The 57,671-nt window shown below is 60.3% G+C and carries 54 protein-coding genes (2 of these 54 running past the window's edge); 18 read left to right on the forward strand and 36 right to left on the reverse strand.

Going from position 1 to position 57,671, the window contains the following annotated elements:
• The 3 genes from QQL85_RS24450 to QQL85_RS24460 form a co-directional block, all read right to left on the reverse strand.
• Positions 1–917, reverse strand: partial view of a 5-(carboxyamino)imidazole ribonucleotide synthase gene (locus QQL85_RS24450; protein WP_284357015.1) — the 5' portion only. It extends 166 nt beyond the left edge of the window; the window shows 917 of its 1,083 coding nt (coding positions 1–917); its start codon is at positions 915–917; the stop codon falls past the left edge of the window.
• Between the two features lie 10 nt (positions 918–927).
• Positions 928–1,419 carry a 5-(carboxyamino)imidazole ribonucleotide mutase gene (gene purE, locus QQL85_RS24455; protein WP_016489856.1) on the reverse strand — a complete coding sequence of 164 codons (492 nt, stop codon included), beginning with the start codon at positions 1,417–1,419 and terminating at the stop codon, positions 928–930.
• Between the two features lie 171 nt (positions 1,420–1,590).
• The gene (locus tag QQL85_RS24460; protein WP_161751324.1) at positions 1,591–2,523 is read right to left on the reverse strand and encodes a LysR substrate-binding domain-containing protein; all 933 of its coding nucleotides are present in this window, start codon (positions 2,521–2,523) and stop codon (positions 1,591–1,593) included.
• Between the two features lie 182 nt (positions 2,524–2,705).
• Here QQL85_RS24460 and aspA point away from each other — a divergent pair, with 182 nt between their 5' ends.
• The 4 genes from aspA (at position 2,706) to QQL85_RS24480 (ending at position 7,583) form a co-directional block, all read left to right on the forward strand.
• Positions 2,706–4,130, forward strand: coding sequence for an aspartate ammonia-lyase (gene aspA / locus QQL85_RS24465; RefSeq protein WP_024717848.1), 1,425 nt, complete (start codon positions 2,706–2,708; stop codon positions 4,128–4,130).
• Between the two features lie 181 nt (positions 4,131–4,311).
• Positions 4,312–5,304 carry an AraC family transcriptional regulator gene (locus QQL85_RS24470; protein ID WP_284357014.1) on the forward strand — a complete coding sequence of 331 codons (993 nt, stop codon included), beginning with the start codon at positions 4,312–4,314 and terminating at the stop codon, positions 5,302–5,304.
• 132 nt (positions 5,305–5,436) lie between these two features.
• Positions 5,437–6,480 (forward strand): histone deacetylase family protein, encoded by a 1,044-nt coding sequence (locus QQL85_RS24475; RefSeq protein WP_284357013.1) that lies wholly within the window; start codon positions 5,437–5,439, stop codon positions 6,478–6,480.
• Positions 6,480–7,583 (forward strand): polyamine ABC transporter substrate-binding protein, encoded by a 1,104-nt coding sequence (locus tag QQL85_RS24480; protein WP_284357012.1) that lies wholly within the window; start codon positions 6,480–6,482, stop codon positions 7,581–7,583. The genes QQL85_RS24475 and QQL85_RS24480 overlap by 1 nt, the downstream gene beginning before the upstream one ends.
• Before the next feature lie 100 nt (positions 7,584–7,683).
• On the opposite strand, the gene QQL85_RS24485 is transcribed toward QQL85_RS24480, so the two are convergent.
• Entirely contained in the window at positions 7,684–9,213 is a 1,530-nt protein-coding gene (locus QQL85_RS24485) for a PLP-dependent aminotransferase family protein (protein WP_284357011.1), read from the reverse strand.
• 90 nt (positions 9,214–9,303) lie between these two features.
• Between QQL85_RS24485 and QQL85_RS24490 the strand changes: the two genes are divergently transcribed.
• The 3 genes from QQL85_RS24490 to QQL85_RS24500 are packed head-to-tail and all read left to right on the forward strand — an operon-like array spanning position 9,304 to position 11,071.
• Positions 9,304–9,933 carry an FMN-binding negative transcriptional regulator gene (locus QQL85_RS24490; protein WP_284357010.1) on the forward strand — a complete coding sequence of 210 codons (630 nt, stop codon included), beginning with the start codon at positions 9,304–9,306 and terminating at the stop codon, positions 9,931–9,933.
• A gap of 12 nt (positions 9,934–9,945) precedes the next feature.
• Entirely contained in the window at positions 9,946–10,392 is a 447-nt protein-coding gene (locus QQL85_RS24495; RefSeq protein ID WP_284357009.1) for a GNAT family N-acetyltransferase, read from the forward strand.
• 7 nt (positions 10,393–10,399) lie between these two features.
• Positions 10,400–11,071, forward strand: coding sequence for a GNAT family N-acetyltransferase (locus QQL85_RS24500; protein WP_284357008.1), 672 nt, complete (start codon positions 10,400–10,402; stop codon positions 11,069–11,071).
• An 85-nt stretch (positions 11,072–11,156) separates the two neighbouring features.
• On the opposite strand, the gene oadA is transcribed toward QQL85_RS24500, so the two are convergent.
• Complete coding sequence (gene oadA / locus QQL85_RS24505; protein ID WP_119371888.1) at positions 11,157–12,965, reverse strand: sodium-extruding oxaloacetate decarboxylase subunit alpha; 1,809 nt, start codon at positions 12,963–12,965, stop codon at positions 11,157–11,159.
• An 11-nt stretch (positions 12,966–12,976) separates the two neighbouring features.
• Complete coding sequence (locus QQL85_RS24510; protein WP_284357007.1) at positions 12,977–14,392, reverse strand: acetyl-CoA carboxylase biotin carboxylase subunit; 1,416 nt, start codon at positions 14,390–14,392, stop codon at positions 12,977–12,979.
• 204 nt (positions 14,393–14,596) lie between these two features.
• Here QQL85_RS24510 and QQL85_RS24515 point away from each other — a divergent pair, with 204 nt between their 5' ends.
• Positions 14,597–15,544 (forward strand): LysR family transcriptional regulator, encoded by a 948-nt coding sequence (locus tag QQL85_RS24515; protein WP_284357006.1) that lies wholly within the window; start codon positions 14,597–14,599, stop codon positions 15,542–15,544.
• On the opposite strand, the gene QQL85_RS24520 is transcribed toward QQL85_RS24515, so the two are convergent.
• Both QQL85_RS24520 and hexR read right to left on the reverse strand, forming a co-directional pair.
• Positions 15,486–15,704, reverse strand: coding sequence for a PA3496 family putative envelope integrity protein (locus QQL85_RS24520; RefSeq protein WP_284357005.1), 219 nt, complete (start codon positions 15,702–15,704; stop codon positions 15,486–15,488). The genes QQL85_RS24515 and QQL85_RS24520 overlap by 59 nt on opposite strands.
• A 124-nt stretch (positions 15,705–15,828) precedes the next feature.
• Positions 15,829–16,695, reverse strand: coding sequence for a transcriptional regulator HexR (gene hexR / locus QQL85_RS24525; RefSeq protein ID WP_012274878.1), 867 nt, complete (start codon positions 16,693–16,695; stop codon positions 15,829–15,831).
• A 103-nt stretch (positions 16,696–16,798) separates the two neighbouring features.
• On the opposite strand from hexR, the gene zwf reads away from it, so the two are divergent.
• The 4 genes from zwf to QQL85_RS24545 all read left to right on the forward strand — a co-directional run bounded on the left by zwf (position 16,799) and on the right by QQL85_RS24545 (position 22,012).
• Positions 16,799–18,241, forward strand: a complete 1,443-nt coding sequence (zwf, locus tag QQL85_RS24530) for a glucose-6-phosphate dehydrogenase (RefSeq protein ID WP_284357004.1) — start codon at positions 16,799–16,801, stop codon at positions 18,239–18,241.
• A gap of 96 nt (positions 18,242–18,337) precedes the next feature.
• Positions 18,338–20,524, forward strand: a complete 2,187-nt coding sequence (uvrD, locus tag QQL85_RS24535; protein ID WP_284357003.1) for a DNA helicase II — start codon at positions 18,338–18,340, stop codon at positions 20,522–20,524.
• Positions 20,525–20,634: 110 nt separating this feature from the next.
• Positions 20,635–21,489: a Tim44 domain-containing protein gene (locus QQL85_RS24540; protein WP_284357002.1), complete on the forward strand. Its 855-nt coding sequence runs from the start codon at positions 20,635–20,637 to the stop codon at positions 21,487–21,489.
• Between the two features lie 115 nt (positions 21,490–21,604).
• Positions 21,605–22,012, forward strand: coding sequence for an SMI1/KNR4 family protein (locus tag QQL85_RS24545; RefSeq protein ID WP_284357001.1), 408 nt, complete (start codon positions 21,605–21,607; stop codon positions 22,010–22,012).
• A gap of 155 nt (positions 22,013–22,167) precedes the next feature.
• On the opposite strand, the gene QQL85_RS24550 is transcribed toward QQL85_RS24545, so the two are convergent.
• Complete coding sequence (locus tag QQL85_RS24550) at positions 22,168–23,928, reverse strand: cation:proton antiporter (protein ID WP_284357000.1); 1,761 nt, start codon at positions 23,926–23,928, stop codon at positions 22,168–22,170.
• 343 nt (positions 23,929–24,271) lie between these two features.
• Between QQL85_RS24550 and QQL85_RS24555 the strand changes: the two genes are divergently transcribed.
• Complete coding sequence (locus tag QQL85_RS24555) at positions 24,272–24,757, forward strand: acyl-CoA thioesterase (protein WP_009683536.1); 486 nt, start codon at positions 24,272–24,274, stop codon at positions 24,755–24,757.
• Here QQL85_RS24555 and pdxY read toward each other — a convergent pair.
• Positions 24,754–25,626, reverse strand: coding sequence for a pyridoxal kinase PdxY (gene pdxY / locus QQL85_RS24560; protein ID WP_284356999.1), 873 nt, complete (start codon positions 25,624–25,626; stop codon positions 24,754–24,756). The genes QQL85_RS24555 and pdxY overlap by 4 nt on opposite strands.
• 120 nt (positions 25,627–25,746) lie before the next feature.
• Between pdxY and QQL85_RS24565 the strand changes: the two genes are divergently transcribed.
• Entirely contained in the window at positions 25,747–26,139 is a 393-nt protein-coding gene (locus QQL85_RS24565; protein WP_264363498.1) for a DUF3301 domain-containing protein, read from the forward strand.
• Here the strand turns inward: QQL85_RS24565 and QQL85_RS24570 are convergent, their stop codons facing one another.
• The 3 genes from QQL85_RS24570 to zigA are packed head-to-tail and all read right to left on the reverse strand — an operon-like array spanning position 26,140 to position 28,983.
• Positions 26,140–27,111 (reverse strand): CobW family GTP-binding protein, encoded by a 972-nt coding sequence (locus QQL85_RS24570; protein ID WP_284356998.1) that lies wholly within the window; start codon positions 27,109–27,111, stop codon positions 26,140–26,142.
• 40 nt (positions 27,112–27,151) lie between these two features.
• On the reverse strand, positions 27,152–27,778 hold the full coding sequence (locus QQL85_RS24575; RefSeq protein WP_284356997.1) for a DUF1826 domain-containing protein: 627 nt from the start codon (positions 27,776–27,778) through the stop codon (positions 27,152–27,154).
• Positions 27,775–28,983: a zinc metallochaperone GTPase ZigA gene (zigA, locus tag QQL85_RS24580; protein WP_284356996.1), complete on the reverse strand. Its 1,209-nt coding sequence runs from the start codon at positions 28,981–28,983 to the stop codon at positions 27,775–27,777. The genes QQL85_RS24575 and zigA overlap by 4 nt, the downstream gene beginning before the upstream one ends.
• A gap of 115 nt (positions 28,984–29,098) precedes the next feature.
• Between zigA and QQL85_RS24585 the strand changes: the two genes are divergently transcribed.
• Entirely contained in the window at positions 29,099–29,479 is a 381-nt protein-coding gene (locus QQL85_RS24585; protein ID WP_284356995.1) for a glutamine synthetase, read from the forward strand.
• 25 nt (positions 29,480–29,504) lie between these two features.
• Positions 29,505–30,410, forward strand: a complete 906-nt coding sequence (gene folE2 / locus QQL85_RS24590) for a GTP cyclohydrolase FolE2 (RefSeq protein WP_284356994.1) — start codon at positions 29,505–29,507, stop codon at positions 30,408–30,410.
• On the opposite strand, the gene QQL85_RS24595 is transcribed toward folE2, so the two are convergent.
• Complete coding sequence (locus QQL85_RS24595; protein WP_284356993.1) at positions 30,394–30,921, reverse strand: DUF3617 domain-containing protein; 528 nt, start codon at positions 30,919–30,921, stop codon at positions 30,394–30,396. The genes folE2 and QQL85_RS24595 overlap by 17 nt on opposite strands.
• Before the next feature lie 133 nt (positions 30,922–31,054).
• On the opposite strand from QQL85_RS24595, the gene cls reads away from it, so the two are divergent.
• A complete protein-coding gene (gene cls, locus QQL85_RS24600) occupies positions 31,055–32,494 on the forward strand; it encodes a cardiolipin synthase (protein WP_284356992.1) in 1,440 nt (479 codons plus the stop codon).
• A gap of 34 nt (positions 32,495–32,528) precedes the next feature.
• On the opposite strand, the gene cfaB is transcribed toward cls, so the two are convergent.
• Entirely contained in the window at positions 32,529–33,713 is a 1,185-nt protein-coding gene (gene cfaB, locus QQL85_RS24605) for a C17 cyclopropane fatty acid synthase CfaB (protein WP_284356991.1), read from the reverse strand.
• A 207-nt stretch (positions 33,714–33,920) separates the two neighbouring features.
• On the opposite strand from cfaB, the gene lpdA reads away from it, so the two are divergent.
• A complete protein-coding gene (gene lpdA, locus QQL85_RS24610) occupies positions 33,921–35,321 on the forward strand; it encodes a dihydrolipoyl dehydrogenase (protein WP_284356990.1) in 1,401 nt (466 codons plus the stop codon).
• Positions 35,322–35,407: 86 nt separating this feature from the next.
• Here the strand turns inward: lpdA and hcnC are convergent, their stop codons facing one another.
• The 21 genes from hcnC to yidC form a co-directional block, all read right to left on the reverse strand.
• On the reverse strand, positions 35,408–36,628 hold the full coding sequence (gene hcnC / locus QQL85_RS24615; RefSeq protein WP_105947122.1) for a cyanide-forming glycine dehydrogenase subunit HcnC: 1,221 nt from the start codon (positions 36,626–36,628) through the stop codon (positions 35,408–35,410).
• Complete coding sequence (gene hcnB, locus QQL85_RS24620) at positions 36,612–38,024, reverse strand: cyanide-forming glycine dehydrogenase subunit HcnB (protein ID WP_284356989.1); 1,413 nt, start codon at positions 38,022–38,024, stop codon at positions 36,612–36,614. Before hcnB ends, hcnC begins: the two co-directional genes overlap by 17 nt.
• The gene (gene hcnA / locus QQL85_RS24625; RefSeq protein WP_105947120.1) at positions 38,021–38,335 is read right to left on the reverse strand and encodes a cyanide-forming glycine dehydrogenase subunit HcnA; all 315 of its coding nucleotides are present in this window, start codon (positions 38,333–38,335) and stop codon (positions 38,021–38,023) included. The genes hcnB and hcnA overlap by 4 nt, the downstream gene beginning before the upstream one ends.
• A gap of 160 nt (positions 38,336–38,495) precedes the next feature.
• A complete protein-coding gene (gene glmS, locus QQL85_RS24630) occupies positions 38,496–40,331 on the reverse strand; it encodes a glutamine--fructose-6-phosphate transaminase (isomerizing) (RefSeq protein ID WP_284356988.1) in 1,836 nt (611 codons plus the stop codon).
• A 3-nt stretch (positions 40,332–40,334) separates the two neighbouring features.
• The gene (locus QQL85_RS24635; protein WP_284356987.1) at positions 40,335–41,111 is read right to left on the reverse strand and encodes a DeoR/GlpR family DNA-binding transcription regulator; all 777 of its coding nucleotides are present in this window, start codon (positions 41,109–41,111) and stop codon (positions 40,335–40,337) included.
• Between the two features lie 188 nt (positions 41,112–41,299).
• A complete protein-coding gene (gene glmU, locus QQL85_RS24640; RefSeq protein WP_284356986.1) occupies positions 41,300–42,667 on the reverse strand; it encodes a bifunctional UDP-N-acetylglucosamine diphosphorylase/glucosamine-1-phosphate N-acetyltransferase GlmU in 1,368 nt (455 codons plus the stop codon).
• 121 nt (positions 42,668–42,788) lie between these two features.
• Complete coding sequence (locus QQL85_RS24645; RefSeq protein ID WP_012274908.1) at positions 42,789–43,208, reverse strand: F0F1 ATP synthase subunit epsilon; 420 nt, start codon at positions 43,206–43,208, stop codon at positions 42,789–42,791.
• Between the two features lie 43 nt (positions 43,209–43,251).
• Positions 43,252–44,628, reverse strand: coding sequence for a F0F1 ATP synthase subunit beta (atpD, locus tag QQL85_RS24650; RefSeq protein ID WP_012274909.1), 1,377 nt, complete (start codon positions 44,626–44,628; stop codon positions 43,252–43,254).
• A gap of 27 nt (positions 44,629–44,655) precedes the next feature.
• Complete coding sequence (gene atpG, locus QQL85_RS24655; RefSeq protein ID WP_284356985.1) at positions 44,656–45,516, reverse strand: F0F1 ATP synthase subunit gamma; 861 nt, start codon at positions 45,514–45,516, stop codon at positions 44,656–44,658.
• 48 nt (positions 45,517–45,564) lie between these two features.
• Positions 45,565–47,109 carry a F0F1 ATP synthase subunit alpha gene (atpA, locus tag QQL85_RS24660; RefSeq protein ID WP_284356984.1) on the reverse strand — a complete coding sequence of 515 codons (1,545 nt, stop codon included), beginning with the start codon at positions 47,107–47,109 and terminating at the stop codon, positions 45,565–45,567.
• 21 nt (positions 47,110–47,130) lie between these two features.
• Positions 47,131–47,667 (reverse strand): F0F1 ATP synthase subunit delta, encoded by a 537-nt coding sequence (locus QQL85_RS24665; protein WP_003253191.1) that lies wholly within the window; start codon positions 47,665–47,667, stop codon positions 47,131–47,133.
• 12 nt (positions 47,668–47,679) lie between these two features.
• Positions 47,680–48,150: a F0F1 ATP synthase subunit B gene (locus QQL85_RS24670; protein WP_003260032.1), complete on the reverse strand. Its 471-nt coding sequence runs from the start codon at positions 48,148–48,150 to the stop codon at positions 47,680–47,682.
• 56 nt (positions 48,151–48,206) lie between these two features.
• Positions 48,207–48,464 (reverse strand): F0F1 ATP synthase subunit C, encoded by a 258-nt coding sequence (atpE, locus tag QQL85_RS24675; RefSeq protein ID WP_003097235.1) that lies wholly within the window; start codon positions 48,462–48,464, stop codon positions 48,207–48,209.
• A gap of 144 nt (positions 48,465–48,608) precedes the next feature.
• Positions 48,609–49,478, reverse strand: a complete 870-nt coding sequence (atpB, locus tag QQL85_RS24680) for a F0F1 ATP synthase subunit A (RefSeq protein ID WP_003260030.1) — start codon at positions 49,476–49,478, stop codon at positions 48,609–48,611.
• Positions 49,479–49,494: 16 nt separating this feature from the next.
• Entirely contained in the window at positions 49,495–49,902 is a 408-nt protein-coding gene (locus QQL85_RS24685; RefSeq protein WP_172225112.1) for a F0F1 ATP synthase subunit I, read from the reverse strand.
• Between the two features lie 149 nt (positions 49,903–50,051).
• Complete coding sequence (locus tag QQL85_RS24690; protein ID WP_284356983.1) at positions 50,052–50,924, reverse strand: ParB/RepB/Spo0J family partition protein; 873 nt, start codon at positions 50,922–50,924, stop codon at positions 50,052–50,054.
• A 9-nt stretch (positions 50,925–50,933) separates the two neighbouring features.
• Positions 50,934–51,725: a ParA family protein gene (locus tag QQL85_RS24695; protein WP_012274913.1), complete on the reverse strand. Its 792-nt coding sequence runs from the start codon at positions 51,723–51,725 to the stop codon at positions 50,934–50,936.
• Positions 51,726–51,743: 18 nt separating this feature from the next.
• Entirely contained in the window at positions 51,744–52,394 is a 651-nt protein-coding gene (gene rsmG, locus QQL85_RS24700) for a 16S rRNA (guanine(527)-N(7))-methyltransferase RsmG (protein ID WP_284356982.1), read from the reverse strand.
• The gene (mnmG, locus tag QQL85_RS24705) at positions 52,391–54,283 is read right to left on the reverse strand and encodes a tRNA uridine-5-carboxymethylaminomethyl(34) synthesis enzyme MnmG (RefSeq protein WP_284356981.1); all 1,893 of its coding nucleotides are present in this window, start codon (positions 54,281–54,283) and stop codon (positions 52,391–52,393) included. Before mnmG ends, rsmG begins: the two co-directional genes overlap by 4 nt.
• 547 nt (positions 54,284–54,830) lie before the next feature.
• Entirely contained in the window at positions 54,831–56,201 is a 1,371-nt protein-coding gene (gene mnmE, locus QQL85_RS24710) for a tRNA uridine-5-carboxymethylaminomethyl(34) synthesis GTPase MnmE (protein ID WP_284356980.1), read from the reverse strand.
• A gap of 88 nt (positions 56,202–56,289) precedes the next feature.
• Positions 56,290–57,671, reverse strand: partial view of a membrane protein insertase YidC gene (gene yidC, locus QQL85_RS24715; protein ID WP_284356979.1) — the 3' portion only. It continues 301 nt past the right edge of the window; 1,382 of the gene's 1,683 nt are visible here — the last part of the coding sequence; the start codon falls outside the window, past its right edge — the gene reads right to left on this strand; its stop codon occupies positions 56,290–56,292.

Genomic DNA, 57,671 nt, shown 5'->3' on the forward strand with positions numbered 1-57,671 from the left:
TCACCGATGAAGTTGAGCATCGCGCTCTCGCCCACCTTGGCCGTCGAGCCCAGCGGCAGGCCGGCGACGGCACGCAGGTGGTTCTCGAACTGGCTGCACTCGGCGCCTTCGATGGTCCAGTGCCCGGAGTTGTGCACACGTGGGGCGATTTCGTTGGCCTTCAGGCCACCGTCGACTTCGAAGAACTCGAAGGCCATCACGCCTACATAGTCCAGCTTCTGCAGCACGCGGCCAACATAGTCTTCGGCCAGGGCCTGCAGCGGGTGCGTCTGACTGGCCACCGACAGGCGCAGGATGCCGCTTTCGTGGGTGTTGTGCACCAGCGGATAGAAGCGGGTTTCGCCATCACGGGCACGCACGGCCACCAGCGACACTTCACCGGTGAACGGCACAAAGCCTTCCAACAGGCACGGCACGCTGCCCAGCTCAGCGAAGGTGCCTACCACGTCTTCTGGCGTGCGCAGCACCTTCTGGCCTTTGCCGTCGTAACCCAGGGTGCGGGTTTTCAGCACCGCCGGCAGGCCAATGCTGGCCACTGCGGCGTCCAGGTCTGCCTGCGAGAGGATGTCGGCGAAGGCCGGGGTCGGGATACCCAGGTCGCGGAACATGCTTTTTTCGAACAGGCGGTCACGGGCGATGCGCAGCGCTTCGGCGCTTGGGTAGACCGGCACGAATTGCGAGAGGAAGGCCACGGTCTCGGCCGGGACGCTTTCGAACTCAAAGGTGACCAGGTCGACTTCGTCGGCCAGCTGACGCAGGTGGTCCTGGTCGCCGTAGTCGGCACGCAGGTGCTCGCCCAACGGCGCGGCGCAGGCGTCCGGTGCCGGGTCGAGGAAGGCGAAGTTCATGCCCAGCGGGGTTCCCGCCAAGGCCAGCATGCGGCCCAGCTGGCCGCCACCGATTACACCAATCTTCATGGGTTGAGCCTCAAGCCTGGCGCGGGTCTGGGTTGTCCAGCACGGTGTCGGTCTGTTCCGTGCGGAACTGCTTGAGCGCCGCGTGATACTGCGGGTATTTGGCGCCCAGGATGCTGGCCGACAGCAGTGCAGCGTTGATCGCACCGGCACGGCCGATGGCCAGGGTGGCAACCGGTACACCGGCTGGCATCTGCACGATCGACAGCAGCGAATCGACGCCCGACAGCATCGACGACTGCACCGGCACGCCCAGCACCGGCAGGTGGGTCTTGGCGGCGCACATGCCTGGCAGGTGGGCTGCGCCGCCGGCACCGGCGATGATCACCTCGATGCCACGGCCTTCGGCCTCTTCGGCATACTGGAACAGCAGATCCGGGGTGCGGTGGGCGGAAACCACCTTCACTTCGTAGGGAATGCCGAGTTTTTCCAGCATATCGGCGGTGTGGCTAAGGGTGGACCAATCGGACTTGGAGCCCATGATCACGCCAACCAGTGCACTCATCGTCGAGCCTCTTCGCTTGTGCGCCCTTGGGCGCGTCAAAAAACAACAAGCCACGCGGGACGACCGGCGTGGCTTGTTTGCTGATCAGGACCGGACGCATCCGGTCGAAAGGCCGCGCAGTATACCGTAAGGTGGTGCGTTTAAGGCACCCCGGCGACCAACTGTCGCCCCTTATTTTTCGGGGCTTTGGCTGACTTTTGGGTCAACCGCGGCCGCACCTTCCAGCTTGCGCCACAACAGCCGTACGTTGGCCTTGCGAACCAGGGCGCAGCGGTACAGGCGGATCTCCAGCGGCACATGCCACTGGCTGCCGCCGCAGATGGCCAGTTCGCCCCGTTCCAGCTCGCCGCGCATCGACAGGCGCGGCACCCAGGCGATGCCCATGCCTTCCAGCGCCATGCTCTTGAGACTGTCGGCCATGGCGGTTTCATAGACGGTGGTATAGCGCAGGTTACGCTGGCGCAGCAGCAAATTGACCGAGCGCCCCAGGAACGCGCCTGCGGTATAGGCCAGCAGCGGCACGCTGCCCTCGCCTTCCAGGTCGAACAACGGCTTGCCTTCGGCATCCACGGCACACACCGGCAGCATTTCGGTGGTGCCCATGTGCAACGACGGGAAGATCTCGGCATCCATCTGCAGGGCCGCGTCCGGGTCATAGAACGCCAACATCAGATCGCAGCCGCCTTCGCGTAATGCATGCACGGCATCCCCGACGTTAGTCGCAACCAGGCGGGTGGCGATGTTCAAACCGTCGTTGCGCAACTGGGCCACCCAACGGGGGAAAAAGCCCGACGCCAGCGAGTGCGCCGCAGCCACCTGCACCACCTCACCCTGACCGCCCTCAAGATGATGCAAATGGCGGAGAATTTCGCTCAACTGGTCGACAACAGTACGCGCCGTGACGAGAAACAGTTGACCGGCCTCGGTCAGCTCGATCGGTGTGCGGGAACGGTTCACCAGTTGCAGCCCCAACGCCGCTTCAAGGCTGCGAATGCGCCGGCTGAAGGCCGGTTGGGTGACGAAACGCCGCTCTGCCGCCTGGGAAAAACTGCGGGTGGCGGCCAGTGCGCTGAAATCTTCCAGCCATTTGCTTTCAAGGTTCACGAAGCACATCTCCCGGCATGCACCAAAATGGAACACGCTCGAATGTCAATTGGCGTCACATGAAACACTATGCCGTTTGTGCATAGGTTAGCGTGCAACAGCATTGGCCGCAAAATCACCTTCAGGCCTAGGATTGGCGCCATTCCGGCATGTGCCGGGTCAAAATCGAGATGATATACATCATGTCCTCCGCTGCATCGTTCCGCGTCGAAAAAGATCTGTTGGGTACCCTTGAAGTTCCTGCTGATGCCTACTACGGCATCCAGACCCTGCGCGCTGCCAACAACTTCCACCTCTCCGGCGTTCCGCTGTCGCACTACCCGAAACTGGTAGTCGGCCTGGCGATGGTCAAGCAGGCAGCTGCTGACGCCAACCGTGAGCTGGGGCACTTGAGCGATGCCAAGCACGCCGCGATCAGCGCAGCCTGCGCACGACTGATCAAGGGCGACTACCACGAGCAGTTCGTGGTGGACATGATTCAAGGCGGTGCTGGTACTTCCACCAACATGAACGCCAACGAAGTCATCGCCAACATCGCGCTGGAGGCCATGGGCCACCAGAAGGGTGAGTACCAGTACCTGCACCCGAACAACGATGTGAACATGGCGCAGTCGACCAACGACGCCTACCCGACCGCTATCCGTCTGGGCCTGCTGCTGGGTCACGACGCGCTGCTGGCCAGCCTCGACAGCCTGATCCAGGCCTTCGCTGCCAAGGGTAAAGAATTCGACCATGTACTGAAGATGGGCCGTACCCAGCTGCAGGACGCCGTGCCGATGACCCTGGGCCAGGAATTCCGCGCCTTCGCCACCACCATGACCGAAGACCTCAACCGTCTGCGTTCGCTGGCGCCTGAGCTGCTGACCGAAATCAACCTGGGTGGTACTGCCATCGGTACCGGCATCAACGCCGACCCAGGCTACCAGATGCTCGCTGTACAGCGCCTGGCAATCATCAGCGGCCAGCCGCTGGTACCGGCTGCCGACCTGATCGAAGCCACCTCCGACATGGGTGCCTTCGTGCTGTTCTCCGGCATGCTCAAGCGCACCGCCGTCAAGCTGTCGAAGATCTGCAACGACCTGCGCCTGCTGTCCAGCGGCCCGCGCACCGGCATCAACGAGATCAACCTGCCAGCGCGTCAGCCAGGCAGCTCGATCATGCCAGGCAAGGTCAACCCGGTTATCCCGGAAGCCGTCAACCAAGTCGCCTTCGCCATCATGGGCAACGACCTGGCCCTGACTGTCGCCGCCGAAGGTGGCCAGCTGCAGTTGAACGTGATGGAACCGCTGATCGCCTACAAGATCTTCGACTCGATCCGCCTGCTGCAACGCGCCATGGACATGCTGCGCGAGCACTGCATCGTCGGCATCACTGCCAACGAACAGCGCTGCCGTGAACTGGTCGAGCACTCGATCGGCCTGGTCACCGCCCTGAACCCGTACATCGGCTACGAAAACGCCACCCGTATCGCCCGCGTTGCCCTGGAAACGGGCCGCGGCGTACTGGAACTGGTGCGCGAAGAGAAGCTGCTGGACGAAGAGATGCTCAACGACATCCTGCGTCCGGAAAACATGATCGCTCCACGTCTGGTGCCGCTGAAGGCGTAACCAGGCTGCTGCAAACTGTCTCACCAGGTTAAGGGACTAGACACCTCTCAACCTTTCAAGGCCCGAGCGATTGCTTCGGGCCTTTTTTTTGCCTGCTGGATTTTGGGGCCGCTTTGCGGCCCTCGGATATCGGCACACAACTTGCTCCATAATGCGTCCCAGCCCCACGGGATTACCCAGCATGCTGCACAGTCACCTGACCACTCTGAACGCAGTTTCGCTGATCCTCAACGTCTTCCAGGCAGACGGTTGCGAGGCTTCGGCATTGCTGGCCGGCAGCGGCATCGGCCCGGCAGACCTGGGGCACGCCGATGCACGCATCACCACCCAGCAGGAACTGCAGGTGTGCGCCAACGCCGTGGCCCGGCGCGAAGACATCGGCCTGGAGCTGGGCCGGCGCATGCATGTGTCGTGCTACGGCATGCTCGGTTACGCATTGCTCTCCAGTGCCACTTTGGGTGACGCCTTGCGCCTGGCGTTGCAGTACCCGGCACTGCTGGGAACAGTCTTCAAGCTGAACTTGCTCGACGACGGCCAACGCGTCTGGCTCAGCGCCAGCGACTATCACGACAGCCCGGCGCTGAACGCATTCAACGCCGAGTTCTGCCTGGTGTCGCTGAGAGTCATCTGCGACGACCTGCTTGGCCGCCCCTTGCCGCTGCTTGGTGCCCGCTTCGAACACCCTCGCCCCGGTTATCACGCGCTTTATGCCGATGCATTTCAATGCCCGATCGGTTTCGCCGCCGAGGACAATGCCTTTGCCTTCGAACGGCGATGGCTGGATACGCCGCTGCCGCTGGCCGACCCGATTACCCACAAAGCCATGAGCGAACGCTGCCGGCGCCTGAACCTTGAGTTCACGGGGCGCCAGGCTTGGCTGGGGCGGATTCGTCAGCTACTGGCGCAGCAACTGGATGCAGCCCCTGGGCTGGAAGGCCTGGCACGGCAGATGAACTGCTCGTCGCGCACCCTGCGCCGGCATTTGCAGGCGTTGGGCAGCAGTTATCAACAGCTGCTGGATGAGCTCAGGTTCGAACGGGCCAAGCAGTTGCTGGCCGATGAGCAGATGCCGATCTACCAGATTGCCGAGACGCTGGGGTTCAGCGAGACGGCCAGTTTCCGCCATGCGTTTCAGCGCTGGAGCGGTGTGGCGCCCAGCCACTTTCGCGGTTGACCTGTTCCGGCCCTATCGCCGGCAAGCCAACAGCTTTGGCCACATCGATCCCCTTTTGGCCGTTTGCGTCGTTCTCCACTACTGACCCACCCATGACAATGGACCCACGCCAGTACCCACCGGAGAACAACAATGCTGACGATCTATTCCGATGACCACCGCCTGCACCACGGCCGCTGCGAGCTGATCGACGGCAAGCTGATGCCCTGCTTCGAAATGCCTTCGCGCGCCGACCATGTGCTCGATCAGGTGAAAAAGCGCAACCTCGGCGACATCCAGGGCCCTACCGACTTCGGCCGCGCGCCGTTGCTGCGCATCCACAGCGCCGACTATCTCGACTTCTTCGAAGGTGCCTGGGCGCGCTGGGCCGCACTGGGCCAGGAAGGCGACCTGCTGCCGTTCACCTGGCCTGCTCGCACCTTGCGCCAGGTAAAACCCACCGGCCTGCATGGCGAGTTGGGCTACTACAGCTTCGATGCCGGCGCGCCGATCACCGCCGGTACCTGGCAGGCCGCCTACAGCGCCGCCCAGGTCGCCCTCACTGCCCAAGCGGCAATTCAGCAAGGCGCCCATTCGGCCTTTGCCCTGTGCCGCCCACCAGGGCACCACGCCGCCGGCGAAGTCATGGGCGGTTATTGCTACCTGAACAACGCCGCCATCGCCGCCCAGGCCTTCCTTGACCAAGGCAAGCGCAAGGTCGCCATACTCGACGTCGACTACCACCACGGCAACGGTACCCAGGACATCTTCTATAACCGCAATGACGTGTTCTTCGCCTCGATCCATGGCGACCCGCAGGATGAATTCCCGTTCTTCCTCGGCTATGCCGACGAAACCGGCGAGGGTGCCGGTGAGGGGTGCAACATCAACTACCCGTTACCGGCCGGCAGCGACTGGAAAGCCTGGAGCGCAGCCCTGGAAGACGCCTGCCAGCGCATCGCCTGCTACGACGCCGACGTACTGGTGATCTCCCTGGGTGTGGACACCTTCAAGGACGACCCGATCTCGCAGTTCAAGCTGGACAGCCCGGACTACCTGGAAATGGGCATGCGCATCGGCCAGCTCGGTAAGCCGACCCTGTTCGTGATGGAAGGCGGCTACGCTGTGGAAGAAATCGGTATCAACGCGGTCAATGTGCTGGAAGGCTTCCAGCGCGCCCTGCCAGGAGCCCGGTAATGGTCCGACTCAAGCGCCTGCTCGCCCCGTTCATCGCTGCCACCCTGTTCTCCGGTGCCCTGCACGCTCAAGCCGAGCAGCGCACCCTGCGTGTGTATAACTGGTTCGATTACATCACCCCGCAGACCTTGACCGACTTCCAGAAAGACAGCGGGGTCAAGCTGATCTACGACATCTTCGACACCAACGAGGCGCTGGAGGCCAAGCTGCTCACCGGCAACTCTGGCTATGACGTGGTCGTGCCGTCCAACGTGTTCCTCGCCAAGCAGATCGAAGCCGGGGTGTTCCAGCCGCTAGACCGCAGCAAGCTGCCGAACTGGCAACACCTGGACCCGGCGCTGATGAAGCTGATCGAGGCCAACGACCCGGGCAACAAGTTTGCCGTTCCGTATATGTACGGCACCGTGTTGATCGGCTTCAACCCGGCCAAGGTCAAGGCTGCGCTCGGCGACAATGCGCCGGTGGACAGCTGGGACCTGATCTTCAAGGAAGAGAACATCGCCAAGCTCAAGCAGTGCGGCGTCGCCCTGCTCGACTCGCCTTCCGAGATCCTGCCACTGGCCCTGAAGTACCTGGGCCTGGACCCCAACAGCGGCAAGCCGGATGACTACAAGAAGGCCGAGGCCTTGCTGCTGAAGATTCGCCCATACATCACCTACTTCCACTCCTCGAAGTACATGGCAGACATCGCCAACGGCGACATCTGCGTGGCGGTGGGGTATTCCGGCAGTTTCTCCCAGGCCGCCAACCGCGCCCGTGAAGCGAAAAATGGCGTAGTGGTGGACATGCGACTGCCCAAGGAGGGTGCACCGATCTGGTTCGACATGCTGTCGATTCCGAAGAACGCAGCCAATCCGGAAGACGCCCATACGTTCATCAATTACCTGCTGCGGCCTGAAGTGATCGCGCCGATCAGCGACTTTGTCGGTTACCCGAACCCGAACAAGGATGCGACCGACAAGGTGAACCCGACGATTCGCAACAACCCCAACCTGTACCCGACGGCAGAGGCGATGGCCAAGCTGTATACCCTGAAGCCCCTGGCGCGGGATGCAGAGCGGGCCAGGACCCGGGCCTGGACGCGGATCAAGTCCGGCACCTGAGTCGCCTGCTTCGCGGGCACACCCGCTCCCACATTGATCGCATGACACCCGGGCTCTGTGGGAGCGGGCATGCCCGCGAAGGGCCGCAACGCGGCCCCATTCACTTTTTCCAGACCTTGCGCAATTTCATAAGCGCCTCGGCAATCTCCCCTTCCGGCACCGCAGCAAACCCCAGCACCAGCCCCGCTCGCTTATCCACAGGCACCTCGCTGTCCGCCAACCAGAAATTGCTCAGCGGCGTCACCTCTACACCCACTGCTTCAGCCTTGGCCACGAGTTCCTGCTCCCGCGCAAAGTTATCCACATCAACCTTCACATGCAGCCCGGCGGCCACTGCCGGCATACCGCCCAACCCTGGAACATCCACAGGCCAGCCGGCCTTGAGCACATTGCGTCGACTCAGCGCCGCCTTGCGCATGCGCCGGATGTGCCGCTGAAAGTGCCCCCGAGCCATGAACTCGGCCATCACGCACTGGCTGCTGACCTCTGAATGCCGTACCGCCAGTGCCTTGGCCTGGCTGAACGCCTGGGCCAGCGGCGGCGGCAGCACCAGGTAACCTAGGCGCAGCGCCGGGAAGGCAATCTTGCCGAAGGTGCCGACATACAGCACCCGCCCGTGCTGGTCGAGTGCTGCAAGCGGGGCCAATGGCGCGCCGCTGTATCGGTACTCACCGTCGTAGTCGTCCTCGATGATCCAGCCATCGTTACGCTCAGCCCATGCCAGCAATTCCAGGCGGCGCGCCAGGCTCATGGTCACCCCGGTCGGGTACTGGTGAGCAGGCGTTACATAGGCCAGCCGGCAGTCCTCCAACTGGCCGAGCCGGCCGCAGTCCATCCCCTCTTCATCCACCGGTACGCCAAACACCCGGCCACCCGTCAGCGCGAAGGCATGACCGGCTGCCCGATAGCCAGGGTTTTCCACAGCCACCGCATCGCCCGGCTGCAACAGCAACTGTGCACAAAGGCTGATGGCCTGCTGCGCGCCACTGGTGATCACAATTTGTTCAGCCATGCAACTCAGCCCACGCGAGCGACGCAAGTAGGCAGCGATCAATTCGCGCAGCATCGGCTCGCCCGCCGGGTCGCCATAACCTAGTTGAGCGGGGCTCGGATTACGCCAGAAACCCGCCTGCAGCTTGGCCCAGACGTCAAATGGGAACAGGTCGAATGCTGGAATACCGACGCGAAAAGCACGCGGCTGACCGTTCCTTGGCGGCGGCAAGTGGTGGGTTTTCAGCCGCTGCAAAGCTTCGCTGGAACGTCGGTTGCTGGATAAATCCTCAGTATCCCTTGGCGAAAATGTGGATAAACCTGTTGATAACCCATGGGATAACCCTGTGGATACTTGTGTGGATAGTTTCGGTAGCCGGCTGACATAGGTGCCATCGCCCACCCGGCTTTCGATGTAGCCCTCGGCGTACAACTGGTCGTAGGCACGCACCACGCTGTTGCGCGACAGCACCAGCATGGTGGCCAACTCTCGGGTGGCCGGCAGCCGGGTACCGCTGCTCAAGCGCCCGTCCAGCACCCGAGCACGCAGCGCCTGGTACAGCTGCTGGCTGAGCCCGCGGCGGCGATCCAGGGCGATCCCGGAAGGGTCGAAAGGCAAAACGAGGGGGCTATCACTCATGGTATTGGACCTATGAAATCAGGCAGTAATGGCTCTTACCCAGAACCAATAGCCTGCCTAGGATGGCCCCATTGCACAAGGAAACCGAGCATGTACAACAGCAAACCCCACCAGGAACACGACCTCGGCCGCCTGCACCAGCACATGCTCGACACCCGCCTGGCCGTGCTGGTCAGCCAAGGCGAACAAGGCCTGCTGGCCACACACCTGCCGGTGCTGGTCGATACTGGCGAAGGCGAGTTCGGCACCGTCTATGCGCACCTGGCACGGGCCAACCGTCAATGGCAGGACCTGGCACAAGGGGGTGAAGCCCTGCTGGTCTTCCCCGGCGCCGATGCCTATGTCAGCCCCGGCTACTACCCAAGCAAAGCCGATAACCCCAAGGTCGTGCCAACCTGGAACTACCTCGCCGTACACGCCTATGGCCCGGCCGAGGTGATCCACGACGCAGCAACGCTGCTGACTATCGTCAGCCGCCTGACCGAGCGCCATGAACAAGGCCGCAACGAACCGTGGAGCGTCACCGACGCCCCCGCTGACTACCTCGACGGCATGCTCCGCGCCATCGTCGGTATCCGCCTGCCCATCGCCCGCCTGCAAGGTGCGCGCAAGCTCAGCCAGAACCGCTCCGAGCAAGACATCGCCGGCGTGCGCGAAGGCCTGAGCGCCAGCCCCGATCACCTGGACAACCAACTCGCGGCGCACATGCGCCAACTGTGAAGGAATAGCCCCATGCCCAGCGTTACCCTGCGCCCCGTCAGCGCCCAAGACCATGCCGCCTGGCTCGCCCTGTGGCAGGCCTACCTGCACTTCTATGAAACCGAGTTGGCCGATGAAGTCAGCCTGAACACCTGGCAGCGCCTGCTCGACCCGAGTGAGCCGACCCATTCGGCACTGGCCTGGGTCGATGGCAAGGCGGTGGGGATGGTCAACTTCATCTACCATCGTTCCAACTGGAGCATCGAGAACTCGTGCTACCTGCAGGACCTTTATGTGGACAGTTCGCAACGTGGCTTGGGCGTTGGTCGCCAGCTTATCGAGTACGTCTACACCACAGCCAAGGCCGACAACTGCATCAAGGTGCACTGGCTGACCCACGAGACCAATGCCACCGCCATCAGCCTGTATCAGCAGGTTGCCGAGCGCTCAGGCTTCATCCAATTCCGCAAAGGCTTGTAGGCCGACCATGACAGACGCATTGAACTGGAAACCCGCCGCAACGCCACAGGCCGAGCCCATTGAAGGCCGTTTCATCCGCCTGGAAAAGCTCGACCCGGCGCGCCATGGCGACGATCTTTGGGACGTGCTGCAAGGCCCGGCATCCGACCCGGTGCTGTGGGACTACCTGCCCTATGGTCCATTCACCGAGCGTGCCGCCTTCGACCGTTGGCTGGAGGGCAACGCCGCAGGCCGCGACCCGCTGTTCTACACCGTCATTGACCGCCCCAGTGGCCAGGCCCAGGGTATTCTCAGCCTGATGTCGATCGTGCCCGACCACGGCCGCATCGAAATCGGCCACATCGCCTTCGGTGCCGCCATGCAGCGCACGCCCAAAGGCACCGAGGCGGTGTACCTGCTGGGCAAGCTGGGCTTCGAGCTGGGCAACCGCCGGCTGGAGTGGAAGTGCAACAACGCCAACGCCCGCTCCAAGCGTGCGGCGGAGCGGTTTGGCTTCACCTACGAAGGGGTGTTCCGCAAGCACCTGGTGGTGAAGGACCATAACCGCGATACGGCCTGGTATTCGATTACCGATGATGAGTGGCCGGCGGTGGCTGCCGGGTTCGAGCGGTGGCTGGGAGAGAAAAACCAGCAGCCGAGTGGGCAGGTGCAGACACTTGAGGCATGCCGCAAAGGCTGAATCCAGCATGGGCCATCAGGTTCAGCACAAAAAAAGGGGAGCATCCGCTCCCCAGAGGTAAACCGCTTGTAGATGAAGGCTTAAATCAACCTTCGATCTCGATCAGGATTTCACCCGGTGTTACACGGTCGCCCTTGGCCACATGAATGGCGACGACCTTGCCGGCGATGGCCGCCTGCACTTCGGTTTCCATCTTCATGGCTTCGGTGATCAGCACGGCCTGGCCGGCCTTGACCATGTCACCTTCCTTGACCAGCACATCGACGATGTTGCCTGGCATGGTGGTGCTGACGTGGCCTGGGTCGGTGGCTTGCTTGCGTTTGCTGCCGCCGCCGCCAACGAACTCGTTCAGTGGTTCGAACACCACTTCTTCCGGCATGCCGTCGATCGACAGGTAGAAGTGACGCTTGCCTTCGGCCTTCACGCCCACGCCGGTGATGTCGACGCGGTAGGTTTCGCCGTGCACGTCGATGACGAACTCGGTCGGCACGCCTTCACCACCTGGCGCGGAAACAGCGCCGGCTTCTGGAATCGGCAACAGGGCTTCTGGGGTCAGGGTGCCAGCTTCGCGCTCTTCGAGGAACTTGCGACCAATGTCCGGGAACATGGCGAAGGTGAGCACGTCTTCTTCACAGCGTGCCAGGGCGCCGATGTCGGCACGCAGCTTGGCCATCTCCGGCTTGAGCAGGTCGGCCGGGCGCACGTCGATCACTTCTTCGCTGCCGATCGCCTGACGGCGCAGCTGCTCGTTGACCACGCCCGGGGCCTTGCCGTAACCGCCTTGCAGGTACAGTTTCACCTCGTTGGTGATGGTCTTGTAGCGCTCGCCGGCCAGCACGTTGAAGAACGCCTGGGTGCCAACGATCTGCGAGGTCGGCGTCACCAGCGGCGGGAAGCCAAGGTCTTCACGTACACGCGGGATCTCGGCCAGCACCTCATTCATGCGGTTAAGAGCGCCCTGCTCTTTCAGCTGGTTGGCCAGGTTGGAAATCATGCCGCCCGGCACCTGGTTGACCTGCACGCGGGTGTCCACGGCGGTGAATTCGCTTTCAAACTGGTGGTACTTCTTACGTACGGCGTAGAAGTACAGGCCAATTTCCTGCAGCAGCTCCAGGTCCAGGCCAGTGTCGAATTCGCTGCCCTTGAGTGCGGCAACCATCGACTCGGTACCTGGGTGGCTGGTGCCCCAGGCGAAGCTGGAGATAGCGGTGTCGATGTGGTCGGCACCGTTTTCCACGGCCTTGAGCTGGCACATGGCGGCCAGGCCGGCAGTGTCGTGAGAGTGGATGAACACCGGCAGCGATTGCTCGGCCTTCAGTGCCCTGACCAGCTCGCCGGTAGCGAACGGCGTCAGCAGGCCGGCCATGTCCTTGATCGCGATCGAGTCGCAACCCATGGCTTCCATTTGTTTGGCCTGGGCTACAAAGGCGTCGATGGTGTGCACGGGGCTGACGGTGTAGGCGATGGTGCCCTGGGCGTGTTTGCCAGCGGCCTTGACCGCTTCGATGGCCACGCGCAGGTTACGCACGTCGTTCATGGCATCGAAGATACGGAACACGTCGATACCGTTGACTGCCGCCTTGGCCACGAAGGCCTTGACCACGTCGTCGCTGTAGTGGCGGTAGCCCAGCAGGTTCTGGCCACGCAGCAGCATTTGCAGGCGGGTGTTAGGCAGGGCCGCGCGCAGCTTGCGCAGGCGCTCCCACGGGTCTTCTTTCAGGAAGCGCACACAGGCATCGAAGGTGGCGCCGCCCCAGACTTCCAGCGACCAGTAGCCGACTTTGTCGAGCTTGTCGCAGATCGGCAGCATGTCTTCGGTACGCATGCGGGTAGCCAGCAAGGACTGGTGGGCGTCGCGCAGGATCGTGTCGGTTACGTGAATTTTCTTGGACATTATGGGGTTCCTCACAGGCCTGCGTGGGCGGCGATGGCAGCGGCGATGGCCAGGGCCAGCTCTTCGGGTTTGCGCTTGATCGAGTAGTTGGTCAGCTCAGGGTGGCTTTCGACGAAGCTGGTATTGAACTGGCCGCTACGGAATTCGGGATTGCGCAGGATTTCCTGGTAGTACGCGGCGGTGGTCTTCACCCCTTGCACGCGCATGTCGTCCAGGGCCCGCAGGCCGCGGTCCATGGCTTCTTCCCAGGTCAACGCCCACACCACCAGTTTCAGGCACATGGAGTCGTAGAATGGTGGAATGGTGTAGCCGGTGTAGATCGCCGTGTCGGTACGCACGCCGGGGCCGCCGGGGGCGTAGTAACGGGTGATCTTGCCGAAGCTGGGCAGGAAGTTGTTCTTCGGGTCTTCGGCGTTGATGCGGAACTGCAGCGCGTAACCGCGGTGCTGGATGTCTTCCTGCTTGACCGACAACGGCAGGCCCGACGCGATGCGGATCTGCTCACGGACGATGTCGATACCGGTGATTTCTTCGGTGATGGTGTGCTCCACCTGCACCCGGGTGTTCATTTCCATGAAGTACACCTCGCCATCGGCGAGCAGGAACTCCACGGTACCGGCGTTCTCGTAGTTCACGGCCTTGGCCGCACGCACCGCCAGGTCGCCGATGTAGGCGCGCTGCTCAGGCGTGAGCTGTGGACTTGGGGCAATTTCGATGAGCTTCTGGTTACGGCGCTGGATCGAGCAGTCGCGCTCGAACAGGTGCACCACGTTACCGAAGCTGTCACCCAGGATCTGCGCCTCGATGTGCTTGGGGTTGACGATGCACTTTTCCAGGAACACTTCAGCCGAGCCAAAGGCCTTGGTGGCCTCGGAAATGACCCGTGGGAAGTTCTGTTCCAGTTCTTCGCGGCTGTTGCAACGGCGGATACCACGGCCGCCGCCACCAGAAGTGGCCTTGAGCATCACCGGGTATCCAATGCGCTCACCTTCGCTCAGGGCTTCATGAATATCGGCAACGTTGCCTTCAGTGCCCGGCGTTACCGGCACACCGGCGGCGATCATGGTGCGGCGCGCTTCGGTCTTGTCGCCCATGCGGCGAATGACGTCGGCGGCCGGGCCGATGAACTTGATCCCGCGTTCAGCGCAGATTTCTGCCAGTTCGGCGTTTTCCGACAGGAAACCATAGCCCGGGTGCAGGGCATCGCAGCCGGTTTCCACAGCCAGGTTCACCAGCTTGCGCGGGTTCAGGTAGCCAGCCAGCGGCTCGGCACCAATGCTGTGTGCCTCATCGGCGCGCTTGACGTGCAAGGCGTGACGGTCGGCGTCGGAATAGATCGCTACCGAGCAAATGCCCATCTCGGCGCAAGCACGCACGATCCGAACTGCAATTTCACCTCGGTTGGCGATCAGGATTTTTTTTATCACTGGAGTCTTCCCAAAGCCGTAGGAACAGTCGAGCCGGTTCTACCGGTCGGCGCGTGACCAGGCGTTGCTGGCCAGTCGCGTATTCACCCTAGCGCTGTAGGTCGATAAACAAAAATCAATATTTGTTAGGGGCAGTATTAGCAAAAGCTTATAGTGCAGTTACAAGGTGTTGCCGATGGGCCGATAAAAATGCGTAAGTCCTTGATGCGTATGACTTTGCGTCAATTGCAGATCTTCAACGAGGTGTGCGATTTGCGCTCGTACAGCCGTGCGGCGGAGGAAATGGCGCTGACGCAACCCGCCGTTAGTCTACAGATCCGCCAGCTTGAAGAACTGATCGGCCAGCCGTTGTTCGAGTATGTGGGCAAGAAACTCTACCTGACCGAAGCGGCCGAAGCCCTGCAACGCGCCAGCCGCGACATCTTCGGGCGCCTGGAGAGCCTGGACATGCAGCTGTCGGACATGCAGGGCTCACTGCAGGGGCAGTTGAAGCTGGCGATCGAGTCCAGTGCCAAGTACTTCGTGCCACACCTGTTCGCCGCCTTCAAGCAGCGTCACCCGGAGGTCAACCTGACCCTGACGGTGGTCAACCGCGCCCAAGCCATCCGCCGCCTTTCGGATAACCGCGATGACCTGATCATCATGTCGATGGTGCCGCAAGACATGGGCCTGGAGTTTCTGCCGTTTCTCAACAACCCGATCATCGCGGTGGCGCCGCCCGAGCACCCGTTGTGCAAGCTGGAGCAGTTGCGCCTGCAGGACCTGGAGCCTCATACCCTGCTGGTCCGCGAACAGGGCTCGGGCACGCGCAAGGCGTGTGAAGAGTACTTCAAGGACAAACGCGTACACTTCACCCAGACCCTGGAAGTGGCGTCAGCCGATGCCCAGCGCGAATGCGTGATCGCCGGGCTGGGCATCGCGCTGCTGACCCGCCACGCAGTGAACATGGAACTGGCCATCGGGGTACTGAAGGAGTTGCCGGTAGAAGAATTGCCGCTGTATCGCAGTTGGTGTGTCGTGCAGGCCAAGGCCAAGCGGCAGTCGCCGGTGGCCTTGGCGTTTCTGGCGTTCATCCGCAGCGAACGTGCGTTGATCAGCGCGCTGGTTGAACGTTTCTCGGGGAAGTTGCCGCCGACGACTGCCACACCGTGAGGGCTTGCAACTCGGGATAATCCACCAGGTCGCGGAGCAGTTGACGTTGGTCGCAATAGATCTCGATCGCGCGGCGATATTCCATGCGACGCTGATCCTTTTCCTGCTGCTTGCGAGCTTTGGCGTTGGGTTGGTAAATACCGTCGTGGTCACGAGCCATTGCCTGTCTCCCAGATAGGATGCGGGAGTTTCAGACTGGCCTGAATGGTTTACGGTTTAGCTGTGGAATGGTGACAAAACAGTGAAATTTGTCATGCCCGCGATGAGCCCGGTACAGGATGCATTCAGTCGTCTGTAGCCTTGATCGACTTGGGCGACAAACGCAGGCTGCGCAAGCTGCGCTTCACGCTTTTCAGGTGGTTGACCAGGCTCGGCCCACGCGCCATGGCCACGCCCATGGCCAGCACGTCGATCACCACCAGGTGGGCGATACGCGAGGTCAGCGGGGTATAAATTTCGGTGTCCTCGTGAACGTCGATCGCCAGGTTGACCGTCGACAACTCGGCCAGCGGCGTCTGGCTGGGGCACAGGGTAATCAGGTTGGCGCCGCTTTCTCGCACCAGGTTGGCGGTGATCAGCAGGTCCTTGGATCGGCCCGACTGGGAAATGCACACCGCCACATCACCCGGCTTCAGGGTGACCGCCGACATCGCCTGCATGTGCGGGTCGGAATACGCAGCCGCACTGAGCAGCAGGCGGAAGAACTTATGCTGGGCATCCGCCGCCACCGCACCGGATGCACCAAAGCCATAGAACTCCACACGTTGCGCCTGAGCCATGGCGCTCACGGCCTGTTGCAGCGCATGCGGGTCGAGGTGTTCGCGGACTTCCATCAGCGTGTGCAGGGTGGTGTCGAAAATCTTCAGGCTGTAGTCGGCGACCGAGTCGTCTTCATGAATGGCGAACTGACCAAAACTGGCACCGGCGGCCAGGCTCTGCGCCAGTTTCAGCTTGAGGTCCTGAAAGCCCGAGCAGCCGATAGCCCGGCAGAAACGCACGATGGTCGGTTCGCTGATACCCACGCTGTGCGCCAGGTCGGCCATGGAGCTGTGCATGACGGCAGCCGGGTCGAGCAGCACATGGTCGGCCACTTTGAGTTCCGATTTGCGCAGCAGGTGGCGCGATTGGGCGATATGTTGCAACAGATTCACAGGCTGGACTCGGTTATGATCGGCTGGCCGGGTTGTAGCTTTCTTGTAGTTATACTACATGGACGCCAACCCGCCCAGTTAAACGAACGTGGAGAGTGGCGGTTTGACTATTCCTTGTGACATTCTGGTCTTCGGTGGCACCGGCGATCTGGCCTTGCACAAATTGCTTCCGGCGCTCTACCACCTGTTTCGCGAGGCCCGTCTGAACCCTGCCGTGCGGGTCATCGCACTGGCCCGACGCAACCTGCCACGCATCGACTACCTGAAACTGGCCGAACGGCATTGCCGGGCGCAGATTGCGCGTACCGACTTCGACGAAGAAGTGTGGCAGCGGTTTTCCGCTCGGCTCGACTATTTCCCCATGGATGCGTCTCAGAGCGCCGACTTTGGCCGCCTGGCACGTTACCTGGGCGAACCCGGCGGATTGACGCGCATCTTCTACCTGGCCACCGCCCCCAACCTGTTCGTTCCGATTGCCAACCACCTGCGCATTGCCGGCCTGGCCGACACCGAAGCGCGCATCGTGCTGGAAAAGCCGATCGGCCATTCGCTGGAGTCGGCCACCACCATCAATGAAGCGATTGGCGCGGTGTTCGCAGAAAACCAGGTGTTCCGCATCGACCACTACCTGGGCAAGGAAACCGTGCAGAACCTGATGGCACTGCGCTTCGCCAATGCCCTGCTTGAGCCGGTGTGGCGCAACAACCAGGTCGACCATGTACAGATCAGTGTTTGCGAAACACTAGGTGTAGAGAACCGTGGCGCCTACTACGATCGCGCCGGGGCAATCCGCGACATGTTGCAGAACCATTTGCTGCAGCTGCTGTGCCTGGTGGCCATGGAGCCCCCCGCGCAGTTCGAGGCCGAAGCGGTACGCGACGAAAAGGTGAAGATACTGCGCGCCCTCAAGCCGATCACCGGCCAGGATGTGCAGGACAAGACCGTGCGCGGCCAATATGGCGCCGGGCGCATCGGTGGTCAGGAAGTCCCGGCCTACTACTTCGAAAAGGATGTCGACAACGACAGTGATACCGAAACCTTCATTGCAATCGAAGCGCACATCGAAAACTGGCGCTGGGCGGGCGTACCCTTCTACCTGCGCACCGGCAAGCGCATGGCACGGCGCTCGTCGCAGATTGTCATTCAGTTCAAGCCGGTGCCCCACGAGCTGTTCAACGGTGGCCAGGTCAACCAGCTGCTGATCCAGCTACAACCGGACGAACGCATCAGCCTGCGCATGATGACCAAGAGCCCGGGCAAGGGCATGCGCCTGGAGCCAGTGGACCTGGACCTGAACCTGGCTCAGGTGTTCAGCCAGACGCGCCGCTGGGAAGCCTACGAGCGCCTGCTGCTGGATGTACTGGAGGGCGACTCGACGCTATTCATGCGCCGCGATGAAGTGGAAGCAGCCTGGGCCTGGATCGACCCGATCATCAAGGGTTGCGAAGAGCACTTTCAGGCGCCACGCCCCTACTCGGCGGGCAGTACCGGGCCAGAGCAGGCCAACAGCCTGCTGGCGCGTCATGGCAGGCACTGGCATGGCTGACACACGGCCATCAGGTCGATGAACGGGCAGGCGCCAAGGTGATTATTTATACAGTAGAGGTTTGCCCCATTTCCTGCCGCGCCCTAGAATGGCCCGATGCACACAGACGACCTCTCCCTCCTGCTGAACTCCCTCAACGATGCCCAACGCCAGGCCGTAGCGGCCACGCTTGGGCGTCAACTGGTGCTTGCCGGCGCCGGTTCCGGTAAAACCCGCGTGCTGGTGCACCGCATCGCCTGGCTGATCCAGGTGGAGCAGGCATCGCCGCACTCGATTCTGTCGGTGACCTTCACCAACAAGGCTGCAGCAGAAATGCGCCAGCGAATCGAACAACTGCTGGGGATCAACCCGGCGGGCATGTGGGTCGGCACCTTCCACGGCCTGGCCCATCGTCTGCTGCGGGCGCACTGGCAGGAAGCGCGGCTGGTGCAAAACTTCCAGATTCTCGACAGCGACGACCAGCAGCGCCTGATCAAGCGGGTGATGCGCGAGCTGGGCCTGGACGAGCAGAAGTGGCCGGCACGCCAGGCCCAGTGGTTCATCAACGGGCAGAAGGACGAAGGCCTGCGCCCGCAGCATATACAGGCTGGGGGCGACCTGTTCCTGGCGACCATGCGCGAGGTGTATACCGCCTACGAACAGGCCTGTGAGCGCGCCGGGGTCATCGACTTCTCCGAACTGTTACTGCGTGCCCTGGACCTGTGGCGCGACCACCCGGGCCTGCTTGAGCACTACCAGCGGCGCTTCCAGCATGTGCTGGTAGACGAGTTCCAGGACACCAACGCCGTGCAGTACGCCTGGCTGCGCCTGCTGGCGCGCGGGGGTGCCAGCCTGATGGCGGTGGGTGATGACGACCAGTCGATCTACGGCTGGCGCGGTGCCAAGATCGAGAACATTCACCAGTACACCGCCGACTTCCCCGACGCCGAAATGATCCGCCTGGAGCAGAACTACCGCTCTACCGGCGGCATCCTCAAGGCGGCCAACGCCCTGATCGCCAACAACAGCGATCGCCTGGGCAAAGAGCTGTGGACCGACATGGGCGAAGGCGAACCGCTGACCCTGTACGCGGCCTACAACGAGCATGACGAAGCGCGCTATGTGGTGGAAACCATCGAGAGCCTGGTCAAACAGGGCAATGCGCGTAACGAAATCGCCATCCTGTACCGCTCCAACGCCCAGTCGCGGGTGCTGGAAGAGGCCCTGCTGCGCGAGCGTATCCCCTACCGTATCTATGGCGGCCAACGCTTCTTCGAACGTGCCGAAATCAAGAACGCCATGGCTTACTTGCGGCTGATCGAAGGGCGTGGCAACGATGCTGCCCTGGAGCGGGTGATCAACGTGCCGCCACGCGGCATTGGCGAAAAAACCGTCGAAGCCATCCGCGAGCATGCCCGCCACAGCCAGGTGTCGATGTGGGAAGCCATGTGCCAGCTGCTGACTGCCAAGGCCCTCAAGGGCCGTGCCGCCAGCGCCCTGGGTGCTTTCGTCGAGCTGATCGAGGGGCTGGCAGCCAAGGTCACGGACATGCCGCTGCATACCATGACCCAGACCACCCTTGAGCAGTCCGGGCTGATCATCTATCACCAGGAAGAAAAGGGTGAAAAAGGCCAGGCACGGGTAGAAAACCTTGAGGAACTGGTCAGCGCGGCGCGCAACTTCGAGTCCACCGACGAAGACGCCGATCTCTCGCCACTTTCAGCCTTCCTCGGCCATGCTTCGCTCGAAGCCGGCGATACCCAGGCCGACGAGCATGAAGACAGCGTCCAGCTGATGACCTTGCACAGCGCCAAGGGCCTGGAGTTCCCGTATGTGTTCCTGGTGGGCATGGAAGAAGGCCTGTTCCCGCACAAGATGAGCCTGGAAGAACCCGGCCGCCTGGAAGAGGAACGCCGACTGGCCTATGTGGGCATCACCCGTGCCATGCGCCAACTGGTCATGACCTATGCCGAAACACGTCGCCTGTATGGCAGCGAGACCTACAACAAGGTGTCGCGTTTCGTACGCGAGATTCCGGCAGGCCTGGTTCAGGAAGTACGCCTGTCCAACAGCGTCAGCCGCCCCTTCGGTGGGGCCAAGGCCACCACCAACAGCAACCTGTTCGCCAATGCCAACATTCCGCAAACTGCGTTCAACCTTGGCCAGCGTGTGCAGCATGCAGTATTTGGCGAAGGCGTGATCCTCAACTTCGAGGGTTCCGGCGCGCAGGCGCGGGTACAGGTGAACTTTGCCGAAGGCAGCAAGTGGCTGATGCTGGGGTACGCAAAGCTCGAGGCCCTGTAGCAGCTTTGTAACATTCAGGCAAAAGCTCGAAACACTCTGTCGCTGGTCATGTGCACGGGAACCTGTGCACCATGACGCGCGTGCAATCCACAACAGGGGATATCCCACTTATGCAACGTTTTCTTAGCATCGCACTGGCGCTCTGCGTCGGCCTGACGCTGAGCCTGGACGCCAACGCCAAGCGTTTCGGCGGCGGCAAGAGCTCGGGCTCCGCGCCTATCCACCAGACCCGCCAGGCTACGCCAACCACGCCTGCCGCCGCGCCGACCGCACCTGGTCGTGCAGCCCCGGCCGCCAGCGGTGCTTCGCGCTGGTTGGGCCCACTGGCCGGCCTGGCCGCCGGTGGTCTGCTGGCGTCCATGTTCATGGGCGACGGTTTCGAAGGCTTCCAGATCATGGACTTCCTGATCGTGGCGCTCATCGCCTTCCTGGTATTCCGCTTCATCGCCGCGCGCCGCCGCCAGCAGCAGCCACAAATGGCCATGCCTGGCCATGCGCCGATGCAGCGTGAGGCTCACGCCCAGCCTGCCCAGCCGTCGATCTTCGGTGGTTCGGCCGCACCTGCTACCGCAGCCGCCCCGGTGATCAACGCCCCGGCCTGGTTCAACGAGCACAGCTTCCTGGCGGCCGCCCGTAACCACTTCCAGTCGCTGCAGCAGCACTGGGATGCCAACGAAATGGACAAGATCGCCGAGTTCGTTACCCCGCAAATGCTTGAATTCCTCAAGCGTGAGCGTGCCGAACTGGGTGATGGATTCCAGTCCACCTACATCGATAACCTTGAAGTGCAGCTGGACGGTCTCGACGACCGCTCCGACCGCACCGACGCCACCCTGACCTTCCGTGGCGTGTCGAAGAACTCGCGCTTCGACCAAGGCGAAGTGTTCAGCGAAAGCTGGCACATGGTTCGCGCCCAGGGCGAGAACCAGCCTTGGCTGGTTGCCGGTATCCGTCAAAACGGCTAACCGCTGCGTGCGGCACAAAAAACCCCAGGCTCTGTCCTGGGGTTTTTGCTTTTGCCAGAGTGGCCTACTAGGGTATAACGCGCAGCGTTGTCATCTAGGTCAGAGGAAGTGAACCGTGGAAGAAGTGATCGAACAACTCCGTGAAGCCAACCAGCCAGTACCCGTGCCCCTTGAGCTTCCCGACGAGGACCAGTTGGTCGAAATCGAAGAAGAGCTGTTCATCAACATTCCGTTCGTGTTCAAAGAGTTTCTACTGACCGTCAGTGACGTGGTGTATGGCTCGCTGGAACCGGTGACTGTCACCGACCCACAGTCGCATACCTACCTGCCCGACGTCGCCGCCAACGCTTGGGATGCCGGCGTGCCGCGTGACCTGATTCCGCTGTGCCAGGACGGCGACAACTACTACTGCGTCGAAGAAGACGGCACCGTGGTGCTGTGGGAGGCGGAAGAAGAAATTGTCGGCGAAGACAGCTGGGAATCGGTGTGGCACTGGGCGCGGGATGTTTGGTTGGAGAGCTGATTCCAGCCGTTCCTTGGATGCCACCAGCACAGGAAAAATAATGGCCTAGCGCCATCAATGCAGTTAAAATCGCCAGGCTTTCTGCGCCTGGCGACATCGCTACCGCTCCATCCCCTCGGACGACGGTGAAATCTTGCGCAGGGAGCATTGCTCCCTCAGTGCGAATTCTCGCGGCTGTTCTCCAGTGTCTCCAGCAAGGCAATCTGCATGCGCGTGTGCACACGGATGAACCAGCGCCACAGCAAGGCCACCACCACCGCAGCCACTACAGCAATGACCAGCAGCAACTCACTGGTCGGCAGGATACTTGCCGAAAGCGCCGACAGCAGAAGGAAAATCACCAGCAGCGACAAGAGTGGGATCACCTCGGCGATCACCCGCCGCACCCGCTGGGTATGCCGCCCGGCCATTTCCGGCTTCACGCCCATCTCTGCCAACAGCATCGACAGGGCTTTGAGCTTGCGGTAGGCGGCAATCAGGAAGGGCAGCGACAGCAACAACGCCGCCCCCCAGATAAGCGCCTTCTGCTGGCTGGCATCGCTGACCCACTCACTGAGCCAGTTGCCGATGCGCCCTGCAAAGTAACCACCGCTGAAGAAAATGGCGATCACCAGCGCCAGGTTCACCCCCACCTGCAACAGGATGCGCCGGATCATCGCCGCCAGCATGGCACCCTCGCCCTGCGGCTGGATGTTGCGCAACCACTCGCCATACAAGGAAAGCACCCGCGCCAAGCGTCCAGGCACCACATTGCCCAGCTTCTGCGACAACGGATCGGCCGCACGGATCAGGTACGGTGTCAGCAGCGTGGTGATTGCTGATACCGCCACCGCCACCGGGTAAAGGAAATCGCTGGTCACCTGCAGGGTCATGCCAAGAGCGGCAATGATGAAAGAGAACTCGCCGATTTGCGAAAGCCCCATGCCCACCCGCAGTGACGTGCGGCCGTCATTGCCGGCAATGAATGCCCCCATGCCACAAGACAGCATCTTGCCCAACACCACCGCCAGGGTGATGACCACGATCGGCCAGGCGTAATCAATCAGCACCTGCGGGTCGATCATCAGGCCGATAGCGACGAAGAAGATAGCGCTGAACAGGTCGCGTACCGGTTCGATCAGGCGTTCAATTTTCAGTAACTGGCGCGACTCTGCCATGATCGCACCAATCAGGAAGGCGCCCAGCACCATGCTGTATTCAAGCTTCACCACCAGCAGGCAGAAGCCAAAACACAGGCCCAGCACGGTGATCAGCAGCATCTCGTTGCTTTCGAACTTGGCCACATAGGCCAGCAGCCGCGGCACCAGCAGGATGCCGATGACCAAGGCAACGATCATGAACAGCGACAGCTTGCCGACGGTGGAGAACACTTCACCTGAGCTGACCGTGCCACTGACAGCGATGCCCGACAGCAGGGCGATGATGCCGATGCCGAGGATGTCCTCCACGATCAGCACACCGAAGATCAGCTGGGCAAAACGCTCGTTCTTCATCTTCAGGTCGTTGAGCGCCTTGACGATGATGGTGGTCGAGGAAATGGCCAGGATGGCACCAAGGAACAGTGAATCCATGGTGTTCCAGCCGAACCAGCGGCCGATTTCGAAGCCGATCCAGATCATCAGCACGATTTCCAGAAACGCCGCGATAAATGCCGTGGCGCCGACCTTGAACAGCTTGCGCAGGCTGAACTCGAGCCCCAGGCAGAACATCAGGAAGATCACCCCCAGTTCGGCGAGGGTCTTGATGGTGTCTTCATCGTGAATCAGGCCGAACGGCGGCGTGTGCGGACCGATGATGAAGCCGGCGACGATGTATCCCAGCACCACGGGCTGCTTGAGCCGGTGAAAGAGAATGGTGACCACGCCAGCGACAAGCATGATGACGGCCAGGTCCTGGATGAAGCTGATGGCATGCATGGCGCGATACTCCTTTTCTCGTCTTTATTCTGGATGCCTGGGCAGACCGCTCTTCTGCCAAGGCAAACCTGAGCGAGCAGCAAGTACATACTGTATTGAATGCCGGAACGCCCATGTTGCATGGGCGTACTCAGGTTAACATCGCACCCCGCCACAAAAAGCCGGTGCAATATGCAGAAACAGATCGGCTGGAAAAGCGCCGCTGATGGCATGATCAGCGTGACGATGGCGCGTCAGCCAACGTCCCGTACCCACAAGGCAAATTCAAAAGAGGGGAACAGAAGTGTCAGCAGATAACGCCCCCCATTCGCCCGAACCAGCGCAACCTCACCGTGAGTACACTATGGAACCTGGAAACGCCCAGCTGAGCATGACCGTCCTGATGACCCCGGACATGGCCAACTTCTCTGGCAACGTACATGGCGGCACCCTGCTCAAATACCTCGACGAAGTGGCCTATGCGTGCGCCAGCCGCTATGCCGGCAGCTATGTGGTGACCCTGTCGGTCGACCAGGTAATCTTCCGTGAACCCGTACATGTAGGTGAGCTGGTGACCTTCCTGGCGTCGGTCAACTACACCGGCAACACTTCGATGGAGGTCGGCATCAAAGTGGTGACCGAGAACATCCGCGAGCGCTCGGTACGCCACTCCAACAGTTGCTTCTTCACCATGGTCGCGGTCGATGACAACCGTCGCCCGGTGCCGGTGCCACCTCGCCAGCCACAAAGCAGCGAAGAAAAGCGCCGCTTCCTGCAAGGCCAGCAGCGCCGACAGATCCGCCAGGAGCTGGAAAAGCGCTACCAGGACCTGAAAACCGACGCCATTTAAAACGTCAGCAATTGCGCCTCGAAGCGCACCCGCGGGTGGGCGATGCGGTCCTGGGCCCGCACCAGCTGCAGTTCGTAGCTGGCGCAGGCCTGAGTTTCCAGCAGCACTTCATGCACCGCCGCCGCCGTGAACTCGAATGCCTGTACCCAGCTGTCGCCGAGCAGCACGCGGGCCAGGAACAGGCCTGAGGTCAGGTCACCCACCCCCACCGGCTGACGCGGAAACGCCAACAGCGGGCGACGCAGGTGCCAGCTGTGCTCGGTCGTCACCAGCAGCATCTCGAACTGGTCCTCGGCGCGCCCGGGATAGGCCAGGTGCTTGACCACAACCGCCTTCGGCCCCCGCTGCAACAAGCTACGCGCCATGTTCACGCAATCCTCCAGCGACTGCGCGCGGCGACCACAGAAGCTGTCCAGCTCCAGCTGGTTCGGGCACAGGATATCCGCTCGGGCAGCCGCCTCGTCGAGCAGGAACTCGCTGACTTCCGGCGGCACGATGCAGCCCTTCTCCGGGTGCCCCATGACCGGGTCACACAAGTACAACGCTTTCGGATTTACCGCCTTGATCCGCTCAACGCCGGCCAGTATCGCTCGCCCTTGTTCGGCACTGCCCAGGTAGCCGGAAAGCACCGCATCACAGTGACCCAGCTCGCCAATGTTGGAAATACCTTCCACCAACGCGGGAATTTGCGCCGGGGCAAGCACTTCACCCGCCCACTGGCCATACTGTGTGTGATTGGAGAACTGCACGGTATTGAGCGGCCAGACATTGACCCCGATACGCTGCATGGGAAACACCGCGGCGCTGTTGCCGGCGTGGCCGAACACCACATGGGACTGAATGGCGAGCAGGTGCGGGGTACGTTTCATGCGGGAGGTTTCCAAAGCTGTTTCAAGGATTGTGCGCAACGCAGTATGAACTCGATTGCCACCTGTACGACAGGCCAGGGACGCAGTTAAGCTGGATCTACCTGTTTGGAGCATATGCAAATGTTGACCCTGGAGAACGTCTTTGTCCTGATGCTGGTAGCCACGGCAGGCGGCTGGTTGTGGCACAACCATGGGTTGCGCGAAAAAGCCCTGGAACGGGTCAAACAGCATTGCGCCAAGCTTGACCTCGAGCTGCTCGACGATGCCGTCGCACTCAAGCGCATCGCCTTTGTCCGTGATGCCAATGGCCGCAAGCGCCTGGCACGCATCTATGCCTTCGAGTTCACTGTCACCGGCGAGCAACGCCACCCCGGTACCGTGACCCAGTTCGGCGCGCACAGCGTGCAGATCGAGCTGGCGCCCTACCCGTTCGAAATCAAGACCCCGCCACGCACCGACAATGTCATCGAGATGCAGCAGTGGCGCCAGGAACACAATCGCTGGCGCAACTGATCAGCTGACGCAGCATTCGCTCAACCCGGCTTGCAGTGAGGGTTGCGATTGCGGCTGATCGAAAATCAGCTCAATTCGGGTGTCCCTTCGCCAATCGCTGGGCTGCCAGGCGGGAATATCCCCATTCAGCCCGTTGAATGATTGCCAGCCATCCACGCTGTGGATAACACCTTTGGCGCGCCGCCAGGGCCAGGCACTCAAGAACGCCTGTAGCCGCTGTGGATAAAACTGTTGGCCGGGGTGCCAACGCCAGCCAATACTCCAACCTCCCTCCCCCTGCCGGGCAAGACAGATCGGCTGGCTGGGGTCTGTCCACAATATTGCGGGGGCACTTTCTAGATTGTCGACAATCTTGTTTTCCTCAAATGGGCTGTCGACAATCTGTTCGAGTGCGCCATCAAGGCCTGATAAAGGCACCTGCCCCTGTACCGCCCAGATGATTTTCTTATCTTTAAATTTATTAGTTATCAACAACTTATATATTTCGTCCACAGCCTCTGACTTGTTGAAAACCACACGTTCAGACGCATCGAATGCCTGCTGTTGAGCCTCCGGAAGCGGCTGGTTATGTGCCATGGATTGCGCATCCACAACCATCAAAAACGGCTTGATTGTCAGCACTCCAGCCCAAGGGGCCTTTCGCAGTTGAGCAAGCAACTGCAACGGATGGCCGAGGCCGGATGGCTCGATAAACAGCCGATCAGGCCGGGATTTGCGCAACAGCCGACCCAGGCCCACCTGGAAAGGCATGCCATTGACGCAGCACAAGCAGCCGCCTGCGACCTCGCCAATGGCAATGCCATCTTCGTCACGGCCAAGCAAGGCCGCATCCAGGCCTACCAGGCCGAACTCATTGATCAATACAGCCCAGCGTTCATTGGCTGGCCGCTGGGCCAGCAGATGACGGATCAGGGTGGTCTTGCCAGCACCCAGCGGGCCGGCAATCACATGGGTGGGGATGTTCTGCAACATGGAATGGCTTCAAACGGTGGTGATGCCTCACTATGCGCCGTCAGGCAAGCCAGTCAAGGCTGAGCAGCAGGCGCCCCTGCTGGCCCGAAGGCGAACGATGCACCAGCCCTGCACCTTCGTTACCCTGCCACTTCTCGCCCTTGAGTACAGCCACTTCGCCAGCGTGCAGATGCTGAATGTTATCCACAGGAGATTGTGCTGTGTGTAACTCCCCGCGCGGGCTTTCCCGCTCTCGCAACCACTCGCTCCCAGGGCCTGCGTAAGTGGTGAGCAACCGCAACGGCACGTTATCCACATGGAAGCGCGGGCACATGGGGCCAGCCAATACCCGCAGACGCAAACCAACCCGCCGTGCGCCAACCAGGCAGGTGTATGCGGCTACCAGCCAGGTCACATCGGCAACGAAGGCCTCGTAGCCTTGTAAATCCGCTGCTTCACGCATCAGATCGGGCAATACGGGTGTTTGCTGCTCGTCCACATCGATTACCCGCTGATCAGCCAGGGGCTGACCAAGACTTATCAACAGTTCAGCAAAGTCTTCCAACTGTGCTGGCAGGCGTCGGCGCCAAACGGCCAGGTTCACACCATCCTGCAGTACTTCGGTCAGCACTTGCGGGTTTTCGCCGAAGACCTGAAAGATATCCACAGACCGATGTGACAGGCTCATGCCGCCACCTCCTCGTGCCACGGGCCGAACGGGTCGGGAAAGCGCAACCAGCCCAGGTGGCCCACGTCCATTTCCTGGTCCGTCAACAGGCATGCATCAAGGTCTGTGGATAATTTTTCGAAGTCGATGTTCTGCCCGATGAACACCAACTCCTGGCGGCAATCACCGGTCTCGGCAGTCCAGTGTTTCAGGATCGCGCCAGTGTTATCCACATCCTGCGGCCACTGCTCGCGGGGCACGAAACGCCACCAGCGGCCAGCCAGACCATGGCGCATCATTCCGCCCGCCTGCGACCAGCTACCAGCTTCCTGGTACTTGCTGGCCAACCAGAAAAACCCTTTGGAACGCAGCAGCCGCCCATTGCTCCAGTGGGTGTGGATAAAGTCGAAAAAGCGCTGTGGATGAAGCGGCCGTCTGGCCTGCCAGGTCATGGCCGCGATACCGTACTCTTCAGTTTCCGGCACATGTTCACCGCGCAGCTCCTGCAGCCAGCCCGGTGCCTGGGCTGCCAGGTCGAAGTCGAACAGGCCGGTGTCGAGAATACGCGCCAGCGGCACCTGGCCCATGACCATAGGCACGATCTGCGCCCGTGCATTGAGGCTGCGCAAAATGGCGATGAGTTCTTCGCGCTCATGCTGGCTGATCAGGTCGATCTTGCTCAGCAGCAGCACATCGGCGAACTCGACCTGCTCGATCAGCAGGTCACTGATCGACCGCTCGTCTTCCTCGCCCAAGGTTTCACCACGGCTGGCCAGGCTGTCTGCTGCCTGGTAGTCGTGCAAGAAGTTCAAGCCATCGACCACGGTAACCATGGTATCCAGGCGCGCCATGTCGGACAGACTACGGCCCTGTTCGTCGCGGAAGGTGAATGTCTCTGCCACCGGCAGTGGCTCCGAAATACCGGTGGACTCAATGAGCAAATAATCGAAGCGCCCTTCTTCGGCCAACCGCGCCACCTCTTCGAGCAGGTCTTCACGCAGTGTGCAGCAAATGCAGCCGTTGCTCATCTCGACCAGTTTCTCTTCAGCGCGGTTGAGGCTGACGTTGCGCTGCACCTCGCTGGCGTCGATGTTGATTTCACTCATATCGTTGACGATGACCGCGACCCGCAGGTTGTCGCGGTTACGCAGCACATGGTTAAGCAAAGTGCTCTTGCCGGCGCCAAGGAAGCCGGACAGCACGGTGACGGGGAGACGGTTGGACATGGCGAAACCTCTTCAGGCGAGCGCATTCGAAACGATGCATTGCACAATGTTATAAAGTAACAATACAATTTCGCCAAGCCGTTCTCGACGGACGAGTACTCACCGGGGATGAAAAATGAATCTGCCATGCGCCATGGTGTTGCTGTTGCTCACCATGCCCACTTCGCTGTTCGCCATGCCAAAGAGCAGCACGTTGGCGGTGTGTACACGCAGCGCGACACTGCTTGCCTGCCAAGACGGCAAGGGCAGTTACTACAGCGTGCGCAGCGCAGGCAGCACGTTCTACCTGCGCGGTTACGACTTCAGCAGCCGGCGCCTGTGGTCACAAACGAACAGCCGCTATGGCACGTTGACCTTTTTCACCGGCCTGGCCAGCGATGGCGAAGCCTGGGTGGGTTACAGCCGTCGCGTTGGCTGGACCACCTTGAACCGCGTATCCAGTTCCAGCGGGCAGCGCTTCAACCTGCATTGCAGCTTGATCGGCGGTTGCCACTGATGCCCCTTTTTGTTTGGAAAGCCAGATGACCCAGCTCAAGCTCCCCGATATCGCTGCACAAACCCTGGAGTACACCTTGCCTTTGAACTGGGTGGGCATGTGCGGGATTGCCGTGCCTGTGCAATTCGAAGGACGCACTGCAGCTGCCAAAGTGGATGCCGGGGTAAGCCTGGTGGACAGCAGTTCACGCGGCATCCATATGTCGCGGCTTTACCTTGCCCTGGAGTCATTGGAGCACCAGCCCCTCACGCCGCTGGCAATCAGGCAGCTACTGGCTGATTTCCTGAGCAGCCATGAAGGAATTTCCTCTGCGGCCTACCTGCGCCTCAACTTCGAGCACCTGCTGAAACGGCCGGCGTTGATCAGCCCATTGGCAGGCTGGAAAAGCTATGCCGTAACGGTCGATGCAAGGATAGAAAATGAAATGTTCCACGTGGAACTATCTGTTTCCGTTCCTTACTCCTCGACCTGTCCATGCTCGGCTGCACTTGCACGGCAGCTGATTCAGCAGCAGTTCCTGGACGACTTCAGCGAGGAGCAGGTCGGAAAATCTGCAGTGCTGCAGTGGCTTGGTAGCGCCGAGGGGATTGTGGCAACGCCGCACAGCCAACGAAGTACCGCGCAAATCCAGGTACGGTTGCGCAGCAATCAGCACGCTTTGCCCATCACCGAATTGATTAACGGCATTGAGACAAGCTTGGGGACCGCTGTGCAGACCGCGGTGAAACGTGCGGACGAACAAGCCTTCGCATTGGCCAACGGGCAAAACCTGATGTTCTGCGAAGACGCCGCACGACGCCTGCACAAGGCACTACGGCAAATGGAATGGAGCACGGCCTTCAAGCTACGCGTGGAACATGCAGAAAGCCTGCATGCCCACGACGCAGTTGCCACCAGCCAATGGCAATGGGACGTCAGCTGCGCGGTTTGACCGAACCACAGTCATTTCCCAGCCACACCGCACGGGTATTCATGCTGCCTTGCTGCTGCACACCCGAAGCGTTGAACGTACCACTGACCTGAGTAGTGAATTCCCGGTCGCTGAGGAAGGTGGCCTGGCCAGTGCCCTGTGCCTTGGGGCAGCTGAACTGGAACTTCCATACGTTACCGGTACGGTCGGTAATCTTTTGGGTGCAACCTGACTTCGGGTCCTGCAACGGGATATCGTTGGTTGCCACCTGCTCTGGCGTCAGGCAAGAACGTACGCCATTGCCACCGACAGTCACCCCTTGTTTGGCCAACACCCCCTCCATCATGGCGCGCTGCTCTGGCGGGAGGTTTTTCAACTGACCGAGCATGAACTGCATGTCGGGTAACGGCTTGCCATCGACCTGCATGTTGCTGGTGGTCAGCTCCCACAAACCTGGTTGCAGCACTTGGGCATGCACCAGCGGGCTGCTCATAGCTAGGGCCAACGCCAACAGTGGCAGACGAATCTTCATGGACGAACGCTCCTGGAAAATAGCCGGCCAAGCGGGCCGGACTGAGCCTTAGACGCCAAATCCACCTGTGGGTTGCAAGGCGGACCGGGAACGTGTTTTGTTAGCTCAAGTGTACTCGGCAAGCAGGATGCATATGGATTACCACAGCCCCTACTTCTTTGGTTACCTACTCGGCCTGATTCATCTGCTGGGTATCGGCGCCGCACTGCACGCGCTGTTCACCGTGCGAACAGCCCAAGGCGCCATTGCCTGGGCCATGCCCTTGTTCTTCATCCCCTACCTCACCTTGATTCCCTATCTGGTTTTCGGCGCCCGCTCGTTCTATGCCTACATCAAGGCCAGGCGCCAGGCCAACCAGGAAATGCATGTGGCCATGGCCAATCTCAACTGGCGGCCCTGGGTGGAAGAGGCCCTTACTGCCCGTGAGTCAGAGAGCTACGCAGCCCTGCGCGCCATGCCCAAGCTGGGACGAATGCCCTGCCTGGCGAACAACCAGGTGAAATTGCTGATCGATGGAAAAGCCACGTTCGATGCCATTTTCGCCGCCATCGACAAAGCCCACGACGTGGTGTTGGTGCAGTTCTTCATCATCCATGACGACACCCTAGGCAAGGCATTACAGCAACTGCTGTTGCGAAAGGCCGCCGAAGGGGTGCAGGTTTTCGTGCTCTATGATCGAGTCGGCAGCCATGCTTTGCCGGCCAGCTACAGCCAGCAACTGCGTGACGGTGGTGTGCAGATCCATGCCTTCGCCACCCGCCGCGGCTGGTTCAACCGCTTCCAGGTGAATTTCCGTAATCATCGCAAGATTGTGGTGGTGGATGGCCTGCTCGGTTTTATCGGCGGCCACAACGTGGGGGACGAATACCTGGGTGAGCATCCTCAGCTCTCCCCCTGGCGCGACACTCATGTGCAGATCAGCGGGCCGGTGCTGGCCTGCCTGCAGGAGTCGTTCGCCGAGGATTGGTATTGGGCCACGCGCCAGCTACCGCCGCTGATCCTGCCGGATGCCTACCCGGATAACGGCGTGCTGTGCCAGGCCTTGGCCAGCGGCCCAGCCGACCCGCAGGAAACCTGCTCGCTGTTCTTCCTCGAAGCGATCCATTCCGCCACCCGCAGGGTGTGGATCACCAGCCCCTACTTCATCCCTGATGAGGCAGTGTTCGCCGCCTTGCGTCTGGCAGTACTTCGCGGCGTCGATGTTAGAGTGCTGATTCCATCACGGCCAGACCACCGCATCGTCTATGCCGCCTCCAGTCTATTCGCCTTCGAAGCGGTGCGCGCAGGTGTGCGCATGTTCCGCTACCAACCAGGCTTTCTGCATCAGAAAGTGGTGCTGGTGGATGATGATGTGAGCGCGATCGGCAGTGCCAACCTGGACAACCGCTCATTCCGTCTGAATTTCGAGATCACCCTGCTGACCGTCGACCGCAGCTTCGCCGACCAGGTCGAGCACATGCTGATCAATGACTTTGAACAGTCGCGGGAAATTACTGCAGAGGACAGCCTCGACACTCATCGACTGCAGCAATTGGGGATGCGGATTGCACGGCTGATTTCACCGATCCTGTGAGAGGCCGCCCCACTTGCAGAGGCGGCCATGAGGTTTAGCGATACATGTCTTCCCGCGTCCATGGCAAGTCGTGGTGGCCATCCGCATAAGGCTTCACTGCCAATATCTGGTGCAGGTTGATCCAGCCCTTCTCAAAGGCGTAGGCACACCCCGCCAGGTACAGGCGCCAGATACGCAGCGTCTTCTCCGGCACCAGCGCCGCTGCTTTGTGCAACTGGTTCTCCAGGTTTGCGCTCCAGTGGTGCAAGGTCTTGGCGTAGTGCAAACGCAGGCTTTCCACGTCTACCACCTCCAGCCCCGACTCACAGATGCTGGCGCTGATCATCGACAGGTGTGGTAGCTCGCCATGGGGGAACACATAACGGTCGATGAACTCACCTGCACCCCGCCCGACCGGACGGCCATCGATGTGTTTGGCGGTGATACCGTGGTTCATCACCAGCCCCCCTTCCCTGACCGCACCGAACAATTTCTGGCAATACAGCGCCAGGTTGGCATGCCCGACATGCTCAAACATGCCAACGCTGACAACTTTGTCGAAGCGACCATCTTCAGGCAAGTCGCGATAATCAAGAATCTGCAGGTCGACTTTGTCGGTCAAGCCTTCGGCCTTGACGCGCTGCCGGCCAAGCTTGAGCTGCTCCTTGCTCAAGGTGATGCCAAACACCTTGGCGTCATATTCGCGTGCAGCAAAGCGCGCAAGCCCTCCCCAACCACATCCAACGTCTAGTAGGTAGTCACCGGCATTCAGGCGCAACTTGCGGCACAAATGATCGAACTTGTCCTGCTGCGCTTGATCGAGCGTGTTATCCGGCTCGCGGAAGTAAGCGCACGAATAGGCCATGTCCTGATCCAGCCACAGCTGGTAGAAGGCATTGGAAACATCATAGTGGTAGGAGATGGCTTCGGCGTCAGTGCTTTTGTCGTGGGCGTGCCGTGGCGGTGGTGCATCATCCTCGTCAACCAGCAGTGCTTCGCTCAGCTCATCGCACACGCGGATGGCTTCACCAATATCGCCTTCCAGTTCCAGCTTGCCTTCAACGAAAGCGGTACCCAGCTGCTCCAAGGTCGGATGGGTCAACTGGCTGATCAGCTGTGGCTCCTTGACCAGGATGGTCACCTGCGGGCTAGGCCCCAGATCGAACTGGTTACCGTCCCACAGTTTCAGCCGTAGCGGCAGATGCAGGCTTTGAAGTGCCGGTGGAAGTTGCGCAAGCATGAACGACCCTCCTGTCCGTATTTGGCCACAACGCCTGATATTTCGAGCGCCGCCGGATCAGAGTAGTTCATTGGTGGGAGGTTTCCTCTAAACCAGACCATGGTCTAGAACCAACCGATCTTATACACACAGCACATTGTATACAATTTTAAGTTCTCAGCTTAACCTTGTGCCCCTCTCGCGCTTCTTCATCCTGGAGTTGAACCCATGAAATCCTATGACGTGGTGATCATCGGCGGTGGCCCTGGCGGCTACAACGCAGCCATCCGCGCTGGCCAGCTGGGCCTGAGCGTCGCTTGTGTAGAAGGCCGCCCGACCTTGGGCGGCACTTGCCTGAACGTGGGCTGCATGCCCTCCAAAGCACTGCTGCATGCCTCCGAACTGTACGAGGCCGCCAGCGGTGACGAGTTCGCCCACCTCGGTATTGAAGTCAAACCCACCCTCAACCTCGCCCAGATGATGAAACAGAAGGACGAGAGCGTGACCGGCCTGACCAAGGGCATCGAATACCTGTTCCGCAAGAACAAGGTCGACTGGATCAAAGGCTGGGGCCGTCTGGACGGCATCGGCAAGGTCGTGGTCAAGGCCGAAGACGGCAGCGAAACCACGCTGCAGGCCAAGGACATCGTCATTGCCACCGGCTCCGAACCCACCCCTCTGCCAGGCGTGACCATCGACAACCAGCGCATCATCGACTCCACCGGCGCGCTATCGCTGCCGCAAGTGCCCAAACACCTAGTCGTCATCGGTGCCGGTGTGATCGGCCTTGAGCTGGGTTCGGTCTGGCGTCGCCTGGGTAGCCAGGTCACGGTCATCGAATACCTCGACCGTATCTGCCCGGGCACCGACACGGAAACCGCCAAGACCCTGCAGAAGGCACTGGCCAAGCAAGGCATGGTATTCAAGCTGGGCAGCAAAGTGACCCAGGCCACCGCCAGTGCCGACGGCGTGAGCCTGACGCTGGAACCTGCCACCGGTGGCACGGCAGAATCGCTGCAGGCCGATTATGTGCTGGTGGCTATCGGCCGCCGCCCTTATACCAAAGGGCTGAACCTGGAAAGCGTAGGCCTGGCAACCGACAAGCGCGGCATGCTCGAAAACCAGCATCACCTCACCTCAGTGCCGGGTATCTGGGTAATCGGCGACGTCACTTCCGGCCCGATGCTCGCACACAAGGCCGAAGATGAAGCAGTGGCCTGTATCGAACGTATCGCCGGCAAGCCCCACGAGGTCAACTATAACCTCATCCCTGGCGTGATCTATACCAAGCCGGAACTGGCGACAGTGGGCAAGACCGAAGAGCAGCTCAAAGCCGAAGGGCGTGCCTACAAGGTCGGCAAGTTCCCCTTCACCGCCAACAGCCGCGCCAAGATCAACCACGAGACCGAAGGCTTCGCCAAAGTCATCGCCGATGCCCAAACCGATGAAGTACTGGGTGTGCACCTGGTGGGCCCAAGCGTCAGCGAGATGATCGGTGAGTTCTGCGTGGCCATGGAGTTCTCGGCCTCGGCAGAAGATATCGCCCTCACCTGCCACCCCCACCCTACCCGCTCCGAGGCATTGCGCCAGGCAGCGATGAATGTGGACGGCATGGCGATGCAGATCTGACAGCCCCCCTTCGCAGCCAAAGGCCATTCACCAGGATGGGCCTCAAGCTGCGAAACGGGCATTTCAAACGCCTGCGACTTTACCTGTCAGGCAAACCTGGATGCCAGGAATGGCGAGATATCCAGCGGCAGGGTTTCGTTGTGAATGACCTTGTCCAGCATCACACCGGTGATTGCCGACGTCAGTATCCCGGTACGGAAATGCCCACAGGCATTGAAGTACCCCTCGACTCCGCTCACCGGGCCAAGGATCGGCAGTTCATCGGGGGAACCTGGGCGCAAGCCTGCCCAGGTTCGCTTGAGGTTCACCTCGGCAAGCTCGGGTAAACAGCGCACCGCACCTTGCACCAGCGTGCTGATCTCCGGGAAGGTGTTGCTGACATCGAACCCTTTATCCTCGGTGGTGCTACCAATCAGGATCTCGCCGTTGTCCTTCTGCGCCAGGTAGCAGTCACTGGTGGTCAGGCAACCGTTGAGCAGTTTGGGCAAGCGCTCGGTCAGTACGATCTGCCCTTTCACCGGCGTCACCGGGATGGTTTTGCCGGTCGCCCACTGGCTCAAGTCGGCGGCCCAGGCGCCAGCAGCATTGATCAGGCTGTGGCAGTGAATATCCCCCGCCGTGTCGGTGTTCACGCCTTTGATGCGATCACCAACATGCATCACACCCGTGACATTGGTGTTCAGGTAAAGATCTACACCGTTTTGCCGCGCCGCTTCCAGGTACGCGTCGCCCAGCCGGAACGGGCTTACCTGATGATCGCAAAGAAACTCCAGCGCCCCTTTGGCTTTTGCAGTTACCGCCGGCTCCGTCTCTCGCAGTTCCTGCTGCCCCAGCCAGCGCACCTGGTCGGCCAGATGTGGAATGTGCGAAACGATGTGCTCGGCATACAGCTGGTCCTCTTCATCCTGGATGATGTACTTCAAGCCGGTCCGCTCGAACTTGAAATCCATCCCGTGACGCTCGATCAGTTCCTGGTGCAGCTGTGGATAAAGTGCGTTGGACTGCAAGGCAAAGTCGAAGAAACACTGCGGCAGGATATGCGGCGTAGAGGCATCAACCGCGACCGCAGCGCCCTTGGCTTCACGCTTGGCGCGTGAGGACATCATGCGGAAGAAGATCACCCCACAGCCCAGCCCCACCGACTCGCCGATGGCCCATAAACCACCCGCGGAAGCACGGGTTGCATTGCCCGGGCGTTTGGCATCGATCAGGGCAATCCGCAGATTGCCGCGCCTGGACAATTGATAAGCACAGGAAGCGCCGATAACGCCGCCGCCAGCAATGACGATGTCATAAGTCCTGTTCATGTTCAGCCTCCTTGTGCAGGTTCTCGAACGCTGAGAACGGGATCGGGTCGATGGGAAAGCGTGGGCGTAGCCAACCCACATCCTGCCGGCCAGTGGAGGCCCGCAGGCGATCGCTGCAATAACCGACACACATGCGCCCTTGGCAGTCGCCCATGCTCACCCGGGTGCGCATCTTCAGGCTGGCCATATCAGGCACGCCTTGCTCCAGGGCCAGGTCGATGGCACTGCGCGTCACATGTTCGCAACGGCAGATAACGGTGTCGGCCTCAGGCAATTCGAGTTGCAGCGTGCCACGGGCGGTGTAACGTTCCACGCCGGCCCTGAAACGTCGAATAGTCGCCAGCTTGCCCTCGTAGCATTCCCGCTTGCGCTGGGCTTGTTTGCTATCGAGCACACCCATCTGCTGCAAAATGGACAATGCAGCAATGCGCCCGGTCAGTAACCCGGCTTCTCCCCCGCAAATGCCAGCCATGTCGCCGGCTACATGGATATGGGGGACACTGCTCTGCTGCCAGGTATTGCATTCAGCGCGCAGGTAGCCGTCCTCACTGTAGGTATGCGCCAGCCCCAGCTGTTGGCTGAGCTGGGTGCGCGGGATGAACCCATAGCCGACGGCGAGTATCTCTACGGTCTCGCAGCGTACGCGGCCCAGGTCGGCTTGCCATTGCTGGTCGTAAGGCGCCAGTTGCACTTCGCCCAGCTCTGCCCCTCCTGCGGCCCTTACCACACCCCAGCCGTAGTGCATGGCAATACCGTGCAGCTTCATGTAGGCAAGCAGGCTCAAGCCCTGGAGAAACAGTTGCGGCTTGTTCATCAGGGCCAGGCTTTCCTTGGCCATCCGGTTGAAGCCACATGCCTCGTAAACGCCGGCGACCTCGGCACCTGCAGCATGTAACTGGCAGGCGACCAGGGGCAGCAAAGGACCGGTACCCGCAATCAAGGTCCTGCCCAGCGGTTTCACAACACCACTCTTTATTTGCAGTTGCAGGCCACCCAGCAGGATCACGCCGGGCAGGGTCCACCCCGGGAAAGGTACACTGCGTTCATGGCACCCGGCCGCTAGCAGCAAATGCTTGTATTCGACTTCGTGCAACTTGTCATCGGCATCGAGCGCCATCAATCGGCTGTCATCGCCTCCGACAATACGGCTGTGCAAACGCGTCTCTATCCATTGCGCGCAGCCGGCAAAATCCTCATGCAACTGGTGGAGAGCATTTCGGTATCGGCTGCCCAGGTAGTCCAGGTTCACCCCGTCACGCAGCGGCCCTCTGTAGACAACGCCACCTGTACGGGACGCCTCATCGAACAACACGCTGGGTACACGATACTTGGCCAGTTCAATGGCCGCCGCCATCCCGGCGGGCCCACCTCCGACAATGATCGGGCGTTGGCTCATGACGGTTGCCCCTGACAGACCCGGTTGACCTCGGTCTCGATACGCATGCCGTCGCGCACCAGTGTCTGGCAGGCACGTCGCTTAGGCTTACCGTCGATGGCAACCAGGCAACAATGACAAACCCCCATGCCGCAGTACGAGCCAGAAAGCTGGCCGTGATCATTGCGGGCAAGCTGGCGCAGCCCCACGGCATTCATCACGCTCAGGACAGTTTCGCCAGCAGCAGCAGCGACAGCCCGGTCATTCAGATACAGGGTCAGTTGCCCTTGCGCGATGGGCTGGATGTCGTATTTGCGTTGATGTTCTTGCATCACTCATACCACTCAAGATCAGGATCAGAGCGGTCAAGTTAGTGCAGCCATCGATTGTGAAACATGATCTGGATCGGATGTTCTGGTGAGCTATTTCCTAATATTCAGAAAGAAAAAAGCCCTCCATGTGGAGGGCTTTTAACCAGCAAATGACGGCTACTTACTCGACCGTCACCGACTTGGCCAAGTTACGCGGCTGGTCCACGTCGGTGCCCTTGAGCACGGCCACATAGTACGACAGCAGCTGCAGTGGAATGGTGTACAGGATCGGCGCCAGCGCATCGGCGATGTGCGGCACCTTGATCACATGAGTGCCTTCACCATTGGTCATGCCAGCCTGCTCGTCGGCGAACACCACCAACTCGCCACCACGGGCACGCACTTCCTGCAGGTTGGACTTCAACTTCTCCAGCAGTTCGTTGTTCGGCGCAACGGTAACCACCGGCATGTCGTTGTCCACCAGTGCCAGCGGGCCGTGCTTCAGCTCGCCTGCCGGGTAGGCTTCGGCGTGGATGTAGGAAATCTCCTTGAGCTTCAGCGCACCTTCCATCGCCACCGGGTACTGTGCACCACGGCCGAGGAACAGGGTGTGGTGCTTGTCGGCGAACAACTCAGCGATTTTCTCGACCGTGGCATCCATGGCCAGCGCTTCGCCCAGACGGGTCGGCAAGCGACGCAGTTCTTCAACCAGCTCGGCTTCGACACCCGCTTCCAAAGTACCGCGCACCTGGCCAAGGGCCAAAGTCAGCAGCATCAGTGACACCAGCTGGGTGGTGAAGGCTTTGGTCGAGGCCACGCCGATTTCCGGGCCGGCCAAGGTCAACAGGGTCAGGTCCGACTCACGCACCAGCGAGCTGATGCCCACGTTGCAAATTGCCAGGCTGCCGAGGAAACCCAGCTCTTTGGCGTTGCGCAGTGCGGCCAAGGTATCGGCGGTTTCACCGGACTGCGAGATGGAGACGAACAGGGTGTCCGGTTGTACCACCACCTTGCGGTAACGGAACTCGCTGGCCACTTCCACCTGGCACGGGATACCGGCCAGGCTTTCCAGCCAGTAACGCGCGACCATGCCAGCGTGATAGCTGGTGCCGCAGGCAACGATCTGCACGTTGCGCACCTTGGCAAACAGTTCGGCAGCCTTAGGACCAAAGGCCTGGACCATCACGTTGTCCTTGCCCAGGCGGCCTTCGAGGGTGCGCTGCACCACGCTTGGCTGCTCGTGGATTTCCTTGAGCATGAAGTGGCGGTAAGAACCCTTGTCGGCAGCTTCGGCGCCTTCATGGTACTGCACGGTTTCGCGCTGGACCTTGTGGCCATCCTGGTCCCAGATGGTGACCTGGTCACGGCGGATTTCAGCGATGTCACCTTCTTCCAGGTACATGAAGCGGTCGGTGACCTGACGCAGGGCCAACTGGTCGGACGCCAGGAAGTTTTCACCCAGGCCCAGGCCGATGACCAGCGGGCTGCCGCTGCGTGCAGCAACCAGACGGTCAGGCTGCTTGGCGCTGATCAGTGCCAGGCCATAGGCACCATGAAGGCGCTTCACGGCGGCTTTCAAGGCATCGGCCAGGTCCGGAATGCTCTTCAGGGTGTGGTGGATCAGGTGGACGATGACTTCGGTGTCAGTCTGCGAAGTGAAGACGTAGTCCAGGCCTTTCAGCTCTTCACGCAGCTCTTCATGGTTCTCGATGATGCCGTTGTGCACCACAGCCACATCATTGCCCGAGAAGTGCGGGTGTGCATTGCCTTCGGTCGGCGCACCGTGGGTAGCCCAACGGGTATGGGCGATGCCCAGCTGACCAGCCAGCGGGTCAGCAGCAACAGCGGCTTGCAGTTCACTGACCTTACCGATACGGCGGCGGCGCTGCAGTTCACCGTTTTGAGTAAGGACGGCCAGGCCTGCGCTGTCGTACCCGCGGTACTCAAGACGCTTGAGACCTTCGATCAAGATGGCTGTGATATTGCGCTCGGCGACGGCACCAACGATTCCACACATGTTTTATTGCTCCTGGCTGATCGCGGCGCAGATCAGGTTGATGCCGCGGGCTTGAATTTGTTCGCGTGCCGCTGCGGGCAGGCGTTCGTCTGTAATAAGGGTGTGCACGCTGCCCCAGGGCAGCTCGAGGTTGGGGATCTTGCGCCCTACCTTGTCCGACTCGACCATCACGATCACTTCACGGGCAACTTCAGCCATGACCCGGCTCAACCCGAGCAGCTCATTGAAGGTGGTGGTACCCCGGCCGAGGTCGATGCCATCGGCACCGATAAACAGCTGGTCGAAATCGTAAGAACGCAAAACCTGCTCGGCCACCTGGCCTTGGAACGACTCGGAATGCGGGTCCCAGGTACCACCGGTCATCAGCAGCACCGGCTCGTGTTCAAGGTCGCTGATGGCACGGGCCACATTCAGCGAATTGGTCATCACCACCAAGCCTGGCTGGCGCCCCAACTCGGGGATCATGGCTGCCGTGGTACTGCCACTGTCGATGATGATGCGCGCATGTTCGCGGATACGCCCGACAGCGGCGCGCGCAATGGCCTTCTTATAGGAAGACACAGGCTGGGCGGGTTCACCGAGCAGCTCTTGCGGCACCGGCACCGCACCACCGTATCGGCGTAGCAGCAGACCGTTGGTTTCCAGGGCGGCGAGGTCCTTGCGAATGGTCACTTCCGAGGTTGCGAAACGCTTGGCCAAGGCGTCCACACTCACCTCACCCTGCTCACTGAGCAAAGCAAGGATATTGTGCCGCCGCTGTGGAGTGTTACGTTTCGACATGAGCGCTTAAGTTTCGTTTCGAAAGATAATAGTGGCAATCAAAACCTAAGATGAGCATTTCGTCAAGTCGTTGCTGCCCTGTGGATAGTTTCTTCTGCGCTGGCGCGGTCCCTGTAGGAGCGATCAGCCAACAAAAAAGCCGACTTACTCACATAAGTCGGCTTTCGATCGAAACAGCTGTGTATAACTCAGCTCTTGTTGATCTTCTCCGGGCGCTTCCAGCCGGAAATGTTGCGCTGGCGCGCACGGGCCACCGCCAGGTCGCCGGCTTCGACTGCCTGGTTGATGGTGGAACCGGCTGCGGTGGTCGCACCTGCCTTGATTTCCACAGGCGCTACCAGCGAGTTGTTCGAACCGATGAACACGTCCTCGCCCATCACCGTCTTGAACTTGTTGGCGCCATCGTAGTTGCAGGTGATGGTACCGGCGCCAATATTGGTGCGCGCACCGATTTCGGCATCGCCCAGGTAGGTCAGGTGACCGGCCTTGGCGCCTTCGCCCAAGTGGGCGTTTTTCAGTTCGACGAAGTTACCCACATGGGCTTTGGCTTCCAGCACGCTGCCTGGGCGCAGGCGGGCGAACGGGCCAGCATCGCTACCCTCGCCCATCACGGCGCCTTCAAGGTGGCTGTTAGCCTTGACCACCGCGCCTTTGCGCAGGGTGGTGTTCTTGATCACGCAGTTAGGGCCGATCTGCACATCATCCTCGATGACCACTTTGCCTTCGAGAATTACGTTGATGTCGATCAGCACGTCACGCCCAACAGTCACTTCACCGCGTACATCGAAGCGCGCCGGGTCGCGCAGGGTCACACCCTGGGCCATCAGGCGGCGGCCTTCACGCAGCTGGTAGTGACGCTCCAGCTCGGACAACTGGCGGCGATCGTTGGCGCCCTGCACTTCCATCGGGTCGTGCGGCTGTTCGGTGGCCACCACCAGGCCATCCGCCACCGCCATGGCGATGACGTCGGTCAGGTAATACTCGCCCTGGGCGTTGTTGTTCGACAGACGGCCCATCCAGTCGGCCAGCCGCGCCGCTGGCAGGGCCAGAATGCCGGTGTTGCCTTCCTTGATCGCTTTCTGCGCGTCGTTGGCGTCCTTGTGCTCAACAATGGCAGTTACCTTGCCCTGCTCGTCACGGACGATACGACCATAGCCGGTCGGGTCGTCGAGGGTGACCGTCAGCAGACCCAACTGCTGGTCGTTGGCCTTGGCCAGCAGACGTTGCAGGGTCTCCACTTCGATCAACGGCACGTCACCGTACAACACCAGCACGGTGTCGGCGGTCAGTGCCGGCAGTGCTTGGGCAACAGCATGGCCGGTACCCAGCTGTTTATCCTGCATGACGAAATTCAGGTCGTCAGCGGCCAGGCGGTCGCGAACCAGCTCGGCACCATGGCCAATGACCACATGAATACCTTGCGGCTGCAGTTGGCGTGCGCTGTGGATAACATGACCAAGCATGGAGTTGCCGGCTACCGGGTGCAGCACCTTGGGCAGCGCCGAGCGCATGCGGGTGCCTTGGCCGGCGGCGAGAATAACGATATCGAGTGACATTACTGGCTACCAATCCTGGGCGGTCAGTGAAATGACCGGGGGGAGAAATCAGAAAAAGAAAAAGGGTAGCCGAGGCTACCCTTTTACTCAATCGCAACAGAAGTTATCAGCCAAAGGCCGATTACTTGCCTTTGCGCATTTGCTGGACGGTACGCAGCTGAGCTGCGGCCTCGGCCAGACGAGCGGCGGCGGCACCGTAGTCGAAGTCCGCGCCTTTCAGATTCAGGGCGTTCTCAGCAGCCTTGAGGGCTTCCTGAGCCTGAGCTTCATCCAGGTCTGCAGCACGTTGCACGGTATCGGCAAGCACCTTGACCATGTTTGGCTGAACCTCGAGGAAGCCACCAGAGATGTAGAACACCTCTTGGGTGCCACCCTGCTTGGTCAGCGTGATCGGACCTGGCTTCAGATTGGTGATCAGCGGCGCGTGGCCTGGAGCGATACCAAGATCACCCAGGTTACCGTGCGCAACCACCATCTCGACCAGGCCGGAGAAGATCTCTCCTTCCGCGCTGACGATATCGCAATGGACTGTCATAGCCATCTGCTTGCCTCAACCTGATAGCGCCCCTTGCGGGGCGCAGGAATTACAGTTTCTTGGCTTTCTCGATCGCTTCGTCGATGCTGCCGACCATGTAGAACGCTTGTTCTGGCAGGTGGTCGTAGTCACCTTTGAGGATGCCGCTGAAGCCAGCGATGGTGTCTTTCAGGGAAACGTACTTGCCTGGCGAACCGGTGAAGACTTCGGCCACGAAGAACGGCTGCGACAGGAAGCGCTGGATCTTACGAGCGCGGGCTACCAGTTGCTTGTCGTCTTCGGACAGTTCGTCCATACCCAGAATCGCGATGATGTCCTTCAGCTCTTTGTAGCGCTGCAGAACATACTGAACGCCACGAGCGGTGTCGTAGTGCTCGTTGCCGATCACGTTCGGGTCCAGCTGGCGCGAAGTCGAGTCCAGTGGATCGACCGCTGGGTAGATACCCAGGGAGGCGATGTCACGCGACAGAACAACGGTGGCGTCCAAGTGGGCGAAGGTGGTCGCTGGCGACGGGTCGGTCAAGTCGTCCGCTGGCACATATACGGCCTGGACGGAGGTGATCGAACCTTCCTTGGTGGAGGTGATGCGCTCTTGCAGAACGCCCATCTCTTCAGCCAGGGTCGGCTGGTAACCTACTGCCGAAGGCATACGGCCCAACAGAGCGGATACTTCGGTACCGGCCAGGGTGTAACGATAGATGTTGTCGACGAACAGCAGAACGTCGTTACCTTCGTCACGGAACTTCTCAGCCATGGTCAGGCCGGTCAGCGCGACGCGCAGACGGTTTCCTGGTGGCTCGTTCATCTGACCGTAGACCAGCGCTACTTTGTCGAGAACGTTGGAGTCCTTCATCTCGTGGTAGAAGTCGTTACCCTCACGAGTACGCTCACCCACACCAGCGAACACGGAGTAACCGCTGTGTTCCATGGCGATGTTACGGATCAGTTCCATCATGTTTACGGTCTTGCCGACACCGGCACCACCGAACAGACCAACTTTACCACCCTTGGCGAACGGGCAAACCAGGTCGATAACCTTGATGCCGGTTTCCAGAAGGTCGTTGCCGCCAGCCTGGTCAGCGAACGAAGGCGCTGGCTGGTGGATACCGCGACGCTCTTCTTCGCCGATCGGGCCGGCTTCGTCGATCGGGTTGCCCAGTACGTCCATGATACGGCCCAGAGTGGCCTTACCAACTGGAACGGAAATGGCAGCACCGGTGTCGACGACATCCAGACCGCGCTTCAGGCCTTCGGTCGAGCCCATCGCAATGGTACGAACCACGCCGTCGCCCAGCTGCTGCTGAACTTCCAGGGTGGTTTCCGCGCCTTGTACTTTCAGCGCGTTGTATACACTCGGCACGACGTCACGTGGGAATTCCACGTCGATGACGGCGCCGATGATTTGAACGATACGTCCGCTACTCATAGCTGGATCCTCTGAATATGTGAACCGTTAAACCGCGGCAGCGCCGCCGACGATTTCCGAGATCTCCTGGGTGATCGCAGCCTGACGCGCCTTGTTGTAGATCAGCTGAAGCTCTTTGATCAAATCACCGGCGTTGTCTGTGGCGTTCTTCATGGCGATCATCCGGGCCGCTTGTTCAGCAGCGTTGTTCTCGACCACCGCCTGGTATACCTGCGACTCCACATAACGCACCATCAAGCCGTCCAGCAGCTCTTTTGCGTCGGGTTCGTACAGGTAATCCCAGTGATGCTTGAGATCCTGATCCGGGGTTGCCACCAACGGTACCAATTGCTCGACCGTCGGCTTCTGGGTCATGGTGTTGATGAACTTGTTCGAAACCACCGAGAGGCGATCGATACGGCCGTCCAGGTAGGCGTCCAGCATCACTTTGACGGAGCCGATCAGATCGTTGATCGATGGCTCTTCGCCCAGTTGGCTGATCGCGGCTACGACGTTACCGCCAAAGATGCGGAAGAAAGTCGCACCCTTGCTGCCGATCACGCACAGGTCGATTTCAACGCCCTGTTCGCGGTTTACGTTCATGTCCTTGACCAGGGCCTTGAACAGGTTGGTGTTCAAGCCACCGCACAGACCACGGTCACTGCTCACCACGATATAACCGGCGCGCTTTACAGGGCGCTCGATCATGAACGGGTGGCGGTATTCCGGGTTGGCGTTGGCCAGATGACCGATCACCTGGCGGATACGCTCCGCGTAAGGACGGCTAGCAGCCATGCGCAGTTGTGCCCTGCGCATCTTGCTGACCGCCACTTTCTCCATGGCGCTGGTAATTTTTTGCGTGCTTTTGATGCTCGCAATCTTACTGCGAATCTCTTTTGCGCCTGCCATGTATCACCTATCAGGTTAGCAAGCGGGGGCCTGAGCCCCCGCTGCGGCTTACCAGGTCTGGGTGGCCTTGAACTTCTCGATACCGGCTTTCAGGCCAGCGTCGATTTCGTCGTTGAAGTCACCCTTCACATTGATCTTCGCCATCAGTTCAGCGTGATCACGGTTGAAGAAGGCGATCAGTGCTTGCTCGAAGCTGCCGATCTTGGAGACTTCTACGTCAGTCAGGAAGCCACGCTCAGCGGCGTACAGCGACAGGGCCATGTCCGCGATGGACATCGGCGCGTACTGCTTCTGCTTCATCAGCTCGGTAACGCGCTGACCATGCTCCAGCTGTTTGCGGGTCGCTTCGTCCAGATCGGACGCGAACTGGGCGAATGCTGCCAGTTCACGGTACTGAGCCAGAGCGGTACGGATACCACCGGACAGCTTCTTGATGATCTTGGTCTGAGCGGCACCACCTACGCGGGATACCGAAACACCGGCGTTAACTGCAGGGCGGATGCCCGAGTTGAACATGGCCGATTCCAGGAAGATCTGACCGTCGGTGATGGAAATCACGTTGGTCGGAACGAACGCGGAAACGTCGCCAGCCTGGGTTTCGATGATCGGCAGAGCGGTCAGGGAACCGGTTTTGCCAGTCACTGCGCCGTTGGTGAACTTCTCAACGTACTCTTCGGAAACGCGCGAAGCACGCTCCAGCAGACGGGAGTGGAGATAGAACACGTCGCCTGGGTACGCTTCACGTCCTGGTGGACGGCGCAGCAGCAGGGAGATCTGACGGTAGGCAACGGCCTGCTTGGACAGGTCATCGTAAACGATCAGTGCGTCTTCACCGCGGTCACGGAAGAACTCGCCCATGGTGCAACCGGCGTATGGCGCCAGGAATTGCAGTGCGGCGGATTCCGAAGCACTGGCAACCACCACGATGGTGTTGGCCAGGGCGCCGTTTTCTTCCAGCTTGCGAACGATGTTGGCAACGGTGGAACGCTTCTGGCCGACAGCAACATACACACAGAAAATACCGGAGTCTTTCTGGTTGATGATGGCGTCGATGGCCATGGCGGTCTTGCCGATCTGACGGTCGCCGATGATCAGCTCGCGCTGGCCACGGCCGACTGGGATCATGGCGTCGACGGATTTGTAGCCAGTCTGTACAGGCTGGTCTACCGACTTACGCCAGATCACGCCTGGAGCAACTTTCTCGACCGCGTCGGTCTCGGTGTTGCCCAGAGGACCTTTGCCGTCGATCGGGTTACCCAGTGCGTCGACGACGCGACCCAGCAGTTCCTTACCAACCGGAACTTGCAGGATGCGGCCGGTGCACTTGGCGCTCATGCCTTCGGCGAGGGTGTCATATGCACCCAGGATCACTGCACCTACGGAGTCTTGCTCCAGGTTCAGGGCCATGCCGAATACGCTGCCAGGGAACTCGATCATTTCGCCGTACATGACGTCGGCCAGACCGTGGATCCGCACGATACCGTCGGAAACCGAAACAACGGTACCTTCGTTACGGGCTTGGGAGCTCACATCGAGGTTGTCGATGCGGCCCTTGATGATTTCACTAATTTCGGAAGGATTGAGTTGCTGCATTGCTCTGCTGCCCCTTCAAACTCAAGATTTCAAGGCTTCGGCCAGTTTCGCGATTTTGCCGCGAACAGAGCCATCGATTACCAGGTCACCAGCGCGGATGACGACGCCGCCAATCAGGCTGGCATCCTCCGACGCGTGCAGGCGCACTTCCTGGCCTAACCGTGCACTGAGAACCTTGGCGAGTTTGTCTTGCTGTTCTTGGTTCAACGCGAAGGCACTGGTGACTTCCACGTCCACGGATTTCTCTTGCTCGGCCTTGTACAGGTCAAACAGAGCGGCAATCTCCGGCAGAAGCAGGAGACGGTCGTTTTCCGCGGCAACATGAATGAAATTCTGTGCCTGTGCATTGAACTTGTCACCGCACACGTCAATGAACGTGGCGGCCTTTTCTGCGCTCGTCAGTCGCGGGGCCTTGAGCAGGCGCTGCATGGTGTCGTCTTGCGACACCGCAGCAGCCAGGCCGAGCATGGCTGACCAATTGGCCAGTTGCTGATGGGCCTGGGCATGCTCAAAGGCAGCCTTAGCGTAAGGTCGGGCCAACGTGGTCAGTTCTGCCATGATCGCCCTCGCTTAAATTTCAGCGGCCAGTTTGTTAACCAGCTCCGCATGCGCGTTTTGATCGATTGTGGCGCCAAGGATCTTTTCAGCACCGCCAACGGCCAGAGCACCCACTTGGGCACGCAGGGCGTCTTTAGCGCTGTTCAGTTCCTGTTCGATCTCGGCCAGAGCCTGAGCCTTCACACGGTCAGCTTCGACGCGGGCCTGGTCACGGGCTTCCTCGACAAGCTGAGCAGCGCGTTTCTTGCTTTGCTCAATGATTTCGGCTGCCTGTGCTTTAGCTTCACGCAGTTGCTGACCCGCTTTCTCTTGGGCCAGCTCCAGGTCGCGAGCTGCGCGGTTGGCAGCGTCCAAGCCGTCAGCAATCTTCTTTTGGCGCTCTTGCAGGGCAGTGATGACCGGAGGCCATACATACTTCATGCAGAAGAGTACAAAAATCAGAAAAGCAACGGATTGGCCAATCAGGGTTGCATTAATGTTCACGCCAACACCTCGCTCGGTCTTAATTCATACAGCCATCAACTCGTGGTGACGAGTGATTAGCCGGCGATCTGACCAACGAACGGATTCGCGAAGGTGAAGAACAGAGCGATACCAACACCGATCATAGTTACGGCGTCGAGCAGACCGGCAACGATGAACATTTTAACCTGCAGCATCGGAACCATTTCTGGTTGACGAGCAGCGCCTTCCAGGAATTTGCCGCCCAGCAGGCCGAAACCAATGGCGGTACCCAGAGCACCCAGGCCGATCAGCAGAGCAACAGCGATAGCGGTCAGACCAACTACAGTTTCCATCTTTCCTCCCGACTTTTACGTCGTATTGGTTAGGTTTTTAGTTTGAAGCGGTAAAACAAATCGTTTGGTACAGCATGCCCTTGCGGACTTTTTAAGCCCTCCCCCCGAACAGGCGGGGAAGGCTATCAGACACGCCAGGCGGTCTTAATGGTTATCTTCGTGAGCCATCGACAGGTAGACGATGGTCAGCATCATGAAGATGAAAGCTTGCAGGGTGATGATCAGGATGTGGAACACAGCCCACGCCCATTGCAGCACCACACCCAGGCCGCTGAGCCACAGCAGGCCGGAGCCGAACATGACAGCGATCAGGATGAACACCAGCTCGCCGGCATACATGTTGCCGAACAGACGCAGTGCCAGCGAGATCGGCTTGGCGATCAAGGTGACGAATTCCAGCAGGAAGTTGACCGGAATCAGCAGGATCTGAACAAAGATGTTCTTGCTGCCGAACGGGTGCAGGGTCAGCTCACCGATGAATCCGCCCAGGCCCTTGACCTTGATGCTGTAGAAGATGATCAGGGCGAACACGCAGAAGGCCATGGCCAGGGTCGCGTTCGGGTCGGTGGTCGACACAGCGCGGAACGGAATGTGCGGGTCACCGGAAATCAGGATAGCCAACTGAGGAATCCAGTCGACCGGTACCAGGTCGACGGCGTTCATCAGGAATACCCAGACGAAAATGGTCAGCGCCAGTGGGGCGATTACCGGGCTACGGCCGTGGAAGGAGTCCTTCACGCTGCCGTTGACGAAGTCCACCATCACTTCAACGAAGTTCTGCAGACCGCCAGGTTGGCCGGAAGTCGCCTTCTTGGCCGCCATGCGGAAGATGAACAGGAAGATCAGACCCAGCGCGACGGACCAACCCAGGGTGTCCAGGTGGAACGCCCAGAAGCCCATTGCCTTGGCTTCTGCAGCCGAATGGGCGAAGCCCCAGCTGCCGTCTGGTAGTTGACCGTAGGTCAGGTTCTGCAAGTGGTGCTGGATATAGCCCGAAGCGGTTTCTGCTGCCATGGTTGCCTCAAACGCCCTAAGGTCTCGAAAGTCTTTTATTCATCAGCAGGGGCGCGAACCAGCTGACCCAAAGGGTCAACACGAAGACGCCGAATACTGCTAACGGCGCCAGTGGCTTCACTCCTGCGAAGGTCAGTGCAAAAAGCACTGCCGTCAAAATCATCTTGCCTGCCTCGCCAGCGTAAAACGACTTGACGATGGCTTGTGCCGCCCGAGCTCCGCTGAAGCGAAAAGCCTTCCAGGCGAAGTACACATTGGGCAGCCAGGCAATCAAACCTCCGCAAAGGCCTGAATATCCACTGACTACCCCTTTCCACTGCCACAACACCAAGGTCGCCAGCAGCAGTACGACAAATTGAGCCAGCAGTACCGGAAAAACCGCCCAGCGATGGAAAGGCAGGCGGTTTGGCGTGCGTATTTCCATCACAACTGCTCCTCGGAAGTCGACCAACAAGTCAGTTATGACTTGGCATAATTTGTGCCGACAAAATGCGCGCAGAGTATAGGGGTGGATTAACCCCTATTCAACTCTTCGGTAGTGATTTCCGACTGCGCGCTACAACAGGAATTGTTTCAGCGGATGTGAGCAAGCACGCCTTGCAACTCGTCAAGCGAGTTGTAACGAATAACCAACTGGCCTTTGCCCTTGTTGCCATGACGGATCTGAACAGCCGAGCCCAGGCGCTCTGCGAGCCGCTGTTCAAGGCGTGCGATATCCGGATCAGGTTTGCTCGGTTCGACCGGATCAGGCTTGTCACTGAGCCACTGACGCACCAGTGCCTCAGTTTGGCGCACGGTCAGGCCGCGTGCGACAACATGACGCGCCCCCTCCTCCTGACGGCTTTCGTCCAGGCCGAGCAATGCACGGGCGTGGCCCATCTCCAGATCGCCATGGGCGAGCATGGTCTTGATCGCTTCAGGCAGGGTGATCAGGCGCAGCAGATTGGCCACGGTTACCCGCGACTTGCCCACGGCGTCCGCCACCTGTTGCTGGGTCAGCTCGAACTCCTGCTGCAGGCGCTGCAGCGCCAGGGCCTCTTCCAGCGGGTTGAGGTCTTCGCGCTGGATGTTCTCGATCAGCGCCATGGCAATGGCCGCTTCGTCGGCCACTTCGCGGACCATCGCCGGGATCGTGTCCAGGCCAGCCTGCTGGGTGGCGCGCCAGCGGCGCTCACCGGCGATGATCTCGTAGCGGCTGTCGCCAATCGGGCGCACCACGATCGGCTGCATCACGCCATGGTTGCGAATCGAGTGCGCGAGCTCTTCCAGCGCCTCCGGGTCCATGTCCCGGCGCGGCTGGTACTTGCCACGCTGGATCAACTCGACCGGCAGGTGTTGCAGTTCTTTCTGGTCGATCTTCACAGCCTGCTCTTCGAGCGCGCTGACGGAAGGACCACTGAGCAGTGCATCCAACCCACGTCCGAGACCCCGTTTCTTGACGGCCATACGGATTCCTTAAGTTGTTTGTGCAGTGCGTGATTGACGGCGTTGACGGCGTACCAGTTCCCCGGCCAGGGCCAGATATGCCAGCGCGCCTCGCGATTGCTTGTCGTAAGCCAGGGCCGGCATGCCGAAGCTCGGGGCCTCGGCCAAGCGAATATTGCGCGGAATGACCGTGTCGTACAGCTGCGGGCCAAAGTGCTCCTTCAGTTGCGCCGAAACATCGTTGTTCAGGCTCAGGCGCGGGTCGTACATGGTCCGCAGCAGGCCCTCGATCTTCAGCTCCGGGTTCAACCGGGCGGCGATGCGCTTGATGTTATCCACAAGGTCGCTGAGACCTTCCAGTGCGTAGTACTCGCACTGCATGGGGATGATCACACCATCGGAAGCGACCAGGGCGTTGAGCGTGAGCATCGACAGCGACGGCGGACAGTCGATGAGGATGTAGTCGTAGTTCTCACGGATCGGCGCCAGCGCGTTTCGCAGACGGCTTTCCTTGACCTGCATTTCCAGCAGCACCACTTCGGCGGCGGTGAGGTCTCGGTTGGCCGGCAGCAACTGGAAACCACCGTGCTCGGAGTAATGCATGGCCTGGGCCAGGTCGCATTCCCCGATCAACAGGTCATAGACCGAGTGCTCGAGCTCGTGCTTGTCCACACCGCTGCCCATGGTGGCGTTGCCCTGCGGATCGAGGTCGATCAGCAGCACACGACGCTTGGTCGCGGCCAGCGAGGCGGCGAGATTGATACAGGTGGTGGTCTTGCCTACACCACCTTTCTGGTTCGCGATTGCGAATACCTTAGCCATTGATGCGCGTGTTCCCAGTCATGCCTTGCGGCGCAGTATCAGCAGATGGCGCTGGCCCTGGCAACCCGGAACGGTCAGGGCCTGTTCGCTTTCCACTGTGAAGTCTGCGGGCAATGCTACCAGTTCATCGGCAGGATGCAGCCCCTTCATTGCAAGCCATTGCGTCCCGGTGTCGCCCAGATGGCGGGTCCAGTTGGTGAAGTTCTCCATGCTGCTGAAGGCACGAGAGATGATGCCGTCGAACGGCTGAGCTGGCTGGTAGGCCTCGACCCGGCTGTGGATAACCGTGAGGTTGTCCAGTTTGAGCTCCATTTTCACCTGGGTCAGGAAGCGGGTCTTTTTGCCATTGGCGTCCAGTACCGTCACGCGCTTGTGCGGATGGAGGATAGCCAACGGGATGCCGGGCATGCCACCGCCGCTGCCCACATCGAGCCAGTTTTCACGCTCGCTGTGGATAAACGACATCACGCTCAGGCTGTCGAGCAAATGGCGCGACACCATCTCGTCCGGGTCGCGCACAGCGGTGAGGTTGTAGGCTTTGTTCCATTTGATCAACAGGGCCAGGTAGCCAAGCAGTTTCTCGTGATGCTCGGCGCTCAGCTCGACGCCGAGCTGGCGCGCACCTGTGGACAACTCATCGGCGTGTTGCGGGGTGACCAGGGAACTCAAGCGCTTTGCTCCAATTCGCGGCCAGCGCCGCGTTTTTTCAAGTAAATCAGCAACAGGGAAATCGCCGCCGGGGTCACGCCAGGGATGCGCGAGGCCTGGCCGAGGGTTTCCGGACGGGTCTGGCCAAGCTTGCTCTGGATCTCTTTGGACAGGCCAGAAATGGTCGAGTAGTCGATATCCACAGGCAGGCGGGTGTCCTCGCTGGCGCGCAGGCGGGCGATTTCATCCTGCTGGCGGTCGATGTAACCGGCGTACTTGGTACGGATTTCGACCTGCTCGGCGACCTGTGGATCGATCACATCACCGCCGGTCGCCTCGATCAGGCCGGCGTAGTCGATTTCCGGGCGCGCCAGCAGGTTGAGCAGGCTGTATTCGTGGCTCAATGGGGTACCAAACTTATCCACAATGGCCTGGCCTTGCGCGGTGTTCGGACGCACCCAGGTCGACTTGAGGCGCTGTTCCTCACGCTCGATGCCATCGCGCTTGGCGCAGAAGGCAGCCCAGCGCTGATCATCGATCAGGCCCAGCTCGCGGCCTTTCTCGGTCAGGCGCAGGTCGGCGTTGTCTTCGCGCAGGATCAGGCGGTACTCGGCACGCGAGGTGAACATGCGGTACGGCTCCTGGGTACCCAGGGTAATCAGGTCATCAACCAGTACGCCGATGTACGCCTCGTCGCGGCGTGGGCACCAGCTGTCGCGGCCCTGCGCACGCAGTGCGGCGTTGGTCCCGGCCAGCAGGCCCTGGGCACCGGCTTCTTCGTAACCGGTGGTGCCGTTGATCTGCCCGGCGAAGAACAGGCCACCGATGACTTTGGTCTCGAGGCTGTACTTGAGGTCACGCGGGTCGAAGTAGTCGTATTCGATGGCATAGCCCGGGCGCACGATGTGGGCGTTTTCCATACCGCGGATCGAACGCACCAGTTGCAGCTGCACGTCGAACGGCAGCGAAGTGGAAATGCCGTTGGGGTACAGCTCGTGGGTGGTCAGGCCTTCCGGCTCGATGAACACCTGGTGGCTTTCCTTGTCGGCGAAGCGGTGGATCTTGTCTTCGATCGACGGGCAATAGCGCGGGCCGACACCTTCGATCACGCCGGAGTACATCGGCGAACGGTCGAGGTTCGAGGCAATGATCTCGTGGGTGCGCGCATTGGTGTGGGTAATCCAGCAGCTCACCTGGCGTGGGTGCATCTCGGCATTGCCCATGAACGACATCACCGGGATTGGCGTATCGCCTGGCTGCTCGGTCATGACCGAGAAATCCACCGAGCGACCATCGATGCGCGGCGGTGTACCGGTTTTCAGCCGACCGACGCGCAGCGGCAGTTCACGCATGCGGTGGGCCAGGGCAATCGAAGGTGGATCACCAGCACGACCGCCGGAATGGTTTTGCAAGCCAATGTGGATAAGCCCGCCGAGGAACGTACCAGTGGTCAATACCACCGATTCGGCGAAGAAACGCAGACCCATCTGGGTCACCACGCCTTTGACCTGGTCCTGCTCGACGATCAGGTCGTCGCAGGACTGCTGGAATATCCACAGGTTCGGCTGATTTTCCAGGATTTCACGCACCACCGCCTTGTAGATGGCGCGGTCGGCCTGTGCACGGGTGGCACGAACGGCCGGGCCCTTGCGGTTGTTCAGAACGCGGAACTGGATGCCGCTCTTGTCGGTGGCCAGCGCCATGGCGCCGCCGAGGGCATCGATCTCTTTGACCAGATGGCTTTTGCCAATACCGCCAATAGCGGGGTTGCAGCTCATGTGACCGAGGGTTTCCACGTTATGGGTCAGCAGCAGGGTTTTCACACCCATGCGTGCAGACGCAAGCGCAGCCTCGGTACCGGCATGGCCGCCGCCGATGACGATCACTTCAAAACGGGAAGGGAAATCCACCACGCACCTCGTGCCTGTTTTTGCGAATAGAGAAGGTAAGCCGACAAGTATAGGGACTTCACCCCCTTTAAAGAAACCGTCTGAGCAAATTTTGACCAGTCTGTGGATGAGTGGCAGACAACAGAAATCAACAAGAAGAAATTTATAAAAGCTTTGTTTTTATGTTTATTCTTATGCACAACGTTATCTGTGGATAAGGTCTTGTATCCCAGTAATTGCGCTGTGTAGAGAGAGATTAAACCCTGTGGCTTGAGTGCCATGAGGCCTATGGATAACACGATTTAGCCTGTGGATTAAATGCCTGTTTACCCACAGCCGGATTTTTCCTCAGACAAAAAGCCTGTTTATCAACGGAGCTGAAGCCTGGTTTTCCACAGGGCTCCTGAGCACAGATGGCCTTCTGTGGATGAATTGATTGTGAGTCTCCAGGGCCTCTTCGCGGGTAAACCCGCTCCCACAGGGATTCCGGCAAGGCTTGGACTGAAAAATTGCGGACAAAAAAAAGCCGCTCCCGAAGGAGCGGCGTTTGGAAGTACCTGGCTGTGGATTACTTGCCGATGCAGAAGCTGGAGAAAATCCGCCCCAGCAGGTCATCCGAGCTGAATGCCCCGGTGATTTCCCCCAGGGCATGCTGTGCCTGACGCAAGTCCTCAGCCAGAAGCTCTCCTGCGCCCGCCAAGGTCAATTGGGCACGGCCATGCTCCAGGTGCTCGCTGGCCTGGCGCAAGGCGTCCATGTGGCGCCGGCGGGCACTGAAGCCACTCTCAGCCGTCTGTTCGTAACCCATACAGGCCTTCAGATGGTCACGCAGCAGTTGCAGCCCTGTATCGTCGCCCTTGGCGCTGAGGGTAATGGTCACATGGCCGTCATCGCACTGTTCCAGCGCTACCCGTTCACCACTCAGGTCGGCCTTGTTGCGAATCAGCGTGACCTTGGCCGGGTCCGGCCGCTGGTCGAGAAACTCGGGCCACAAGGCGAACGGGTCGGTGGCCTCGGGCGCGGTGGAGTCGACCACCAGCAATACACGATCAGCCTCGCCAATGGCCTTCAGGGCGCGTTCTACGCCGATCTTTTCCACATGGTCATCGGTATCTCGCAAACCGGCGGTATCGACCACATGCAGTGGCATGCCATCGATGTGGATATGTTCGCGCAGGATGTCCCGGGTGGTGCCGGCAATATCGGTGACAATGGCCGCTTCCCGGCCGGCCAGTTGGTTCAGCAGACTTGACTTGCCGGCGTTCGGCCGCCCGGCGATGACCACAGTCATGCCATCGCGCAGCAAAGCACCCTGCCCGGCCTCACGTTGCACGGTGGATAACTCGCCGCGCACTGCATCGAGCATCGACAGCACATGGCCGTCGGCGAGGAAGTCGATCTCTTCTTCAGGGAAATCGATTGCTGCCTCGACGTAGATGCGCAGGGCAATCAGCGCCTCGGTCAGGCTGTGCACACGCTTGGAGAATTCCCCCTGCAGCGAGCGCAGGGCATTGCGCGCCGCCTGGCTGGAGCTGGCCTCGATCAGGTCGGCAATGGCTTCGGCCTGGGCCAGGTCAAGCTTGTCGTTGAGGAAGGCGCGTTCGCTGAATTCACCCGGGCGGGCCAGACGGCAGCCAACGTGTACACAGCGCTGCAGCAGCATGTCCAGAACCACCGGGCCACCGTGGCCCTGCAGCTCGAGCACATCTTCGCCGGTGAACGAGTTCGGCCCAGGGAAGAACAGCGCAATCCCTTCGTCCAGCACCAGCCCTTCGTCGTCGCGGAACGGGCCGTAATGGGCATGGCGAGGGGTTAGCGTACGGCCAGTGATCAGCTGCCCGGCCTTGCTGGCCAGAGGGCCGGACAACCTGACAATGCCCACACCGCCGCGGCCTTGAGCGGTAGCGATGGCGGCGATGGTTTCACGCACAGTGTTCATGCTCGAAAGCCTCTACGACAAAAACGACAGATAGCAAAAACGCCCCACTAGGGGGCGTTTTTTATTCACAGGCTAGCGTACTAGCCCGTCAAGCAGCAGCTTTTTTGGTGGCTGCTTCGATACGGCGAGTGATGTACCACTGCTGCGAAATCGACAGGCAGTTGTTCACAACCCAGTACAGCACCAGACCAGCCGGGAACCACAGGAAGAAGAAGGTGAAGATGATCGGCATCATTTTCATCACCTTGGCCTGCATCGGATCCGGCGGCGTCGGGTTCAGGCGCTGCTGGATGAACATGGTGGCGCCCATGATGATCGGCAGGATGAAGAACGGATCCTTGATCGACAGGTCGGTAATCCACAGCATCCATGGGGCCTGGCGCATTTCAACGCTTTCCAGCAATACCCAGTACAGGGCCAGGAATACCGGCATCTGCACCAGGATCGGCAGGCAGCCGCCCAGCGGGTTGATCTTCTCTTTCTTGTACAGCTCCATCATCGCCTGGGACATCTTCTGGCGATCATCACCGAAGCGTTCCTTCAGTGCGGCGAGCTTCGGCGCAACGGCACGCATGCGCGCCATGGAGCGGTAGCTGGCAGCCGACAGCGGGAAGAACAGGCCTTTGATCAGCATGGTCAGCACGATGATCGACCAGCCCCAGTTACCCAGCAGGCTGTGGATATGTTGCAGCAGCCAGAAGATCGGCTGGGCGATGAACCACAGGAAACCGTAGTCGACGGTCAGTTCCAGGCCTGGGGACAACTCTTTCAGCTTGGACTGGATCTTCGGGCCGGCGTACAGCATGGCACTGGTTTCGACCTTGCCACCCGCAGGTACGCTGAGCGCTGGGCCGGTGTAGCCGATGATGTAGTTGCCCTGGCTGTCCTTGCGGGTCTGGACAACGTTGTTGTCCGATTTTGCCGGAATCCAGGCGGTCACGAAGTAGTGCTGCAGCCAGGCAACCCAGCCGCCAGACACATTTTCTTTCAAACTACCTTTGTCGATGTCCTTCATCGAGACTTTTTTGTAAGGCTCGGAAGCTGTCCACAGGGCTGCACCCAGGTAGGTTGCGGTGCCGGTTGCGGTACTCGAGGACGGATCGCCGCTGGCGTCGCGCTTGAGCTGGGCAAACATGTTGCCGCTCCAGGCCTGGCCACTCTGGTTGTCGATCAGATAGCTGACATTCAGGTCGTACTCACCGCGCTTGAAGCTGAAGCGCTTGATGTAGTTGACACCGTTGTCGCTGAACTTCAGGTCGACCACCAGTTGTTCCTGACCATCGGCCAGCTGGTAGCTCTTCTGCTCGGTGGCATACAGCGGGCGACCGCTGGCGCGGGCATCCGGGCCATTGGCACCGGTCAGGCCGCTTTGTGCCAGGTAAACACGCTCACCACCATTGTCGAACAACTGGAATGGAATGTTCGGGTGGTCTTGACGGCGTGGGTACTTCGGCAGGTTCAACTGGACGA

The organism is Pseudomonas putida (genome assembly GCF_030159595.1).
Classification (GTDB): Bacteria; Pseudomonadota; Gammaproteobacteria; order Pseudomonadales; family Pseudomonadaceae; genus Aquipseudomonas; species Aquipseudomonas putida_AC.

Bases quoted from the DNA above. Each gene is read 5' to 3' on its own strand.
- cfaB (WP_284356991.1), bottom strand. From the start codon at position 33,713: ATGCTTGCGCAACTTCCACCGGCACTTCAAAGCCTGCATCTGCCGCTA.
- QQL85_RS24575 (WP_284356997.1), bottom strand. From the start codon at position 27,778: ATGAGCCTGTCACATCGGTCTGTGGATATCTTTCAGGTCTTCGGCGAA.
- QQL85_RS24485 (WP_284357011.1), bottom strand. From the start codon at position 9,213: ATGAGTGATAGCCCCCTCGTTTTGCCTTTCGACCCTTCCGGGATCGCC.
- QQL85_RS24490 (WP_284357010.1), top strand. From the start codon at position 9,304: ATGTACAACAGCAAACCCCACCAGGAACACGACCTCGGCCGCCTGCAC.
- QQL85_RS24500 (WP_284357008.1), top strand. From the start codon at position 10,400: ATGACAGACGCATTGAACTGGAAACCCGCCGCAACGCCACAGGCCGAG.
- atpE (WP_003097235.1), bottom strand. From the start codon at position 48,464: ATGGAAACTGTAGTTGGTCTGACCGCTATCGCTGTTGCTCTGCTGATC.
- uvrD (WP_284357003.1), top strand. From the start codon at position 18,338: ATGCACACAGACGACCTCTCCCTCCTGCTGAACTCCCTCAACGATGCC.
- QQL85_RS24480 (WP_284357012.1), top strand. From the start codon at position 6,480: ATGGTCCGACTCAAGCGCCTGCTCGCCCCGTTCATCGCTGCCACCCTG.
- hcnA (WP_105947120.1), bottom strand. From the start codon at position 38,335: ATGCAAGAACATCAACGCAAATACGACATCCAGCCCATCGCGCAAGGG.
- oadA (WP_119371888.1), bottom strand. From the start codon at position 12,965: ATGTCCAAGAAAATTCACGTAACCGACACGATCCTGCGCGACGCCCAC.
- QQL85_RS24565 (WP_264363498.1), top strand. From the start codon at position 25,747: ATGTTGACCCTGGAGAACGTCTTTGTCCTGATGCTGGTAGCCACGGCA.
- QQL85_RS24540 (WP_284357002.1), top strand. From the start codon at position 20,635: ATGCAACGTTTTCTTAGCATCGCACTGGCGCTCTGCGTCGGCCTGACG.
- QQL85_RS24690 (WP_284356983.1), bottom strand. From the start codon at position 50,924: ATGGCCGTCAAGAAACGGGGTCTCGGACGTGGGTTGGATGCACTGCTC.
- QQL85_RS24695 (WP_012274913.1), bottom strand. From the start codon at position 51,725: ATGGCTAAGGTATTCGCAATCGCGAACCAGAAAGGTGGTGTAGGCAAG.
- QQL85_RS24635 (WP_284356987.1), bottom strand. From the start codon at position 41,111: ATGTCGAAACGTAACACTCCACAGCGGCGGCACAATATCCTTGCTTTG.
- zigA (WP_284356996.1), bottom strand. From the start codon at position 28,983: ATGTCCAACCGTCTCCCCGTCACCGTGCTGTCCGGCTTCCTTGGCGCC.
- QQL85_RS24570 (WP_284356998.1), bottom strand. From the start codon at position 27,111: ATGTTGCAGAACATCCCCACCCATGTGATTGCCGGCCCGCTGGGTGCT.
- purE (WP_016489856.1), bottom strand. From the start codon at position 1,419: ATGAGTGCACTGGTTGGCGTGATCATGGGCTCCAAGTCCGATTGGTCC.
- QQL85_RS24515 (WP_284357006.1), top strand. From the start codon at position 14,597: ATGCGTATGACTTTGCGTCAATTGCAGATCTTCAACGAGGTGTGCGAT.
- atpG (WP_284356985.1), bottom strand. From the start codon at position 45,516: ATGGCAGGCGCAAAAGAGATTCGCAGTAAGATTGCGAGCATCAAAAGC.
- QQL85_RS24685 (WP_172225112.1), bottom strand. From the start codon at position 49,902: ATGGAAATACGCACGCCAAACCGCCTGCCTTTCCATCGCTGGGCGGTT.
- QQL85_RS24520 (WP_284357005.1), bottom strand. From the start codon at position 15,704: ATGGCTCGTGACCACGACGGTATTTACCAACCCAACGCCAAAGCTCGC.
- lpdA (WP_284356990.1), top strand. From the start codon at position 33,921: ATGAAATCCTATGACGTGGTGATCATCGGCGGTGGCCCTGGCGGCTAC.
- QQL85_RS24495 (WP_284357009.1), top strand. From the start codon at position 9,946: ATGCCCAGCGTTACCCTGCGCCCCGTCAGCGCCCAAGACCATGCCGCC.
- aspA (WP_024717848.1), top strand. From the start codon at position 2,706: ATGTCCTCCGCTGCATCGTTCCGCGTCGAAAAAGATCTGTTGGGTACC.
- mnmE (WP_284356980.1), bottom strand. From the start codon at position 56,201: ATGAACACTGTGCGTGAAACCATCGCCGCCATCGCTACCGCTCAAGGC.
- QQL85_RS24550 (WP_284357000.1), bottom strand. From the start codon at position 23,928: ATGCATGCCATCAGCTTCATCCAGGACCTGGCCGTCATCATGCTTGTC.
- QQL85_RS24555 (WP_009683536.1), top strand. From the start codon at position 24,272: ATGGAACCTGGAAACGCCCAGCTGAGCATGACCGTCCTGATGACCCCG.
- QQL85_RS24585 (WP_284356995.1), top strand. From the start codon at position 29,099: ATGAATCTGCCATGCGCCATGGTGTTGCTGTTGCTCACCATGCCCACT.
- atpD (WP_012274909.1), bottom strand. From the start codon at position 44,628: ATGAGTAGCGGACGTATCGTTCAAATCATCGGCGCCGTCATCGACGTG.
- QQL85_RS24470 (WP_284357014.1), top strand. From the start codon at position 4,312: ATGCTGCACAGTCACCTGACCACTCTGAACGCAGTTTCGCTGATCCTC.
- folE2 (WP_284356994.1), top strand. From the start codon at position 29,505: ATGACCCAGCTCAAGCTCCCCGATATCGCTGCACAAACCCTGGAGTAC.
- QQL85_RS24595 (WP_284356993.1), bottom strand. From the start codon at position 30,921: ATGAAGATTCGTCTGCCACTGTTGGCGTTGGCCCTAGCTATGAGCAGC.
- glmU (WP_284356986.1), bottom strand. From the start codon at position 42,667: ATGTCACTCGATATCGTTATTCTCGCCGCCGGCCAAGGCACCCGCATG.
- atpB (WP_003260030.1), bottom strand. From the start codon at position 49,478: ATGGCAGCAGAAACCGCTTCGGGCTATATCCAGCACCACTTGCAGAAC.
- QQL85_RS24665 (WP_003253191.1), bottom strand. From the start codon at position 47,667: ATGGCAGAACTGACCACGTTGGCCCGACCTTACGCTAAGGCTGCCTTT.
- pdxY (WP_284356999.1), bottom strand. From the start codon at position 25,626: ATGAAACGTACCCCGCACCTGCTCGCCATTCAGTCCCATGTGGTGTTC.
- atpA (WP_284356984.1), bottom strand. From the start codon at position 47,109: ATGCAGCAACTCAATCCTTCCGAAATTAGTGAAATCATCAAGGGCCGC.
- hcnC (WP_105947122.1), bottom strand. From the start codon at position 36,628: ATGAACAGGACTTATGACATCGTCATTGCTGGCGGCGGCGTTATCGGC.
- QQL85_RS24475 (WP_284357013.1), top strand. From the start codon at position 5,437: ATGCTGACGATCTATTCCGATGACCACCGCCTGCACCACGGCCGCTGC.
- hcnB (WP_284356989.1), bottom strand. From the start codon at position 38,024: ATGAGCCAACGCCCGATCATTGTCGGAGGTGGGCCCGCCGGGATGGCG.
- cls (WP_284356992.1), top strand. From the start codon at position 31,055: ATGGATTACCACAGCCCCTACTTCTTTGGTTACCTACTCGGCCTGATT.
- QQL85_RS24645 (WP_012274908.1), bottom strand. From the start codon at position 43,208: ATGGCTATGACAGTCCATTGCGATATCGTCAGCGCGGAAGGAGAGATC.
- glmS (WP_284356988.1), bottom strand. From the start codon at position 40,331: ATGTGTGGAATCGTTGGTGCCGTCGCCGAGCGCAATATCACAGCCATC.